A 57,671-nucleotide genomic window follows, 5' to 3' on the forward strand; every position below is an offset into this window, starting at 1 on the left:
GTCTTATTGGATTATTTGGAAAAGAAACGATGCTTCATATCGAAAGTGAATTAAATGAGGGGACAGAGATTACTTTTGTTATTCCAAAAAAAGTAGGGGAGGAAGAGCAGATTGTTAAAAGTATTAGTAGTTGACGATGAAATGTTAGCACGTGATGAACTAAAGTATTTATTAGAGAGAACGAAAGAAGTTGAGATAATTGGTGAGGCTGATTGTGTGGAAGACGCATTAGAAGAACTAATGCAAAGTAGACCAGATATTGTGTTTTTAGATATTCAATTATCCGATGATAACGGATTTGAAATCGCCAATATATTAAAGAAGATGAAAAATCCACCTGCAATTGTATTTGCTACTGCCTATGATCAATATGCACTGCAAGCATTTGAAGTAGATGCGTTAGACTACATTTTAAAACCATTTGATGAAGAGCGTATTGTGCAGACATTAAAGAAGTATAAAAAACAAAAACAATCGCAAATAGAAACGAAGCACGAAATAAAGGGGACAGATGTAACAGTAGAGATGCATAAATTAGCATTACCAATTGAAGAATCAATCGTACTTGTTAATATTGAAGATATTGTATATGTAGGACTTGTGGACGGAAAAGTGACAGTAAAAACAATGAGGGAAACATATGTAACACACGATACACTTGTGATTTTGGAAAAGAAGTTGCCGCAAGTAAGTTTCATGCGCATCCATCGTAGTTTTATTGCGAATATTAATCATATTACTGAAATTCAGCCATGGTTCAATTCTACTTATAATTTAATCATGAAAGAAGGATCAAAAGTACCTGTTAGCCGTACATATGCAAAAGAACTCAAGAAGCTGCTTCGTATTTAAGGAGCAGCTTTTGTATTTCATCCTTTTATATTTGTAACTGATTCTGTATATTTGACGCTCTGTTATGTAAACGCTTACTCGGGCGGTTATATCCTATACAATAAAGGTACCAAATCGAAAGAGGTGGCCAAAATGAGTACGAAAAAAGTATATAGTTTCTTATCACAAGCATTCATATTCTCAGCTATTATGTTAATTTCTAATATTATTGCAACACATTTACCAATTCCAATGCCTTCATCGGTAATCGGGTTAGTTATTTTATTTAGTCTATTATGTTTAAAAGTTATTAAATTGGAGCAAGTTGAATCACTCGGAACAGCTTTAACAGGTATTATTGGATTCTTATTCGTCCCATCAGGTATTTCAGTTATTAATTCTCTTGGTGTAATGGGACAATACTTTGTACAAATTTTAACTGTAATTGTTGTAGCAACAGTTATTTTACTCGCTGTAACAGGATTATTTGCACAATTTATTTTAGGAAAAGATGAAAAAGAAACAGAAGATACAAAAGAATTGAAAGTAGTAAATAAAGGACGCAAGCACGGAAAGGTTGCGTAACCATTGTATTTATATATTGTTGGGAGGTAATGAACATGGCAAGCACAATGACTCCATATTTCGGAATCGTCGTTTCATTAATCGCATACGGAATCGGAACATTATTATTCAAGCATTCAAAAGGGTTCTTCCTATTTACACCATTATTCGTGGCGATGGTATTAGGGATTGTATTTCTAAAGGTAGGTAACTTTACTTTTGAAGAATATAATACTGGCGGAAAAATGATTAGTTTCTTCTTAGAGCCAGCAACAATTGCATTCGCTATCCCACTATATAAACAAGTTGATAAGTTGAAAAAATATTGGTGGCAAATTTTATCAGCTATCGTGGTTGGATCTATTTGCTCAGTAATTGTCGTGTTCATTGTTGCAAAAGCAATCGGTTTAGATACAGCAGTAATGAATTCAATGCTACCACAAGCAGCAACAACAGCAATTGCGTTACCAATTTCAGAAAGTATTGGTGGTATTCCAGCAATTACATCGTTTGCAGTTATTTTCAACGCAGTTATCGTATACGCATTAGGAGCATTATTCTTAAAAACATTTAGAGTGAAACATCCGATTGCAAAAGGTTTAGCACTTGGAACAGCGGGTCATGCATTAGGAGTTGCAGTAGGAATTGAAATGGGTGAGGTAGAGGCAGCGATGGCAAGTATTGCTGTAACGGTAGTTGGGGTTGTAACAGTAGTTGTCATCCCAATGTTCATGCCATTCATTGGATAGTAAAACTTACTTAAAAAATAAGAAAAGCAAGCTATTTGTAGGACAGATTTCTACTGATAGCTTGCTTTTTATGTTACAGTAGTGGTAAGACCTATTAAAAAATGTAAGTTTCCTTAAATCTTCATTAATACTATGTAGAATACGTTTTGAATTAGGTCATTGTATTGTAAAATAAGAAGTAAGCTACTATATACCTGGTAAGGTAGGCATATAATGAGTTTATAAAAATCTTAATATGAATGAATAATTAAAAGTAGAAAAGAGAGAGAAATCTACTTATTAACGTTTTAGTTTATAGGACAGGAGAGAGTATTCGTCGATTATGCAAATAAAAAACCTGTTTCAAAGCAAAGGATTCCAGAGGTTACTCGTATTAGTAATACTTGCTCTCGTGTTATACGGGCTGCAAAGTATGTTGAATTTAATATTAATTACGTTTATTCTCACGTATTTAATGGATCGATTCCAAAAGTTTATTTCACGCAAATTAGATCATTTCATGCCTATTAATCGAAAAATTATTATAGCGTTTCTATATGTAATGTTAATTGGTGGAATTGCTATTACGCTATTTAAATATTTACCAGTATTGACGATACAAATTTCACAACTGATTTACCAATTCAATGTATTTTTAAGAAACCCACCAGATAGTGAACTAATTAAGTATGCAGTTAATGCTGTCAATCATATGGAGCTTTCTAAATATGTAGGACAAGGCGTAGACATTTTGTATAAATCGATTACGAATGTTGGTAAATTTGGCCTTCAAGTTTTACTTTCTTTAATTTTGAGTTTGTTTTTCTTATTAGAAAAATCTCGTATTGTCGGTTTTACTGCAAAGTTTAAAGAAAGCAGGCTTGCAATTTTCTATACTGAAATTGAGTACTTCGGAAAGAAATTTGCACGTTCATTTGGAAAGGTAATCGAAGCGCAATTTTTAATTGCTGTTGTTAACTGTGTTCTTTCAGTTATCGCATTATGGATATTAGGATTCCCACAATTATTAGGTTTAGCGTTAATGATTTTCTTGCTTGGCTTAATTCCAGTAGCAGGGGTTATCATTTCGTTATTCCCACTTTGTATGATTGCTTACAATATTGGCGGTATCATGTACGTTGTTTATATTTTGGTTATCGTAACAGTGATTCATGCGCTTGAAAGTTACGTATTAAACCCGAAGTTTATGTCGCAAAAAACAAATTTACCGATTTTCTATACATTTATGGTATTAATCTTCTCGGAACACTTCTTAGGTGTATGGGGATTAATTATCGGTATTCCAATCTTCATCTTCTTATTAGATGTTTTAGACGTGACAAGTGATGAAATGGAGAAGGATGTTGGAAAAAATAAAGTGAAGTAAAGAAAAAGCATCGATGTTCGGTGCTTTTTCTTTTATAATATGATGTTTCTTATGCCATACTGTAAGCAGAACATAGAATAGGGGTGAAGTAATGGCTGTAAATGAAAAGGTAGAATTGGCTACATTTGCTGGAGGGTGCTTCTGGTGTATGGTTTCGCCATTTGAAGAGATGGAAGGGATTATAAAGGTTGTTTCTGGCTATACAGGTGGTCATAAAGAGAATCCAACGTATAAAGAAGTATGTTCAGAAACGACGGGACATTATGAGGCAGTACAAATTACATTTGATGCAAATAAAATGCCGTATGAGGAATTGTTAAATATATATTGGAGACAAATTGATCCGACCGATATTGGTGGACAATTCCACGACCGCGGACAGTCTTATGAAACGGTGATTTTTTATCATAATGAAGAACAACATAAAAAAGCAGAGACCTCAAAAGAAGAGCTTGAGCAGAGTGGACGCTTTTCAAAACCAATTGCGACAAAAATACTACCAGCAGCTACATTTTATCCAGCTGAAGAATATCACCAAGGATACCATAAGAAAAACACATTCCGCTATGAGTTATATCGTAAAGGCTCAGGACGAGATGCTTTTATTAAGCAACATTGGCCAAAGGATAATGCTCATTTAAAAGAAAAACTCAATGAGATGCAGTATTATGTAACACAGGAAAATGGTACAGAACCACCATTTCGAAATGAGTATTGGAACCATAAAGAGGAAGGTCTTTATGTAGACATCGTTTCAGGTGAGCCGTTGTTTACTTCTCTAGATAAATTTGATAGTGGATGTGGATGGCCTAGTTTTACAAAACCAGTGATGTCAGCAAGTGTGAAAGAAAAGATGGATGTGAGTCATAATATGACACGTACAGAAGTGAGAAGTAAAGAAGGAGATTCACATCTTGGGCACGTATTTCCAGATGGTCCAGGACCAAATGGCCTTCGTTACTGTATTAATTCCGCAGCTCTTCGATTTATTCCAAAAGAGGAATTAGAGAAAGAAGGCTATGGCGATTTCCTAATCTTGTTTGGAAATAAAAAATAACCTCGCAGTTAGCGAGGTTATTTTTTTGTTATTTTGTTTTTTTCTTTTTAAATTTGCTTAATACTTCATAAACGATTGGAACAATAAGAAGTGTTAATAACGTTGAACTTGTTAATCCACCAATTACCGTTACGCCAAGTCCTTTAGAAATTAAGCCACTACCTTCAAATCCTAATGCAAGCGGGATAAGAGCACCGATTGTTGCAATTGCAGTCATTAAAATTGGACGAAGGCGTGTTGCACCAGCTTCTAATAAAGCTTCACGTGTTGATAGTCCTTCATTTTCCTTATGAATAACGCGGTCGATAAGCACGATTGCGTTTGTTACAACGATACCGATTAACATAAGCGCACCAATCATTGCAGATACACTTAATGTTTCACCAGAGATTAATAAGGCAACAAGAGCCCCAATAATTGTAAATGGTAGCGAGAATAAAATTGCGAATGGTGCTAGGGCACCACCAAATGTAACGACAAGAACGAAGTATACAATGGCAATCGCAGCTAACATCGCTAGGCCAAGTTGCTTGAATGATTCTTGAATATCTTTAGTAACACCGCCCATAGAAACATCTACACCAGAAGGAAGATCCATTTTATCTACTTCTTTTTGTACTGCAGCAGATGCTTTTGAAACGTCATCAGATGTTAATTTGGCACTAACCTCTGCATAAACACGTCCATCTCGGTGTGTTACTGTATTCGATGTTTCACCTTCTTTTACAGTCATAACATCTTTCACAGCTACTTCATTACCAAGTGGTGTTGTAATTTTGCGATTTGTTAAGTCATCGATTGTTTCATAATTTTGTTTTTCAGCTTCTACATATACATTGATATCTTTACCGTCTTTTTTAATTGTTGTCAGAACAGGGCGATCATGTTGATTAGAAAGTCCCATTCCAATTTGAGCAGCCGTTAAGCCCATTTTACTCAGCTTTTCTTGATCTGCGACTAAAGTGTACTCTGCATATGTTTTTGCAATACTAGAATCTATATCTTTTAAGTCTTTATTTTTCTTCATGATATTTTGAATATCTTTTACGACAGGCTTAATGTCTTCTGAGCTATCTCCATAAACGTATAGTTTAATTTCGTTACTACCGCCACTTGCTCCGAAGTCTTGGTTTTTCCATTCGCCTTTGCCAGACATCTTCTGTAAATCTTTAACGACTTGTTCTTTCTCTTTTTCAAAGTTTTTCGTGTCGTTATCATATTGCACGAAGAACATTGCTTGGTTTGATTGACCAGGACTCATTGGATTCTCTCCACCTAATGAGAACTGAATTGTTTTGACGTCTTTATTATCTTGGAAGTGCTTCTCAGCTTTTGTTGCAATTTTTTCAACGTCTTCTAACGTTTGACCTGGTTCAGGATTATATGTTGCAATAATCATTTTTTCTTCTTCAGAAGGTAAGAAACTTACACCGATAACTGGTACAAGTGCAAGACTACCAACTAATAGAAGGACAGCGATACTTGATGTAATAATTTTGTGATTTAAAGCCCATGCAAGTATGCGTTTATACCCATTTGCTAATTTACTTGGTTTTTCTTCATGATGTACTTCTTTTTCCCTCATGCTCTCTTTCTTAAATAAGGAATGAGCTAGCATCGGTACGATTGTAACTGCTACTAGTAATGATGCTAATAAAGCGAAGACGATAGTTAAGGCGAATGGTAAGAACATTTCACCAATCATACCTTTTACTAGTCCAAGCGGTAAAAATACAGCAATTGTTACAATGGTGGAAGACATAATCGGGATAAACATTTCTTTCGTAGCTTCACGAATTAAATCTTTTCCACGTAATTTCTCTTCTGATAACGACATACGTCGGTAAATATTTTCAATAACAACAATTGAGTCATCGACAACGCGGCCTATAGCAACGGTCATTGCTCCAAGTGTCATAATGTTAAGTGTAATATCCATTTGCTTTATGACTAAAACAGCAATTAATAAAGAAAGTGGTATTGAAACGACAGAAATTAACGTTGTTCGAATATTTCGTAGGAACAGCATAATAATAACAATCGCAAAGATAGCACCGAAAATTGCTTTGCTCAGCATTGTTTCAACTGATTTTTCAATAGGTGCACCTTGGTCGAATGTTGAAATGATCTCTAAATCTTTATATTTTTTCTCAAGATCTTTTACTTTATCTTTTACTGCATTTACAACATCAACTGTATTTGCATCAGAGGCCTTCACAATTTGAATTCCAATTGCTTCTTTTCCATTTGTTCGAGAAATAGATTCTGCTTTCCCAACTTCTTTAATGTCAGCAATTTCGTCTAATGTAACTGTTGGAATCCCGTTCATAGCAGCTGGATTCATTTGCGGCGTTTGTGCACCAGCGCCAGCATTTTGACTACCTTGACCGTTAGGTGAGGAAGGTATAGCTGGGATTTTAAGTTCTTTTAACGCTTTAATCGTTGTAATATTGCCATCTACAACAACTGATTTTTCCGTGTCTTTAAATGTGTATAAGCCAAGTGGTAAAGATACATCCGATCCCTTAATCACATTTTTTACGGTATCTTCACTTAGTCCTAGTTCTTTCATTTTATCTTTCTTGAAGACAAGCTGTACTTCATCTACTTGTTGGCCAGCAATTTGAACAGATGCAACACCATCAAGTCCTTTTAATCCTGGTACAACATTTTTTTCTACATTTTCAGTTAAGGTAGCTAAAGATTCATTCTTACTTGCCACGCTTAACGAAATAACTGGAAAGGCATTGAAGTTTACTCGTGAAACTTTAGGATCTTTAACACCTTCTGGGAGTTTTACATGTGTGAGAGCTTCTTTAATTTCTGTTTCTGCTTTTTCCATATTTTTATCAAAATCGTATTCTACTTGAATAGAAGATGCGTTTTGAAAAGATGATGAACTCACAACGTTAACACCGCTTAAATTTTGTAGTTGTTCTTCCATCGGCTTTGAAACTTTATCAGCTACTTCTTCTGGTGTAGCACCAGGATAGACCGTAGTTACTGTCACAATCGGTGTTGTAATATCAGGGATTGTTTCCAGCTTCATATTGAGTCCAGAGTAGATCCCCGCAATAGTAACAATAATGGTTAGTAGCCAAACTGCGAACTTATTTTTTAACGAGAAATTGATGATTTTGTTCATGTTTGCGCTCCCTTTTTATTATATTGACCAACTGGTCAGTCTAATACATAATATAACTGACCGTTCGGTCAATCGTCAATAAAAAGAGATGGTATAATACATTTATAATAAGATGCGAGATTAAATTTAGGAGAGAAGATATGAAAGAAAAAGAGCGTTTAATTATAGAATCGGCTATGAAGTTATTTGCTACTAAGGGTGTAAATGCGACATCAGTGCAGGAAATTGTGACAGCTAGTGGTATATCTAAGGGAGCTTTTTACTTATATTTTAAATCGAAAGATGAGCTTTTATTAGCGACACTTCGATATTATTATGACAAAATCCAAAAGAAAATGCTGGATATTGAACAAGAGTCTTTATTACCACGTGAAAAATTTGCAAAACAATTACATTGTCAGTTTAATGATATACAAAAGCATAAAGAATTTATTATTATGCATGCGAGAGAAAATGCGATTCCGTTTAATAAAGAAGTAGAAGAATTTATGATGCGGATGAAGTTAGAGTCTCATGCATTTTATCGGAATAGTTTATTGTCCATTTATGGTGAAAAGGTTATGCCATATTTATTGGATTTAGTAATTATGGTAGAAGGCATATGCCGTGGGTATTTAGAATTAATTATTTTACAAGCACCAGAAATTGATTTATCGTATGTAGCTGCTTTTATTTTAAAAAGAGTAGATAATTTAGTAGATGGCTTAGTAGAATCTTCGGAAGAACCTATTTTACATGAAGAAAAGCTTGGAGAATTCCTTTGTAAATCAGAGCTTATTAAGGAACAAGTTAAAGAACATTTTTTAAAAGAGATTATTGTATTTAAGCGCACTTTAGCTGATCAATTAGAGGATGATGAGCTGTTGGTTACATTAGATGTTTTAGAGGCGGAAATACGATTGCTTAATCCAAGAATTCCGGTAATTAGAGGTATGTTAGCAAATTTAGAGGCGTATCCGGAATTAAAAGAATTTCGATTACGCCTTATAGGATACTACAATATAAAAAATTCTTAATAAAAATAAGTAAAAAACTCCTTGTCTACACAAGGAGTTTTTTCTTAAAGACTACTTACTATTTTGAGACCATTCTTCAACATCCCAAACTTTTGTGATCCAATCTTCATAGAAGTCCGGTTCGTGACATACAAGGAGAATTGTTCCTTTATATGCTTTCATAGCCTTCTTAAGTTCCGCTTTTGCTGTAACATCAAGATGGTTTGTCGGCTCATCAAATAATAGCCAGTTACTTTCCTCACCCATTAGCTTACATAAACGAACTTTTGCTTGTTCTCCACCACTTAATTGGCTTAATGGGCGAGAAATATGTTCATTTTTTAATCCGCATTTTGCTAACATCGCACGAATTTGATGCTGGTCTAGGCCAGGGAATGTATTCCATACATCATCAATTGGTGTTATATTATCAGCTTTAACTTCTTGTTCAAAGTATGCAGGCTCTAAGAAGTCACCAAGACTTGTTTTACCGCTTAAAGGTTTAATTTTACCTAAGATTGTTTTTAGCAACGTTGATTTACCAACACCGTTACATCCAACAATAGCAATTTTTTCACCACGTTCAATCGTCATTGATAGCTTTGGTAGTAGCGGATGTGTATATCCGATTTCTACATTTTCACCTTCAAAGACGAAGCGACTACTTGCACGACTTTCTTTAAATGAGAATTCCGGTTTAATTGCTGTTTCCGGACGATCAATAAGCTCCATGCGATCAAGTTGTTTTTGACGACTCTTTGCACGACCTGTCGTTGAATAACGAGCTTTGTTCTTTGCAATGAAGTCTTCTTGCTTTTTGATAAACTCGCGCTGTTTTTCATAAGCGTTTATATGTTGATTTTTATTGATTTCTGCTAGTTCTAGGAATTTTTCATATGTCGCTGTATAGCGTGTCATTTTTGTGAATTCTAGATGGAAAATAACATCAACACATTTGTTCATAAATTCCGTATCATGAGAAATTAATAAGAATGCATGTGGATATTCTTTCAAATAATTTGTTAACCAATGAATATGTTCAACGTCTAAATAGTTAGTAGGTTCATCAAGCAATAACACTTCTGGCTGTTCAAGTAATAGCTTTGCAAGCAATACCTTTGTACGTTGTCCGCCACTTAGTGCTGAAACATCACGATCTAAACCAATTGCATCAATTCCAAGACCACGTGCAGCCTCTTCAATTTTCATATCTAGTAAGTAGAAACCACCTGCTTCAAGTGCATCTTGTATTTCTGCCATTTGCTCAAGAAGTTCTTCTAGTTCTTCTGGTGTAGCAGTTCCCATTTTTTCTGTAACTTCATTTAAAGCTTTTTCCTTTTCGAATAACGGTAAAAATGCATCCGCTAGTACGTCACGGATTGTACGCCCAGGTGTTAAAACAGTATGCTGATCTAAGTAGCCGTAATGTGTGCCCGGTGTCCATTCTACGCGACCTTGGTCATGAATAAGCTGACCAGTAATGATATTCATGAATGTTGATTTACCAACACCGTTTGCACCAACTAATCCAACGTGCTCACCTGCTAATAATCGCATAGATACATCTTTAAATAATGTACGATCGCCAAATGTATGTCCTAATTTTTCAACTGTTAATAAGCTCATAGTATCCTCCGTCCAACTTGAAATAGTACCTTGAATCATGATACTAAATTCTTTCATATAATGCTATCATTTCAAAATGTATATTTTTTCAAAAGAAGTGTTTGTAAATGTTAGTATATAAAAAAGTTACTTCTCCTACAGAAGTAACTTTTTGGTTATGCCTTTTGTTTAACTTCACTAACTTTCTTTTCAGCTACAATAAAATGCGGTCTACGTTTTGTTTCATAATAAATACGACCGATATATTCACCAATAACACCTAGGAATATGAGTTGAATACCGCCAATAAATAGTATAGCGGAAATGAGAGTAAAGTAACCAGGAACTTCCACACCACCGAGGATGATTTGAACGAACGTAGTGATTACGTATAAAAGTCCTAAAATGGTTGTTAGTAATCCAAGATATATAGATAGACGTAACGGTTTATTATTGAATGAAATTACACCATCAATTCCATAATTTAATAATTTCGAGAAGGTCCATTTACTTTCTCCATCAGAACGTAATACATTTTCATATTCAATGATTAATTCGTTATAACCGATCCAAGAAAATAAGCCCTTTGAAAATCGGTTGTATTCACTTAAAGATAATAAAGAATCTACTGCTCTTCGACTTAAAAGTCTAAAGTCACCAATACCGTCTACTAATTCAATATCTACAAATTTATTCATCACTTTATAGTAAAGACGAGAGACGAAAGAGCGAACGGGTGAATCACCAGTTCTTGTTCTTTTTGCAATGACTTGGTCGTAGCCGTCGTTATATCCTTCTAACAGTTCTTTTATTAACGTAGGAGGGTGTTGTAAGTCAGCATCCATAATAACAATTGCATCGCCTGTAGCATATTTTAAACCAGCTAACATTGCAGCTTCTTTTCCGAAGTTTCGACTAAATGATATGTAGTGTACCGATGAATCTGCACTAGCTAAATCACGTAAAATATTTAAAGTATCATCTTTACTACCATCATTAACAAAAACAAATTCATAATCGGTAGTTAATTTATGAATTTCAAGGGAAGTCTCTGAATAAAAGGCTCGAAGCACCTTTTCTTCATTGTAGCATGGTACAACTATTGAAAGGGTCATGTTTGACACTCCTTGTTTGTAGTGGATTAAAATAATATTTAGATATTATTTTAGGAAGCTATCTAAATAGATAGCTTCATGATTCATTAAGTGCTCATTATTGCTTTTTAAAAGAAAATTTTCGTCGTGCTTTTGGATTTTTGAAAATTAGTAAAGCTATACAGATAATTAGTGAGATGATTGATATAGTCATACCTAATTTGAAGTAAGGTGTAACGTAAGTCATTTCGATTACATGTGAACCTTTTGTAATTGGAACACCGATAAAGGCAGAATTCGCTTTCGTAAATTCTGTTTCTTTCCCATCAATTTTTATAGTCCAGCCTTTACTATATGGGACAGATAGATATAAGAGCCCGTCTTTATTTGATTTGATATCCCCTTTTAAATAATTGTTCTTATAATAAATATTTTTAAGCCTATTTTCAGTTAGTTTTTTTGTTTCTTTTTGTATACTTTCATAGTTTACAATATTTGCTTGCAAGTCACCTAATTCATACTCACCTGCCATATCAATAGAGATAGTTAGGTTTTCTGGACGCTCATTGCCCAAATTGTAAACAAACCTTTCTAACGGATAAGAGTATGCACCAGCATCGTCCCCTTTTCCTATCGTTTTTCCATTAACAGTTGCATTAAATGTGCCTGCATTTTTTAATTTTAATTCTATCAGTAGATCACCAGGTGTATCAGGATAATTGATAGGTACAATCATATTTCCAAAGCCATGAACAATTAGTTTATTTTCTTGTTTTTCCATGTTTTCGAATTTTGCTTTTTCCGTTTTAATAGATACTGCCTTTGATTTGAGGTCTTGTTTATTAAAATGGTTTAATGAAAATTCTTTTGTATTATTAACGACAACAGCATGTAATAATAATTGATCACGCTGAGCGAAGTTTAATTTAGAAAATTCTTCTTCACTTATAGCTGAATCATATACATATCCTAACGGTAAAGCATAGTCATTTTTGTAAATATTATATGGTCCTACTTGCTGTAATAGTTTATATCCATAAGGTACATTCTTTGAATCTGTATCAGCACTTAATACGCGATATTTTATACCTAGCATATTTTCGAGTAGTAGTCGACTATCAGCTTGATAAAACATTGAAGGTGTATCGTACATTTGGAATACACCATATTTATTTTTCATAAAGTCATGGACATAATAATTAACTAAGCTTTGATACGTACTTACGCCATGATATCCTTGTAGCATTGGTGTGTTATATTCGCTATATGGATTAAGAATACGATAAAAGTCTTTATCATTTTCTTGTATGTAGCGAATTGCAGCAATTTCTTCTTTATTATCATATCCTGGTTCGTGTAACTTTTCAGTTGAAATCTGGTTCTGTCCGTAAACGGTGCTAAGTATATTATTCGCATACATATAATTCATAGAAATTGTGCTAACGAGTACATTCAATACAACTAAAAATTGTATGAAAGGTTTGGAAATATAACGCCATAAACATACTGTAATAACAGAAAGAACGACAGTTCCGAGTAAAATGTTATCAACGTCTTGTAAAGGTTTATCAGTTACATTTATATTTGCTTTTCTATAAAATGCATAAATGAATAATCCAATAGACACTAATAAACTTATTAAATAAGGTAATTTGTAGTCTTTCTTATGAATAATCATCCAATCTAGAATGTATGCAATTGTTTGGGCAATTACAAATACAAATAAATAAAACCATCTAGATTGCATTGCTGAAAAACCATTAAACACAGAATATGTATATGGAAGCATAAACAGAATGAACATGAATAACGTAAAGAATACTTTATTTTTAACGAGTTTATCACGTATAAACATTCCAAATACGATTAAGAATAAAATTAAAGCTGGTAAAGCTAATTGATGATTTTCAGCATTATACATGAAGAAAATATTTTCCATTAAATCTTTATAAAATTTATCTTCAAATAATAATGGTATCTCAAACTTTTTTGATAGTCGATCAGCACTAAATACGGCATTAACTGATGGGAGGAAGCAAACGGCGGCTAAACCGAGTGATAATCCGTACAATAAACCGATTCTAATATAATAAGTTAGAAAAGAGACAATCGTTTTATTTTGTTGTGTCGCAAAGTATTGGAATAATGCATAAATAAATATGAAAATACTTGTGATAAAAGCAAAATAAAAGTTTGATGCTAACATTAAAGTAGCAGCGATTAGGAAAAGGCCGTGCTTCTTTTCAATAATATATTTATCAAGTCCCCATATTACTAATGGTAAAAATACAATGGCATCAGCCATGAAATCCCATAGTAAAGAGTGGCGGATGAAAGTAATACAGCCACCATATATAATAGCAGCAACAAAAGATGAGAATGCTGTTTTATTATGGTAACGTAAAGAACCATACATGAATACCATAGCTAAAAAGTTTTTTAAAATACTCATGTATAATTTCACGTCATATACTTGCTCAAGACTTAGTTTAGGTAGTAACAGTGTAATCCAGAAAAACGGTGATGTGCTGTAATAATAACTAAACTCTCCAAATAAATCTCCACCTAATCCATAATCAAAAGACCAAAAAAGGTTGCCATCTTTAAAGGCATGTTGTAGAAGAAACGTAAAAAAGCCAAATTGACGTAACGCATCCCCTGTACCAGAAAAGGCTTGATTAGATGTTAAAAAGAAATAATGAAAAGCAAAAGCGCACAATAATAATATTGGTATAATTATCATTGTTTTCTTGGAAAAGAATTTATTATTCGGCTTTATGCTCATAAAAATTGATAATCCTCCTTTGAAAGTCGTTACATGTAGCAACTAGTTTTTAGGTAGCATATAAAAACACACCAATTTTTAAAGGTGTGTTCTTTAGTTTTAACATGAGAAAATATATATTTTTGTTGAAGCATATATATTTTTACAAGCGTTGAATTTCATAGTTTATATATAATTTAGTATAAGGCATTTTCAGAAAGTAAGTCAATTTGAGCTGGAATATATAGCATTTTTTTACTGAAGAAAAATGATGGTATATAAAAAAAGCAAAAAGCTTTTCCATTTTTAAATAGGAAAAGCTTTTTGCTTTTAAGCATGTTTGCGAATGAGCTTTTGTTTTATAAACCCTAAAACAAATCCACGTATTTGAGGATCAATTCCAATTCCAATTATACCGTATAGTATACCAGTAAGAGTTAAAGCAATTAGTGGCGGTAAGTTGATTAATGCAATTCGGTATATACCGTAACTAATAATAAAGGCTAAGGAATTAAATATAATTCCTTTAACTAATAATTGCATGCCTTTACGAATAAAGAGGGTAAATCCGATTAATAGTGTAATTTCGGTAAGGATAGCTGCGGCAGCTGCTCCCATCATTCCATATTTACTACCTAATACAATATAACCTATGATGGCAACAACCAATCCAATAGTCATTGTTGTTGCACGTTTCCATTGCTGGCCAATCGTTGTTAAATTATCGGCTAGTGGATAGTTAATTGATTGTAAAATAACCATAAACGCTAAAATAGCAAGAGCGTCACCAGCGGGAGCGTATTTTTCTCCTAATAAACTAACAATCCAGAAACTTGGATCAGCAATAAAGGGGATAGAAATTCCCATTCCTAAAAAAGACATAAGTTTTAGTTCAAAGCTTGATAATTTTCTATGTTCTTCAATATTTTGCTCATTACCAAAAGCAAAAAGCCTTGGATAAAAGGCAGCTGCAATTACTCCAGGTATTTGATATAGTACGGCAGGTATTTTATATGCAGCACCAAAGAATCCAACTTGCTTATATGTTGAAACTTTTTCTAATATAATAGGCCCTAATTGTGGTAAGAGCATAATGATGATTCCATTGATTGTGAAAATAAGTAGTTGATCTAAAATACCTTTATCCCAACCCTTATGTACTTTCGTATAGCGTATTGTCATTATAAAGGCAATAACACCTGTTACAAGACTAGATACCCCGTACATGGCAGCAACCATCATAAGTGACCATTGAAAATACATCCCTAATAATAGGGCAGCAGCAGCTGTTACACCTTGTAGTACAGAAATAATAGCTGTAAATTGCATGCGCTCTGTAACTTGGAAGTAAGCCATACCAACACCTTGTAAGGTTGCTCCGAACATCGTTGGTAGAACAACCCAATATACCATCGCACGTAAGTAAGCGTCGGGATAGAAGAACTGGGCAAAAATAGCGAAAAGTACAGAAATTACGATAGCTAATATTAAACGAATACGCAAATAACTACTTATGAGTACGCTAATATTAGCATCGCTTCTTGTTCCTTCACGCATAAATGTATGTGTTAAACCTGCATCTGTAAAGTAACAAATAACAGCTGAAACAGCTAATGCAGTTGTAAACATACCGTAATCCTCTGGAGAAACATATCGTGCAAAGAGAATTGTTGCAATAGCCAGTACAAAACGGACAGTAATGTTTCCTACAAAGAGGTAGGATGCGTTTTTTAGAATTTTATTTGTTTTCATGAGAAAAGACCTTTCTATTCTTTAGGACCTGGTTAGCTTGTCCTATTTGTAAATTTGATTTGTTCACAGAAAGAGAGAGTATCGTTATATTTTCAGTTTAAGAAAACAGAAATTTAATTCGTACAAACCAAAGCATTGCATATAGTTTTTTACTACGCTTTCCATTCTTTGAATAGATTTTACGGCAATATTTCTTTATATCTTTTTTGATTAATTGAACTTGTGATTTATCTAATCGAGAGTTTTCTTTAATATATATACAAGCGTTATTGATGACTGTATAAGGGAATAAATAAGTCTCAAGAATCTCAATCAGTGACTGAGGGTCTTTTGTAATGAAATCTTGAGATTTATTATGTACCCAATCTTTCATACGATTGAATACTTCTAGCTCTTTTGTCGTTTTTAATTCATAATCTTTATACTTAGAAGAAAGATTTCCTTCTGATAAGATTCTATAATAAGTTAAGTATTCATCGACATAACATACATTTGTCACACTCATAAGTTTAAATAAAAACTCTAAATCTTCGCCCCAACTACATCCTGGTGTAAAACGAATGTTATGATTCATTACGATGGATCGTTTGAAAATCCAAGTACTTGTTTGAGCAACAACTTGATGTGTTAGGAATGCTTTTGCCATATCACCTTTAATAAAGTTTGTTGTATGTTCAACCTTCTCGCCTGTTTCTTCGTAGAAATTCATATAACCACAATAGCACGCGTCCATTTCGTTTTTATGCATACTTTCGACTTGCTTCTCAATTTTAGTTGGATGCCATAAGTCATCACTATCAAGAAAAGCGATATATTCTCCGCTAGCATTTTCGATACCTGTATTACGGGCTACCGAAACACCTTGGTTTTTTTGATGAACGTATTTTACTTGCCCTGGGTATTTTTCAGCAAGGTTTTTCACAATAGAAGGTGATTGATCTTTACTTCCATCATCTACAATTACAATTTCAATGTTTTTATATGTTTGATCTAGTATTGACTGCATCGTTTCTTCAATATATTTTTCCGTGTTATACAGGGGTATGACAACAGAAACAAGTTGCTTTTGTTCCATCATAGAATTTTTATCTCCTCAAGTTTTTTATGTCTTGCATCATATATACAAGCCTTTTGGAAGGAAGAAGATTACAAGAACATCTGTATAAGTTTAACGCATATAAACTTTGTAAATCAACTTTCTATTGTTGTACTTTGTATAAAAAGTATTTATTATAGAACGTATTGTGTTGTAAAAATATAGAAATATATTTTGAAAATTATGTATCTGAAGGGAGAAGATGAGATGTTAGGGCGATTTACTCGCAAATCTAATATAATCCTTTTAGGGATTATTATGATAGTCGGTTTTGCACTTCGTTTTGCAACTTTACAAACACATGGTGCAGATCTATCTATAGCTAGCGATGATATAGGTTATCAAAAAACGGCAAATATTTTATTGGAAACAGGGATGTTAACATATCATGAACCAGATAAACCAACGATTCATATTATGCCGGGTTTTCCAGCTTTATTAGCTGTTGTATTTTATTTTTTTGGAAATGGCAGTGAAGGTCTTTTTGTAGCAAAATTAATTATTATCCTATTAGGGGTACTTAGTATTTTGCTAACTTATAAGATTGGTACTTATTTATTGAATTCTGCTGCAGGATTAATAGGTGCTTTCTTATTAGCTGTGTATCCTCCAGAGATTGTTATGGAAAATTTAACTTTAACAGAAGGGCCGTTTCTATTCCTTTCATTAGGATTAGTATATTGGAGTTTAAAATTAGCTGATACTCATAAAACGAAACATCTTCTGATTGTATTAATTTTCTACTTTTTAGCACTGTACCTCCGTGTACAAATTGCCTTATATCCAATCTTACTATTTGGGTATCTTTTAATGAAACGCTACCCATTCCGTATTATGATGAAGCAAGCGATTATAAGCATAGGAATAGGACTTATCGTACTTGGACCATGGTGGGCTCGCAATTACATTCAATTTGATAAATTTATCCCACTAACTGCTGGGGCAGGGAATCCGTTATTACTTGGAACGTATCAAGGGAAAGGTTACCCAGAAGGTAAGGATATGGGGGAACTTGAAATAGAGTTACATGCAAAATACCCTAATCTTGAAGCACATGAATTTATGGAATTAGAAGAAAAAATAGCGATTGATAAAATGAAGGAATGGTGGAAAACTGATAAGGAATCTATGATAGAGAGTTATTTAGTTTTGAAGCCAGAAATTCTTTGGAAAAAACCGTATTATTCTATAGAACATAATATTGAAGTATTCAATGTTTCTGCAAAGGATATGAATGAAATATATAATTTTATTAAGACGACGTTTTTAATATGTACAGTACTTTCATTTATTTTCCTTTTAAAAAGGTGGAGAGAGACTACATTTTTATGGTCAATCCTTTTATTGCAAACAGCTTTAACATGTTTTTATGTTGCATATGAACGATATGCATTACCGTTAATACCATTCTTATTTATTATAATTGGAGTTGGGACCGTGGCAACTGTTATGAAAATTAGTAAATTATTAATTAGAAAAAAATAGTTTACAATAAAAAACATCTTAATTTTTTTAAAAAAATTAAGATGTTTTTTGTATATATTAATATTTAAATAGAAAACTATTCGTTATCGGTTTCAGGCTGCGTTACTTTTAATTTTTGCTTTAATAACGCATAATCTTGCGTTAACGTTACAAGTTGATGATGTAATTTAGAAATTTTTCTTGTTAAGTCAAAAATTAATATGAAACAGAATAATAGTCCAAATAAGAATAAAACAGATGGAGGATATTCTACGTGTAATAGTTGGCCAATCCAATTTATAATTTTTTCAGTAGAACTTAAAATAGCCATTGCAACACAAACAAAAATCCATAAAATAGCATATTTAGTTTCTAAAGCTCCACGACGAATGGAATTAATAATTAATAAAAATAATAATAGAATGAAGATAAATGAAAAGGTAATTATAGGCATTTATTATCAACCTTTCACAATTTTTTGCATCAATATAGCAAGGCTTACTTTAATCATGTAATATGCAGATTTAAGAGGTGTGATAGAAGATTGTCCACCTTGACGCTCTTGCATATTTACGGATATTTCATTAATGCGTAATTTTTTCTTTTTTAAATGAATAAGGACTTCTGGTTCTGGATAATCTTTTGGATAATTATGTGCAAAAATCTTAATTACTTCTCTATTGATAGCACGATACCCAGAAGTTGGATCCATAAAGGTTTGTTTTGTTAGTACTTTCAGTAGAGCAGTAAAATAAAAAATACCAATTCTTCTAGAAATACTACCTTTATAGGCTGTTTTCTCTGTAAAACGTGAACCTAGCACCATATCGCATTGGTCTTCAGCAATAGGTTTTATAATTTTGTACAAATCATCAGGATTATGTTGCCCATCAGCATCGAACTGAATCGCAATATCATATCCATTCTCATAAGCGTATTTATAACCAGTTTGTACAGCTGAGCCAATACCTAGGTTATATGGTAAGTTCACAAGGTGAACAGGAAAATCATTTACGATTTGAGCTGTTTTATCATGTGATCCATCATTAATAACGCAAATGCTTAATTCTGTAAAATGCTGTTTTAGTTTTAATAATCTTGTTAATGTATCTGCAATTGCTTCTTCCTCGTTATACGCAGGAATAATAATTAACGTTTTTGGTATTGAAATTGGTACCTCAATAGACATTATCGCACCATCCCTTATATACTTAATTATATTATAGTTATTTTTAAACGAACCTTATCTAATATACCATTAATAGTATAGCAAAATAAAGGAAAAACTGGTGGGTTATTTTAGGAGACGCACAGTAAAGAAAAGATAAGAGCTAGAATTTTTTACAATAAAAAATACATGCAAGGATGAAATAAACCTGTGCATGTATGAAGTGAGAGTATCGTATTATATATTCCATGGCTTACTTAAAGTTAAAACTTCAGCCATCTCTTTACTTTTTAAACGTCCCTTTTTTCGGTTTTCCGCGCGTTCTAAACCGGTTGTGTGTAACCAATGTTCTTCCTGAGTTTCAGGGAGTACTTGTGGTACGGACGAAGGTTTTCCATCTTTTATAGCCACAAATGTAATGAAGCAAGTAGCAGCAATTCTACGCTCGCCTGCTAATAAATTTTCTGCGATTACTTTTACGAAAACTTCCATTGAAGATTTCCCTGTATAACATACAAATGCTTCATAACAAACAGAATCAGCTTGGTGAATTGGAGTTAAAAAATCAACTGAATCAATAGATGCTGTTACGCAATGTTTACGACTATGTCTTGCAGCCGCAATCGAAGCAATACTATCAATTTCTGCTAATAATTTCCCTCCAAAAAGTGTTTGGTGATTATTTAAATCGTTAGGAAAAACACGTGTTGTCTTAATTGCTTTAGATTCTCGCATGAATTTCTTTTCCATATATTCAGCCCCTATAGTCTGTTTTCAATCAGAATAATATGTGTAAGCGGATTACTCATATTAGATATTTAATGAAGTAAAGTGTATTCCAAAAGAGGATTATTTAAACTTCTGTATTTGTATTCATGTAACTGAAAGAAAATTTATTTTATCTAAAATGTAGTGTAAAAGAGGATTCGCTTACATTGCAAGTAAAAAGTAATGGCTATGTATTTGTCATAGAAATTCTCTATCAGCCGTGTACTCATTCATGATAGAATCGTTTTGTTATGAATGGAAATAGAGGTGCAATGGACATATGAATCATATACAAACAAATTTTTCATCTTTCTTCAATAAAATTACAATCGGTGCGATGCTCGCATTTTTTGTTTATAGTTGTTGGGCAGCATTTGAGACAAGTAAGCAATTTTTTGGAGGAAGTACAACAAGTGTAACAATCATATTAGCAATTTTTATCATACTCATTTTGTTAGTGGCATCAATTCTACAATATCGTTTTACAGATAAACAATTTCTTATTTTTCTTATAAGTATATCTATAGTTGTGAGACTTAGTATGCTGTTATTTGTAGACGCTCCAATAATTGGTGATATGAAAGTGATCTATGAGTCTGCAAAGCAGATTGCAATTGGTAATAATATAGAGACTGTAACTCATTTACCTTTTATTATATATGAGTCAGTAATTATTCGTATATTTGGTGATACATTATTCGCTTTACAACTATTTAATGTGTTATTTTGCGCAGGAACCGCATTTTTTATTTATCGTATTGCAGCAATGGTTTTTGGAGAAGAATGCGGTCGTATTGCTTCTATCTTTTATGCTCTGTATATTCCAAATATATTCATGAGTTCCGTATTAACTCCTGAGTCACTTGCAATATTTTTATTTTATTTTGCTTGTTACATACTTTTATATAAAGGATTAGATCATCCTTATATGTGGGTATTTTCAGCGATTTTATTTGCATTTAGTAATATGATTTTCCCAATGGGATTATTTCTTCCTATTTTTATCACGGTATATGTATTATTAATCGAAGTATTTCAATCAGCAACGAAACAAAAGGTGTTACTAAAGATGATAGGGATACTTATTCTATTTTATAGTGCCCATTTTGGTGTGAATTATGGAATTAAGACAATGGGAATGTCACAATATACGATTGCGAATGAGACGTATGTTCAATCTGTTTTAATTGGAAAAACGCAACATGAAGAAAAAATATCGAAAAATCAAAGTGTAACAGAGCATATTGATCAAAAGTTAAAAGAGATTGAGGGAGAAAGATTTAAACTTTTAGAACCGATGATAAATCAGTTTTCAGATGAGGGGATAAATTCTATTCTTTTCAAATATGAAAAACTGATATATATAGCCGTAACATTGTTTATGACTATAGCTCTATTACACTTCCTTATTAAGAAACAACAAAATGAGGGATATATGTTGTTCTTATTTTTAATTAGTGGATACGTATTGTTAAAGCTCTTCCAAGTAGATATGGCATATTACAATGTAATTATGCCAGCATTGTTTATTTTGCAGAGCTTTGGTGTTTATATGAGTTATGTGTATTGTCAAAAAATATTTTTCAGAAAATAAAAAGAATCCATTCTGGATTCTTTTTTTTGATGGAAGATGAAATTTAGTAGTTAGTACAGATGAAAAGTATGCTTGACTACTAAATTTCATCTTATCGATTTAGTTCTAGTTGCAAATTATCGGCTGTTAGAGCCATTTGTGAGGAATCATCTTGAATTCCTTTCATTACTTGTGAAATAGCTTGTAGTTCGTGTTCAATTTTCTTATTCTGTTCTTTTGAGTTAGACATATCTTTTACGATTTCTTGGAAGTATCGATCTGTTGCCGACATACTATCTGTTCCTTCCGATACGAGAGAGCTAATTTGTTTCACAGAAGACGAGACACGAGTAATTTGTTCATTTGTTTTTTCGACGAGCTTTGTAACGTTAAATATAGATTCTTTCGTTTGCTCTGATAATTTTCGGATTTCGCCAGCAACAACAGAAAACCCTTTCCCAAATTCTCCAGCACGTGCCGACTCAATAGCAGCATTTAGTGCGAGTAAATTTGTTTGCTCCGCAATCGATTTAACAATATCTATGATTTCATTAATTTTGTTAGAAATATTGAGAAGTTCATGAGTATCTGTAATAATCGTTTCCATATTCATTTGAATAGATCCCATTCGTTTGTTTTGCTGGTTTAATTGTTCTTTCCCTTTATTCGCTTTTTCTTCAGATGTTGTAGCTAATGATGTACCTGTTTTAGCAATCTCTACAATAGTTTCAGATTTGGCGGTTAGTTTTTGAATAGAAGAGCTTGTTTTTTCAGATACAGCAGCTAGTTCTGTTGCGATATGCGTAATTGTCATAGCAGTTAATTCTTTTTCTTTCTCATGCTCTTTTTGCATTCTTTCATATTCAGATTCATAAGCTGCAAGAACAAGTTCTTGTTCAAGAGTGAATAATTTATTTATAACATTTATAGAATATGAAAAATCATCGATTGTCGTTATTTTTGTTTGCAAAATCTTCATGATAGAGCGGAATAATTCTTGATAAGCAGCAGTATACCATTTTCGATGTAAACCAATTTGTACATGCCTTTTGGCAATCCTAACACGCTGTTCAATAAAATCTTCATGCATATTGCCGCTGAATAATTCTTTAATATGTGTTTTTAAAGTTTGTTTTAGTTTTGGAATAGAGCTGTAACGCTCAATAATAGTAATTAAATTAGGTTGTTTTGTAATGTTGGCATAGAATTTTTCAGTAATCCAATCAATTTCTGCATAAATAAAAGGCTGTAGCACTTTTACAACTTGTAAATCTTCTTTTGAAATATGTAGCATATCCATTTGAATTTTTAATTCAGAATTAGTAGGTACATTAAAAGTTATTTGTTGGTTCTTACTTAATTCGATTATACTGGCATTTGTTTTATTAATATTTTTTTTGAAAACCCCAAGCATCATTCTTCCCCCTGTATATAAAACGTTTTCAATTTTAAAACTAATATAGAGTAATTATATATGCTTATATATAATTACTCTATATTAGTTCGTTGAATAGTATATAAATTAAGAGAATTCTATCTAGAATTCTCTTAATGGCCTTTATTAATTTTAGCATGTGTTTTAAAGAAGACAGGGAAATGCACATTATATATTACAGTGACGACACGAATAACGAATGTTACTAATAAACAAACATAGAAAGCTAATACGTGCGCCCCCATAGCGTGTGTAATTAGGAAGCTAATTGCTCCTAAGATAGAAGCGATTGCGTAAATCTCTTTTCGGAATACGTAAGGGATATCTTGAGCACAAATGTCACGCAAAATACCGCCTCCAATACCTGTAATGACTCCCATTGAAACAACTAGAAATGAGGCGTCAACATGATGTGACATTGCCGCATTTGCACCAATAGCTGTAAAAACGCCTAAGCCAACAGCATCAGAAAGCATAATAACGACTTGAAGTTTATTGATACGCTCAAAAAACATACAAGTAAATAATGCTGATAATACACTTACGAAAAAGTAAATGGGTTTTACAAATGCGACAGGGGGCAGGTTACCAATCATGATATCACGAATAATACCGCCGCCGAGCGCAGTGGCTACAGCTAAACAAAGGACACCAAATAAATCTAAATCTTTTTTTAAACCAACTAATGTACCAGAAATGGCAGCGGCGATAATGCCAAGAAACGTAAATATATCGATTAATAACATGGCCTTAATCCCTTCCTCTTAAAGATGTTCCAGAGAAAAAATATACACTAAAGTATTGGAAATAACAATTACTTTTCGCTACATGTAGAAAAACGGATAAAATTCATAAAGAAAGCGTTTGAAAATGTTTGGAAAATAACCATAAAGTAATCTGAAAAAGATATGAAAAGATTAATTTTACATTTTTTGATGTTGTTAATTTGATAAAATATTACAATTAGAGGTGAGATATTTATATTTGTATAAAGTGATAAAAAAATATGTATATACTGACAAAAATAAGGGGATGGTTGTTAGATAGATTTTGTAAAAATAGGGGAGTATAGCTAAAGGACGATGATTTTTATTACTTATTAATACTTGTCCTGGCTAGTTTTAGCTGGAAAAATAGTTCTCGATTTGAATATGAGTTATGTTATAATTGCTAGGTGTGTTTGAATGATAAAAAATTATGATTAAAAGATAATGTTAAGATTTTGTATGGAGGTCTTGGAATGTTAGCAAATCAAGCTAGGGTTAGATTTGAGCATTTTTTGCTCTTTTTTATTATTTTACAGCCTGTTTTAGATTTATTAACGTCTCTTAGCATAACTTTATTAAAGTCAAATGCTACCGTTGGAATTTTAGTAAGATTCCTTATTATGGCTGTTGGTGGTATTTACATTTTAATTCAGGCAAAAGAGAAGGAAAATAGAAAGTTTTTAATTTATCTTATATTATTAGCCGGAGTTTTAGGGATAGGGTTTATTAATAACAAACTAGTTAAAAATCCTATTGTACTTGGTGAAGAGGTTAAATTCGTTGCGAAAGCATTATATATATATATCATGCTGGGATCATACATTTTAGCTTTAAAATCATTGAAAAAGACAGTTAATATTAGTGATAAGGTTCGAAATAGTATTGTATATTCTACATTAATCATTAACGCAATTATGGTTATTTCTATTTCAACATCTACTGACTTTGGTAGTTATGAATGGATGAAGGTTGGTTCTCGAGGTTGGTTCTATGCAGGGAATGAACTAGGTTCAATCTTAGCTATTATTTTCCCTATTGTGGTACTATATTCTATTCAAAAAACAAAGAGCTGGAAACACATTTTATATTGGATTCCATCACTTTTAATGATTTATTCGCTAATTCAAGTCGGTACAAAAGTTGGAATGGGCTCAATTGGTGCTACGTTAGGGGCAGCAATCGGAATCATTGTACTACAATTATTATTTGATAGAAAAAATCCGAACAAAAAATCCCTTGCGCTTAATGCAGTAATTGCTATGGTCCTATTAGCTGGTGTAGTTGGGACGTTTAAACAAACACCATTAGCACAAAATATGGGTATTCACAATAATTATTTATCAGAGCAAAATGTGGCACAGCAAGGTCAAAAAGAAAAAGAAATTAAAGAGAAGCTGAAAAAAGAGCAAGAACTTAAAGCAAAAGAAGAAAATCATCATAAAGTTGAAAAGCCAGAAGAAAAGGCGAAGATAGAAGAGGAAGTTAAGAAAGAGCTTGAGAAAGAGCAAAAGAAAGAAAATCAAGAAAATCTTATTTTCAGTGGACGTCAAGTATATGAAGAAAGACATAAGCAGTTCTTTAAAGAAGCGCCAATGTCACAAAAGTTATTAGGAATGGGTTATGCAGGTAACTTTAAATACAATGAACAAAAGCAGCCAGATCCAAAACTAATTGAAATGGACTTCCATGATTGGTTTTATGATTTCGGGATTATTGGCTTTGTATTACTAATGATTCCATTTATTTATTACGGGCTAAGAATTTTACTAGCATTTGCTACGAGATTTAAGGACATATTCAATATAAAATATGGAATGATTTCAGCAAGCTTATTGTTAGCGTTAGGTATTGCTTATATTGCAGGACATATTTTAACAGCACCAGGAGTTGGGATTTACTTTGTAGTGGTGTTAGCTTATCTAATAGTAGACCTAGAAATTGAATGATAAAAATAAAAGCTAACTTTTGTTAGCTTTTATTTTTTAGTACAGTAAAATAAAAATAGATGGAAACGTAGCGAGGATTTAAAGGAGGAAAAAATATGAGAATATTGCATATGAATGCAGGAGCAGAAGATGGGGGAGGGAAAACACATATTATTTCACTTCTCGATCAGTTTCCAACTGGTGAAGTAGAATTAGCAGTATTTGAAGATGGAATTGTTGCGAAGGAAGCAAGGGAGTTAGGGATAAAAGTCCATGTGTTTTCACAAAAATCGCGCTATGATTTATCCATTTTAAAGAATATAAGTGAATTTATTAATAAAGAAAAATTTGATGTAGTTCATACACATGGCCCTAGGGCTAATTTCTATGTTTCTTTAATGAAAAAGAGAATAAAGGCAAAATGGGTAACGACTATTCATAGTGATCCATTTCAAGACTTTACTAAACAGGGCTTAAAAGGTTGGATTTTTACGAAATTAAATTTGAAAGCCTTAAAAAATATAGACTTATTTTTCGTTGTAACAAATAGATTAAAAAAAAGCCTGGCAGCATTAGGTATTTCAAATGAAAAGATGCATGTTATTTATAATGGAATTGAATACGATAAGGAAAAAGCAGAAGGCTATAATAAAAAAGAAATGTTCAATATTGATGAAGATGTATTTACAGCAATCCAAGTAGCACGATTACATCCTGTCAAAGGACATGAAGTTTTATTCGATGCGTTACAACAAACAAAATTAGAGAAAATTAAAGTATTATTAGTTGGCGATGGCCCATTAGAAGAAAATCTAAAGTCATTAGCTACTGAAAAAGGGATTAACGATAAAGTAGAGTTTTTAGGACATCGTCAAGATGTAAAACAATTATTTGCGTCGTCACATGTAAATTTATTAACTTCCCATAGTGAAGGGTTCCCACTAGTTTTATTAGAAGCGGCAAATCAACGCGTACCATCAATTGTGACTAGGGCTGGAGAAATTGAACCATTAATCGTAGATGAAACTTACGGATGGATTGTGCCAACAGGTGATGGAAAGGCATTAGCATTAGCTTTAGAAGAAGCATATGATAAGTGGAAAACTGGAGAGTTAGCAGCAATGGGTAAACATATTTATGAGCATGCTACTATGAACTTCTCACTTCAAAAACTATATGAAGATACAAAGGAAACATATAAGCAATTAATAGCGAAAAACTTGTAATGATAGAGAGGATAGTTAACTATGGCAGTACAAACAGTTGATATTCTAGGCGTTCCTTTTTCTACAATGACAATGGATGAAACGGTCCAATATTTAAAAGAACAACTAGAAGCGGAGCGAACTCATACGTTTCAGGTAGTAACAGCAAACCCTGAAATTGTTATGTGCGCAAAAAAGGATGAAAAGTTCTATCAAACATTATTGAATACAGATTTAATTACACCTGATGGTATTGGGGTTGTAAAGGCAAGCGGGATGCTTGGTACACCTTTAAAAGAACGTGTAGCAGGTTTTGATTTAATGTGTAATTTACTTGCGAAGTTATCTGAAGATAGTAAGCCGGTATCTGTTTTCTTATTAGGTGCAAAGCCGCATGTTGTACAAGCTGCAGCAGATCATTTAACAAAGACATATTCAGCTGTATCCATCGCCGGTATACAAGATGGTTATTTTAAACAAGAAGACGAAGAGAATATTATTTCTCGCATTCAAGAAGCAAAACCAGATTTATTACTTGTTGCACTTGGTTTCCCGAAACAAGAGAACTTTATCCAAAACAATAAGCATCGTTTAGAAACGAAAATGGCTGTTGGAGTGGGTGGAAGTTTAGACGTATGGGCTGGAGAGGTAAAACGTGCACCAAAATGGATTCAAGCGATTCATTTAGAGTGGTTTTATAGATTATGCAGTAATCCAACACGCTGGCGTCGTCAGTTAGTATTAGCGGAATTTTTAAAAGAAGTAATGCGTTCGAAAAAGTAGCGAAATATCGCTGCTTTTTTTATTTGTTCATTTTTAATAAATTGAAACTTTAATTAGTGAGGCATCCCCACTGATTATTAGCTCTCACCAATCGGGATAGACGTTTTACTTTTTGGGAATGATGAAGGAGAATTTTTTACACAAAAGTATTTTACTTATACAATTCACACATGTAAAATGATGTGTAAAGACACCTGTGTGAGGAGGACTTCTAGTGGGCAAGGTAAAAGAAATTTCGAAGCGCAAACTACTTGGTATAGCTGGGCTTGGATGGCTATTTGATGCAATGGATGTTGGAATGCTTTCATTTGTAATGGTAGCCTTGCAAAAGGATTGGGGATTAAGTACGCAAGAAATGGGCTGGATAGGCAGTATTAACTCAATCGGTATGGCAGTAGGAGCGCTTATTTTTGGGATACTATCAGATAAAATAGGGCGGAAATCAGTCTTTATTATTACATTATTGTTATTTTCTATCGGTAGTGGTTTAACTGCATTAACAACAACACTTGCAATGTTTCTCGTTTTACGCTTTTTAATTGGTATGGGGCTTGGCGGAGAGCTTCCAGTTGCCTCTACACTAGTATCAGAGAGTGTTGAAGCGCATGAGCGTGGGAAAATTGTTGTGTTATTAGAAAGTTTTTGGGCAGGTGGATGGCTAATTGCAGCTCTTATCTCGTATTTTGTTATTCCTAAATATGGTTGGGAAGTTGCGATGGTATTGAGTGCAATTCCAGCACTATATGCTTTATATTTAAGATGGAATTTACCGGATTCCCCAAGGTTCCAAAAAGTTGAAAAAAGGCCATCTGTTATTGAAAATATAAAATCAGTTTGGTCTGGGGAATATCGTAAAGCAACAATTATGCTATGGATTCTATGGTTTTGTGTTGTCTTTTCCTATTATGGAATGTTCCTTTGGTTACCGAGTGTAATGGTGCTAAAAGGATTTAGTTTAATAAAAAGTTTCCAATACGTACTTATTATGACATTAGCTCAACTTCCAGGATATTTCACCGCTGCTTGGTTTATTGAACGTCTCGGTCGTAAATTTGTTTTGGTTACGTATTTAATTGGGACAGCTTGCAGTGCTTATTTGTTTGGGGTTGCGGATTCATTAACAGTATTAATTGTGGCAGGTATGCTACTATCCTTCTTTAACTTAGGTGCTTGGGGAGCATTATACGCCTATACACCTGAGCAGTATCCAACGGTTATTCGTGGTACAGGTGCAGGAATGGCAGCAGCATTTGGTCGTATCGGTGGTATCCTTGGGCCACTATTAGTGGGATATTTAGTTGCCTCAGAAGCTTCACTATCATTAATATTTACGATTTTCTGTGGATCAATTTTAATTGGTGTATTCGCTGTAATAATACTTGGACAGGAAACGAAGCAACGAGAATTAGTATAAAGTGAAAATTTAAACGTATCCTGGATCGTTTATCATCCTACACTACTTGTCTCTTTATAGGCAGTTAGTACGGGATAAAGGGGGAGAGGAAACCGAAGTGGTTTCCTTTTTTCTGTTTTTTTAGATAAATAATGGTATAGTAAGAAAAAGGGATTATTTCTTATAAAAGCGAATGTATACAACAGGACATATGGACAAAGAATTAGGTGGTTGAAGAAATGAAAATTTTACTGATTATGGAAGAGGCAGAAGAGAGAAGAGAGTTAGCTGAAAATTTCACTGAAAATATGAGAAATGTAGAATGTTTTGAAGCAAAGACAGGAACAGAATCTTTATTTATGATGAAAAAACATATACCAGACTTTGTTTTTTTAAGTTCCAAATTACTAGATGGTACTGGTTTTGAATATGCAAGTTTATTACGAGAAATAAATTGCTATACAAAATTTATTTTTGTAGGTGAAAACATAGAAGAATCTATTACAGCTTTTCGTTTTCAAGCATTTTATTATTTATTGCGACCATTTCGTGAAGAAGATTTACAATTTCTTTTATATAAAATAGGTAAAGAACAAGGTGAGAAAGCAAAGAGTTATTTGCGAAAACTACCGATAGAAAGTCAAGAGGGCATACGATATATTCTTCCAGAAGATATCGTATATGTAAGTAAAAATAAAGAAAATAAAACTGTTTCAATTTACACAACGAATAATCAGTATATTTCAACATATACACTTCAGGAATTAGAAAATAAGCTAAATGCATATGATTTTTTACGTGTACATAAAAGCTATTTAATTAATATGTCATATGTAAAAGAACTGAAACCTTATTATAATGGCACGTATAATTTGTATTTAGATAGGTATGATGAGCAACCGATTCCAGTCAGTCGTAATTATGTAAAACGCCTTCGAAATAACATTGAATTATAGTAGATAATGAGAGTATTTTAACATGATAAACTGAAAATCCTTCATGATAGGGAGGATTCAAGTTAAATATTCAGAAAATTTAGTACAATCTCCACTAAGAAATAGTATTGGGGGAATTGTATGTGAAGACATTGAAATCGATTTTACTTTGGGGCGTTATTACAGCAGTAGGAGCAGGTGCTTTTGGGGTAATAGCTTTATCACAAGGTGAAACCATTAATGCTGTATGGCTCTTAGTAGCTGCCGTATGTGTATATGCAGTTGCTTATCGCTTTTATAGTAGATTTATAGCGAGAAAGGTTTTTAATTTAGATGATAATCGGCAAACACCAGCCCATACATTAAATGATGGGAAAGACTATGTTCCAACAAATAAGTGGGTATTGTTTGGACATCACTTTGCAGCGATTGCTGGAGCGGGACCTTTAGTAGGACCGATTTTAGCGGCACAAATGGGGTATTTACCAGGGACCATTTGGATTATTGTTGGGGTAGTTGTTGCGGGGGCTGTCCAAGATTTTGTTATTTTATTTGCTTCAATGAGACGTAATGGTAAATCGTTAGGAGAAATGATTAAAGATGAGATTGGACCTGTTACAGGACTAATTGCAATGATAGGTATTTTAGGAATTATGATTATTTTATTAGCAGTATTAGCGTTGGTCGTAGTAAAGGCACTAATCGGAAGTCCTTGGGGAATGTTTACGATAGCAGCAACGATTCCTATCGCTATTTTAATGGGAGTTTATATGCGCTATATTAGGCCTGGTCGTGTTGGAGAAGGATCAGTAATTGGTATTATCCTACTTATTTTATCTCTTGTTGGAGGACAGTATGTAGCAGAAAATCCAACACTTGCAAGTATGTTCACATTTAGTGGTGAAACAATTGCTATTATGCTTATTGTATATGGATTTATTGCATCTGCATTACCAGTTTGGATGCTTTTAGCACCACGTGATTATTTAAGTACATTTTTAAAAGTCGGAACAATTGTAGGGTTAGCAATCGGTATCTTAATTGTAGCACCAGATTTACAAATGCCAGCAGTTTCGAAATTTATTGATGGAACTGGTCCTGTGTTCTCTGGAAACCTATTCCCTTTCTTATTTATTACTATTGCTTGTGGTGCAGTGTCTGGATTCCATGCTCTTGTTTCATCAGGTACGACGCCGAAGATGATTGAGCAAGAGGGACACGCACAGCCAATCGGTTATGGAGCAATGTTAATGGAGTCGTTTGTAGCAGCGATGGCGATGATTGCAGCTTGTGTATTAACACCGGGAACGTATTTTGCAATTAATAGTCCCGCAGCACTTATCGGTACAGATGTCTCGCAGGCAGCTCAAGTTATTTCCTCATGGGGATTTGCTATTACACCAAATGAACTAAAAGATCTCGCTGTAAATGTTGGAGAGCAAACGATTTTATCACGTACAGGTGGTGCGCCAACATTAGCGATAGGTATGGCATATATTTTCTCACAAGTAATAGGTGGAACGGCCATGATGGCATTTTGGTATCATTTTGCGATTCTCTTTGAAGCCCTATTTATTTTAACAACGATTGATGCCGGAACGCGTGTCGGCCGATTTATGATTCAAGATATTTTAGGGCATGTATATAAGCCATTTGGGAAAACGGATTCTACATTAGCAAATGTAATCGCTACAACATTATGTGTATTAGGGTGGGGATATTTCTTATACCAAGGGGTAATAGATCCGCTCGGTGGAATTAATACATTATGGCCACTTTTCGGTATTGCAAATCAAATGCTAGCAGGTATTGCATTATTACTTGGAACGACAATTTTGTTCAAAATGGGAAAAAAGGCGTACGTTTGGGTAACACTTATTCCAACTGTCGGGTTGCTGATTGTAACAATGACGGCGGGGTATCAAAAGCTATTTCATGAAAATCCTAAAATTGGATTTCTATCGCATGCAAAGATATTTCAGAGAGCATTAGATGAGGGAAAAGTGTTAGCGCCAGCTAAAAATGTCGCTCAAATGAAGCAAATTATTTTCAATGATTATATTGATGCAGCGCTTTGTGGGATTTTTATGATAGTTGTAATCGCTGTGTTAGTTTCAGCACTTCGAATTTGGATACAAGTATTAAGAAATAAGCCAATGCCGTTAAAAGAGGCACCATATATTCCTAGAGATGAAAGTGAGTCGAGGAACTATGCTTAAAAAGCTGTGGCAAGTATGGGGGGAAAGGAAGCGCTTTATTAGTTTGCTCGTTGGGGTACCAAGTTATGAAGTATATGTGGAGCATATGAAAAAGCATCATCCTGAAGAAGAGGTTTTATGTCAAAAGCAATTTTTTGCTGAGGCACAAGAAGCAAGATTTAACGCAAAGGGTGGAAAAATATCACGCTGTTGTTAATGAAAAAGGGCGAGTTTTCGCCCTTTTTATTTTTTGCTGTTTCACGTGGAACAGCAAAAAATAAATAAAAACTTTGGGAATTATAGGGATTTCGTATACAATAAAGTAAGGAAAGGGATAGATAGAAAAGTAAGGAGATCATTTTATGTTAAGGGACTTATTTGTAAATACAACAATTATTCTTTCCTTTATTTTTGTTGGAGGTCAGCTTTTAAGAGATAAGCCGTTAAAAGAAGGATTCTCTTTTGGGCAGAAATGTGTAGTAGGCATTTTTACTGGGATACTAGGTATATTACTAATGTATTTCGGTGTTCGTGTTGGTACCATCCTATTGGATTTACGCTACTTAGCTGTTATTCTAGCTGTTATTATTGGAGGGCCGATAGCGAGTACCATAACAATTATTATGATTTTAGTAACTAGACTGTTGTTTATGGATTATTCATTAGCTTCTCAAGTGGCCTTTTATACAATCATTGCGATAGGAATAGGGAGTATCTTTATTTCGCGTATGAAGCTTTCTTTAGGGGAAAAGTGGGTATGGTTACACGCATATATTTTATCTATTCTAATCCCAGCGTTATATATATGGTTAATTAAAGAGATCCACATAGTGGGATTATATTTAATTTCTAGTATTATTACAGGTTACATAACATTCATAAGTGCAAATTATGTTTTACAATCCAATGAGCTATTTCAAACGATGAAGCAATACGCAACGATAGATGCATTGACAGGTCTAGGAAACGTAAGACAGTTTGATTTAGAGATGAATCGTCATATTAGTAATAAACACTTGAAAAACGATTCACTTTGTTTACTACTTATAGATATTGACCATTTTAAGCATGTAAATGATACGTATGGGCACCCAGCGGGAGACGAAGTGTTAAAACAAGTAGGGCATATTTTGCGAGAAATGTCAGCATTTCCGGATTTGGTTTTTCGAAAGGGTGGAGAGGAGTTTGCGCTTTTGATACCAAGGAAAGGAATAGCTTATGGAATTCATGTTGGGGAACAAACTCGTATAGCTGTTGAAAAACATTCATTTGAATTGTTAGATGGAACAAAAATAAAAATTACAGTTTCGGTAGGGGTTTCAGAGTATGAAGGGGCATCAGAGCAATTTATTCAAGCGGCGGATGATGCGTTATACTACTCGAAACGAAATGGTAGAAATAAGGTCAGCTCTGCATCTTAAAGATAAGATGACCGGAAGACATAAAGCTTATAAAAAACACTCACAGAGGCAATGTATGAACCTTGTGAGTGTTTTTATTTATATATTAGACAAGTTCTTTTGATACAACGAATTTACGATATGCACCATGGTGAGTTGGACCTACGTATTCGTTAATTTTGAATGAGTAACGAATAGCAGCTGTGATGAATTCTTTAGCAGTTTTTACTGCTTCTTTCACAGGTTTTCCTTTTGCAAGTTCTGCTGTAATTGCAGCAGAATATGTACAACCTGCACCGTGTGTATTGGTTGTATCGATTTTTTCTGATTCTAGAAGTTCGAATGTTTCTCCATCATATAGGACGTCGATTGCAGTTTCCGTACCAAGTTTGCTTCCGCCTTTAATTAGTACGTATTTGGGACCTAAAGCGTGAATTTTCTTCGCTGCTTCTTTCATGTCCTCAAGAGAATTAATTTTCACACCACTTAATTGGTAAGCTTCAAATAAGTTTGGCGTTACAACTAATGCCTTTGGCACAAGAACGTCACGTAAGCAATCGTTCGTTTCAGGGTGTAATGCTTCATCTGCACCTTTACATACCATAACAGGGTCAACTACTACATTTTTGAAATTGTGCTTTTCGATTGTTTCTGCAACCATTTCAATAATTTCTACTGATCCAAGCATACCTGTTTTTAAAGCGTCTACGCCAACACCTTCAATTGTTGTTTCTAATTGTGGTTTTAATGTAGAAGCTGGGATTGGAAATACGTTATGTGCCCAACCGTTATGTGGATCCATCGTTACGATTGTTGTAAGAGATGTCATTCCGTATACGCCCAGTTCTTGGAATGTTTTTAAATCTGCCTGTATACCAGCACCGCCACTTGTGTCAGAACCAGCGATAGTAAGTGCTTTATTTAATGTCATTATGAAAGCCCCCTCGAGTGATATAATGAAAACTATGTTTTCACCATTATATCAATGTTACGAATAAGTACAAAGTGAAAAGTAGATGATTTATTTTAAGAGCTATTTAAAATCTTGTATGCAGGAGAATGAGTATGTTTCGAGATAATCGTACGAATGAATTAGTTATATTAAAGGAAATTGCAGAAACATTAAATACATCAAATGATACATATCATGTATTGCAAGCTGTCCTCGAGAAATTGCTAAGTGTAACAGGTTTAACGACAGGATGGATTTTTCTTGCGGATGAAAATGGGAAGTATACGAAGTTAATTGATTATCAATTACCAGAGGCACTTACATATAAAAATAAACGCCCGATGTGCGAAGGTGAATGTTGGTGTTTACGAGGTTTTGTAGATGGAAAATTAGAGAGAGCCGTTAATATTATTGAATGTAAAAGAATTAATAATGCAATTGAATATAATTGGGGGGATACGGAGGGCATTCTTCATCATGCTACGGTTCCTTTAAAAGCTGGGGGAGAAAAATTTGGGGTGTTAAATGTTGCAAGTCCGGGTAAAACACATTTTTCAGAAGAAGAATTAGTATTACTCCAATCGGTTGCCTTCCAAATTGGTACGGCTTTAAAGCGAACAAAATTATATGAAAATGAAAAGAGAAGAGCACATTATTATGTGAAATTAGAGCGTTTCATTCAAGATTTAAAAATGATTCATAAGTTTAATGTACTACCTGAAAAGGTGGTAAATCACGTAGGTGAAGTATTTCAATGGAATCAAGTAGCGCTTTTTATTAGGGAGGAAAAAGAATTATCTCTGCGAGCGTCTTACGTTCAGGAAGAGTTACAAGAGGATGTAAAAGAGGCGGCCAAGAAGGCGTTAGAACAAGATGAACCAGTTCTAATAAAACATCAAATAGGACATAATGTACATCTAAATCGAGCTGTTATTGCTACACCAATACATATTCAAAGCCATATATTTGGTGTTTTATGTGTTAGTTTGAATAATGGAGAGTTTGATGCTAATACAATAGATGTAATTCAAGCATTATCGAACCATGTTTCGTTAATAATAGAGAATTTGAGGTTAAACGAGCAGCGCCGTGAACTTGTACGAATGGAAGAAAGAAATCGGTTAGCAAGAGATTTACATGATTCTGTTTCGCAAAAATTATTTTCATTAACCTTCATGACAAAAGGCGCCGAGGCAGTTTTAAAAGGTAAAAATGAAAAGGTAGATCAATCTTTGCATGAGATGCGTGAACTTGCGCAAGGAGCTTTGAAAGAAATGAGGACATTAATTTGGCAGCTTCGTCCGGCAGGATTAGAAAAAGGATTATTGCCAGCTCTAAAGCAGTACGGTGAAAATTTGGGACTGAAAATTAGGGAGCAAGTTACGGGTGTTCGTGATTTACCTCGTGTAGTAGAAGAAGCTTTGTGGCGCATAGGCCAAGAAGCACTGAACAATGTAAGTAAGCATGCAGGTGTAAAAGAAGCGACGATTTATTTTACAGTGAATGAGAAAAATGTATCATTAGAAATAGTTGATCAAGGAAAGGGCTTTGTGGAAAAGAATATAAAAGAAAAGAAATCACTAGGTATGACTACGATGCGTGAAAGAGTAGAATTAGTTGGTGGAACAATTAAAATTGTAAGTAGTAATAAACGAACGAGCGTAAAAGTAAATGTACCATTATGATGTGAAAATGAGGGAAGTTTGTGAAAATAAAAGTATTGTTAGTTGATGATCATACAGTCGTTTTAAAAGGATTAGCATTTTTCTTAAGTACACAGGAAGATTTAGAGTTAGTTGGAGAAGCGAATAATGGGAAAGAAGCGTTAGTGAAAGTAGGAGAAACAAATCCCGATGTTATATTAATGGATTTATATATGCCTGAAATGGATGGTGTTGAGGCGACGGCATATATAAAAAAAGAGTATCCAAATGTGAAAGTAATTGTATTAACTAGCTTTTCTGATCAGGCGCATGTGTTACCTGCATTAAGGGCTGGAGCAAGTGGGTATATTTTAAAAGATGTAGAACCAGATCAGCTTGTTGAGGCTATTCGAAGCGCATATAAAGGTAATATTCAATTACATCCGGATATAGCAAATGCTCTTCTCTCTCAAACATTACCTGTAGAAGAAAAGGAAGAAGAACCTTCTATTCAAGTGGATGTGCTAACAGCGAGAGAAAATGAAGTATTGCAGCTATTAGCGAAAGGGATGAGCAATAAGGAAATTGCATCTGTTTTAGTTATTACAGAAAAGACGGTTAAGGCGCATGTAAGTAGCATTTTGAGTAAGTTGAATTTATCTGATCGTACGCAAGCGGCATTATATGCAGTTAAAAATGGAATTGTATAAGACGAAAGTCGTAAGACCAAGTTCGCCTTTAGAAGGTGGACTTTTTTTATGGAAAAATACGTCTATGTGAGGACGAAATTGTCTTTATATAAAGATAAAATATGTTTGTAAGCAACAAAACAACAATTACAAGGGATACCTTTTTTGAAAGCATATAACAACATAAGAGTGAGTACTAGGAGGAATAAATAATGGCAACAGTTTTATTCGTTAAAGCAAATAACCGTCCAGCGGAACAAGCAGTTAGTGTAAAATTATATGAGGCATTTTTAGTGAACTATAAAGAAGCACACCCAAATGATACAGTAGTAGAACTTGATTTATATAAAGAAGAATTACCATACGTAGGCGTAGACATGATCAATGGTACATTCAAGGTAGGTAAAGGATTTGATTTAACAGAAGAAGAAGCAAAAGCAGTAGCAGTTGCTGATAAGTATTTAAATCAATTCCTAGAAGCTGATAAAGTTGTTTTCGGCTTCCCATTATGGAACTTAACGATTCCAGCAGTATTGCACACATATATTGATTATTTAAACCGTGCTGGTAAAACGTTCAAATATACGCCAGAGGGTCCAGTTGGCCTAATCGGAGATAAGAAGATTGCATTATTAAATGCACGAGGCGGCGTATATTCAGAAGGGCCAGCAGCTGAGGTAGAAATGGCTGTTAAATATGTAGCAAGTATGATGGGCTTCTTCGGCGCAACAAACATGGAAACAGTAGTTATTGAAGGACATAACCAATTCCCAGATAAAGCAGAAGAAATTATTGCTGCAGGTCTTGAAGAAGCAGCTAAAGTAGCAAGTAAATTTTAATTAAAATTATACTCGTCACTCGAAAAAACAGCATTAACGTTTATATGTTAATGCTGTTTTTTTATATTTTTAGTTCATCAGCAAGTTTTTCTAATGTATTTCGATCTTTTATATAATATGTTCGGCCTTCTTTTCTTAAATAATTTTGTTGGCAAAACTGATTTAATACATATAAAAGATGACGGTAGCTGACATTTAAATATTCCGAAGCCTCGGTATGCTTTTCTATATAACAATTATTTTGCTCTGTTAATAAAATAAAAGCAGCTAATCGATTTTCAAAAGGATAACTATAGTTTTTTGCGTAATTTTCAGTGCGAGTAATTGTCTTTTCTCCAATAAATTTACATAAGTGCTGTAAAAACGTTGCATCTTGTAATAAAAGTTGCTGACAATCTTTAAGAGGAAGTGCCAAACACACACAATCTTCTAGTACTTCAACGGACTTAGTAATATTTTCTACTCCTATTAATCCTAATTCCCCGATAAAAGATGGTGCTTGAATAAAATTAATTAATGAAACCTTCCCGTTTTTATGACTCATATATATTTTGGCTCTCCCAGAAATTAAGTAATAGAGATAAGGGAGAGCATTTCCTTCACTACATATCATCTCTTTCGTTTGAAAAGAATGCAGCTCTACATATGGCAAGACATGAAATGAAAATAGGGTATGGAATTGATGGATTCGCATGTATTGATAAATTTCTTCCTCATTTTTGCTGATTTTCATATTTTCACCCCTATGTATAGTATGAGATATCTCCTATTATCTTTACAAGAAGGAATGATACGATTTATGTAAATTTGTTTTTGTAGAAAAGAGAGTGTGATGAATTTATGAAAAAATATAAAACATTGTTATTTGATGTAGATGATACATTACTAGACTTCCAAAAGGCTGAAAAAGTGGCTTTACGGGTACTTTTTGAAGAGAAGGGAATCCCTTTAACAGATGAGATAGAGGCTCGTTATAAAAAAATAAATAAAGGTCTTTGGGATGCTTTTGAAAAAGGTGAACTATCACGCAATGAAGTTGTAAATACACGATTCTCTCTGTTGTTTAAAGAGTATGGAGAAGAAGTAAATGGAATATTATTCGAAAATAATTATCGTAACTACTTAGAAGAAGGAAATCAACTCATGCAAGGTGCATTTGAATTTATAAATCAAATTCAAGGGGAGTATGAGTTGTATATAGTGACAAATGGTGTTTCTAAGACGCAAGATAAACGTTTGCGTAATGCAGGGTTACATTCATTGTTTAAAGATGTTTTTGTTTCGGAAGATACAGGTTTTCAAAAGCCGATGAAAGAGTATTTTGATTATGTTTTTGAACGGATTCCTAACTTTGCACCTGAAGAAGGGCTGATTATTGGGGATTCATTAAGCGCTGATATTAAAGGTGGATATGTAGCGGGAATTGATACTTGTTGGTTTAATCCAGAAAGGAAATTAAATGATAGTGGGATTATACCGACATATGAAGTGCATAATTTTGAGGAGTTAGAAGCGTTATTGAAGCAGCATGTGTAATAAAAAAATAGACAGTGGAGCTTTCGTCTACACTGTCTATTTTTGTTAATTTGTATTTTCGTTATGTTTTGGGAGTGGAAAGGCATTCCCAATAGCAGCTGCACCAAGCATTGGCAATAGTAAATTAAGCGGGAAAAACATAAGTAATAGCAATGTAATAGCTATTGGCTTTCGTAACGCATAGCTCGAAATTGCTGTCGTTACGATAGCAACGGATGCTACTGGATCTATAGGAAGAATAGATGCTATAGCGTATCCAATACTTGATCCGGAAAATATAATTGGGAATATATGTCCACCCCGCCACCCTGTGTTCAAACAAACGGCAGTAATACACAACTTTAAAATCCCTGAAAGAAGTAGTATCCAAAAAGATAAATGGCTCCATTCAACAACTAACTCTTTTAATTGATGTTCCCCTGAAAATAATGTGTACGGAAGAAAAGTTCCTGCAATTCCTAATAAAATGCCACCGATAATTCCGAGTGTCAGCTTGTATTCTCTAAAAGGGTGAATGAACTTTTCTAATGTGAATTCTAACTTGAAATAAAAGAAACCAACTATAGCGCCGATACTAGCAAGTGGAAGAAATGCAATCCATTCATTGAAAGAAAGTGCACCTTCCCCGAAATCAACAATAAAGGATCCACGATTATCAAGTTTACTCAGTAGTAAATAAACAGAAAAACCTGCGAAAGTAGTAGCTAAGTATACAATTGCCTTTTTTCCTTTAGAAAAAGCAGCAATTTGTTCCCCCTCATTTTCATTCGGTGCTAAATAACCGAATAATGGTGCGTTAAAAATGACACTTAAAGTAGCGCCAATTCCGATCTCGGTTAGCTCATTCATACCCTTTAAGGCAAATTTAAAGCGATCCCCTACCCATGTGCACAGTCCGCCTATAATTCCAACTAGTGCGGCTTCTGGACCAAGACTAGCTCCGAAAATTAAAACAATAATCGCTGTTAAAGTAGCCTGATGGACAAAGCGATATTCGATTCGACCAGTTTTTTTATATTCAGCCATTACTTCAGGCATAAGGCGTGGATATATACCGAAATATTTTTGTGATAGACCAACGAGGACCCCGCCAATTATTGTTACGCAAAGGGTGTAATAAGAGGGATAAGAGAGAACTTCAGGCAAGTATCCCCAAATAAAGTGGATTCCAATATTTATTGTGACTAAAAATAACCAGACTGTAGCTCCTACTATAGATCCTAGAAGAATGCCATATAGAGCAAGTATGTACTGCATATCTTTTTTATTTGTCATGTTATACCTCCGTTATGTAAATCTTAGTAGGGAAAAAAGTGAAATATACTAGTGAAAAATGGATTGAATATATATAGTATCTTTTTGAGAAGATGGCCTATTCAACATATAGGCTAACTTTTGGGGAATTTGAATTTATAGGTTAAATTACTTATTTAATTTTATAGACTGATTTGAGGTTTTTAAAGGTCTTTTTTGAAATAGACTAGAATATATTTCTTTTGTTGCTTTATATGAAACTGTTAACATTTATTTTAGAACATTCAGAAAAACTGTTTGACATTAGGAAATTATTGCTATAAAATCAACGGTAATTGCATAGTCTTATCAAGAAAAGGTGGAGGGACAGGCCCGATGAAACCTTGGCAACAGCCGTATAACGGAATTGTGCCAAATCCTGCAGGTGGTAATCCTGAGAGATAAGAAAGAGCCTTTAGAGCGTGTTTTCAAACTGCTCCTTTCTTGTTTTCAGGAAAGGGGCAGTTTTTTATTTTGTATAAAAGAAAGGAGAATGAGAGATGGGAGAATCATGGGGAAAAGGAACAATTTGTGTGCAAGGTGGCTATACGCCAAGGAATGGTGAACCACGTGTTTTACCACTTTATCAAAGCACAACGTATAAATACGATACTTCGGATGATTTAGCAGCTCTATTTAACTTAGAGGCAGAAGGATATATTTATACACGTATTGGAAACCCTACTCTAGCAGCATTTGAGCAGAAGTTATCAGATTTAGAAGGCGGTGTAGGAGCTGTTGCAACGGCTTCTGGGCAAGCAGCTATTATGCTCGCAGTTTTAAATATTTGTAGTAGTGGAGACCATTTACTTTGCTCTTCAACTGTTTACGGGGGAACGTTTAATTTATTTGGGGTGAGTTTACGTAAGCTTGGCATTGATGTTACGTTCTTTAATCCAAATTTAACGGCAGATGAAATCACGGCGCTTGCTAATGACAACACGAAACTTATCTATGCAGAATCGTTAGGAAATCCAGCGATGAATGTTTTAAATTTTAAAGAATTTTCAGCTGCCGCTAAAGAATTAGAGGTACCTTTTATCGTTGATAATACATTAGCAACTCCTTATTTATGCCAGGCGTTTGAACATGGGGCAAATATTATTGTTCATTCTACGACGAAGTATATCGATGGGCATGCGAGCTCCTTAGGCGGTATTGTAATTGACGGTGGAAACTTTGATTGGACAAATGGAAAGTATCCTGAACTTGTTGAACCAGATCCAAGTTATCACGGTGTAAGTTACGTTCAAAACTTTGGTGCAGCAGCGTATATTGTGAAAGCACGTGTTCAGATATTAAGAGATTATGGAAATTGTATGAGTCCATTCAATGCATATATTAGCAATATTGGCTTAGAAACATTGCATTTACGAATGGAACGTCATAGTGAAAATGCTCTTGCAGTTGCTAAGTGGCTTGCTAATCATGAACGTATTGAATGGGTGAATTATCCAGGCTTAGATAGTAATGAAAATTACTCATTAGCACAACAGTACTTGAAAAAAGGTGCTAGTGGTGTTTTAACTTTCGGTATTAAAGGCGGATTAGAAGCAGCAAAAGAATTTATCGCAAATGTAAAACTAGCAACTCTTGTAACGCACGTAGCTGATGCACGAACTTGCGTTATACATCCTGCTAGTACGACGCATAGACAATTAAATGCTGAAGATCAGCGTTTAGCGGGTGTTACATCTGATTTAATTCGTTTATCGGTTGGTATAGAAGATGTTTCTGATATTATTGCAGATTTGGAAGCAGCTCTAGTTGGAGGCAAAACACATGCCGATCATAATTGATAAAGATTTACCGGCTCGCAAAGTGTTGCAAAAAGAAAATATTTTTGTAATGACGAAGGAGCGGGCAGAAACACAAGATATACGTGCTTTAAAAATTGCTATATTAAATTTAATGCCAACGAAACAAGATACAGAGGCGCAATTACTTCGCTTAATTGGAAACACACCGTTACAATTAGATGTTCATTTGCTTCATATGGAATCACATCTATCGCGTAATGTAACGCAAGAACATTTAACAAGCTTTTATAAAACGTTTCGTGATATTGAAAATGAAAAGTTTGATGGGCTCATTATTACAGGAGCGCCAGTGGAGACCCTTGCTTTTGAAGAGGTAGATTATTGGGAAGAGCTTAAACATATTATGGAGTATTCAAAAACGAATGTAACATCTACGCTCCATATTTGCTGGGGGGCACAGGCTGGCTTGTACTATCATTATGGTGTTCCAAAGTATCCCCTTAAGGAAAAAGTGTTCGGTGTATTTGAACATGAAGTTTGCGAGCAACATGTGAAATTATTACAAGGATTTGATGAATTGTTTTTTGCTCCGCATTCTCGTCATACAGAAGTACGAGAGAATGATATTAGAGGAGTGAAAGAATTAACATTGTTAGCAAACTCTGAAGAAGCAGGTGTTCACCTTGTTATTGGGTCAGAAGGAAGGCAAGTGTTTGCCCTTGGACATAGCGAATATAGTTGTGAGACGTTAAAACAAGAATACGAACGAGATCGTGACAAGGGATTAAATATTGATGTGCCAAAAAACTATTTTAAACATAATAATCCAGATGAAAAGCCGCTTGTTAGGTGGAGGAGTCATGGTAATTTATTGTTTTCTAATTGGTTGAATTATTACGTGTATCAAGAAACCCCTTATATATTGTAAAGAAAGATTGTGTAACACGTGGCAACGTTTTCCTTGTAAAGATTAACCTTTATTTTTCCGAATGTTCAAAATACATTGTTTTTCAGATTTTTTACTCATATAATTTCATCTAAACACAATTTTTGAGGGGTGGACAGTACTATGAAAGAAATTCAAGTTGGGTTATTAGGTCTTGGGACAGTTGGCAGTGGTGTGGTTCGTATTATTACGGATCATCAAGAACGACTCATACACCAAGTAGGTTGTCCAGTGAAGGTAACGAAAGTATTAGTGCAAAACATTGAGAAAGAGAGAGAGGTAGAGGTACCTTCTACTCTATTAACACAAGATGCAAATGAAATTTTAGATAATCCAAATATTGATGTTGTTATTGAAGTGATGGGTGGCATTGATGATGCAAAATCATATATTTTACAAGCTTTAAAAAGCGGAAAGCATGTTGTAACTGCAAATAAAGACTTAATGGCATTACATGGAGCTGAATTATTAGCGACAGCAAAAGATAATAAGGCTGATTTATTCTATGAGGCGAGTGTGGCAGGGGGAATTCCAATTTTACGCAGTATCGTAGAAGGACTTTCTTCAGATCTTATTACGAAAGTAATGGGAATTGTAAATGGAACAACAAATTTTATTTTGACGAAAATGTCAGACGAAGGGAGAGCATATAACGACGTGTTAAAAGAAGCCCAACAACTTGGATTTGCAGAAGCAGATCCAACATCAGATGTAGAAGGTTTAGATGCAGCAAGAAAAATGACGATTTTAGCTACCCTCGGTTTCTCTACAAATGTAGAGCTTGGAGATGTGAAAGTAAAAGGTATTACCTCTATTACAGAGGAAGATATTGAATACAGTAAGAGCTTAGGTTATACAATTAAATTAATCGGTCTTGCAAAACGAGATGGTGAAAAATTGGAGGTTACAGTTGAACCAACTTTACTTCCAAATACACATCCTCTTGCAGCAGTACAAAATGAATATAACGCTGTGTATGTGTACGGTGAAGCAGTTGGGGAAACGATGTTTTATGGACCAGGCGCAGGAAGTTTACCGACAGCTACAGCTGTTGTTTCGGATTTAGTTGCTGTAATGCAAAATATTAGATTAGGGGTAACAGGAAATAGTGCTGTAGTCCCACAATATCAAAAAGTATTAAAAGAGCCAGACGAAATTGTCGTGAAAAAGTTTTTAAGACTGCATGTAAAAGACGAAATTGGTGTATTTGCAAAAATTACTTCATTGTTCTCTGAGCGCGGAGTTAGCTTTGAGAAAATTATTCAAATGCCGCTTGAAGAGAAAGGAAAGGCTGAAATTGTAATTGTAACGCATCGTGCGTCTCTTGCTGATTATGATTATATTCTACATACGTTGCAAGGGTATGAAGAAATAGATTGTTTGAAAGCGAACTATCGAATTGAAGGGGATGCTAAGTAGTATCTCTTACCATAAAACAGAAAGAGCCTATTAAGCAGCTTGCTTAATAGGCTCTTTTCTATTTAAAATCTGCGTACCAACTTGAATAAATGCTTGGATAATCCAGCCTGTTGTAAAAGATAAGATGATTGTTCCAAAATAGATAGGTCCATCTAATAAAAAGCTTAACGTTAAAAATAAAAAGGCTAATGAAATCTCTGTTCTTCTAAACGTCCATTTTTTCTTCTCGGCAACCGTTAAAACGAAAGCTTCTTGAGGCGCTGCACAAAGGTTTGTAGAGACGTAAAGACCAATTCCAGCTCCAACGAATAGATTTCCGCAAATAAGTGTTATATATTTTGGAAGAGAGCGGATAGCGTCCATAATAGTTGTAATGGAACCAATCCAATCAACAAAAAGAGAAATAAGAACCATCGTTACAATTGTACCGATTGTAATTTGTTTTTTATTCCAAAAGAGTACGATAAGTGTAAAGGCAAAGTTAATCATGAAAATCCAAAAACCAATACTTATCCCAAAATTTTGATATAGTGCAATAAAGAAGGAATCATAAGGGCTAAGTCCAAAGGAAGTAATTGTCGTCATCATATTAATACCGATGGCAAGAATGAGTAAACCGCCAATGAAAAATATATATTCTAATTTGAATCGAAGCATAGTTGTATATCCTTTCTAAATGTATTTGCTAGGAAAGGATATATTGTGGAAAGCTTACCAGGTCAAGGGAGAATTTTTGTGAAAAGGGGAAAATGAGATGACAAATATAAGAAAGATTGCTGAACTTGCTGGAGTATCTGTTTCAACTGTTTCACGTGTACTAAATAATCATCCGTACGTAAATGAACAGAAACGAAAAGAAATTTTAGCGATTATAGAAGAATTAAATTACACGCAAAACGTGAATGCAATTCATTTAGTGAAAGGAAAAACGAATGTAATTGGCGTTTTATTGCCACACGTAAATGATCAATATTATAGCGCTATTATCGAGGGGATATCAAAAGAGACAACAAAGAATAATTATAATATGATGCTTTGCCAGACGAATTATAGTGAAGAAAGAGAACTAGAAATTTTGAATATGTTAAAAATGAAAAAGCTTGATGGGGTTATTATTTGTTCTCGGACAAATAGTAAGGAGAAGCTTGAAGAATATACGAAATTCGGCCCGATTGTTATGTGTGAAGAAATAGATTCAAAATGCATTTCAAGTGTACATATCGATTACTACAAAGTATTTTCACGTGGGATGAAAAGCTTAATAGATGCCGGTCATACACGTATTGGATATTGTATTGGAAGAAGTAATAGTGTTAATAGCCAAAGACGAAAGAAGGCGTATGAAGATTCGCTTCAACAGAGTATCGTAACACCGTTAGAGACCTGGAAATTTGAAGGTTGTTTTACAGTGGAAGATGGACGCAATGTAATTAGAGAATGGGCTCATATGTCAGTAAAACCGACAGCGTTCCTTGTATCTTGTAACCATATTGCAGCGGGGATGGTTACAGAAGCAAAAAAACAAGGAATTCGTATTCCAGAGGATATTACGATTATCGGGTGTGATGATCAAGAGGTGGCAGATATATTGGGTATAACGACGATTTCGCATTCTAGTAAAAACGTTGGAGTAAAAGCGTTTGAATTATTATATGAAAAGATTAATGAAGAGAAATTAGATGTGAAGCATATAGAGTTATTACCAGAGTTAATAGATAGAGAAACGACATAATTGAGAAGGTGTGAAAATCGCTTTTCAAAATTTCGTTTGGTATAATTATGGACAATCTATGAGGGCTAAAAGGGGTTTTGATATGAGATCAAAAGTAGTAAAAGTAATTCTACTCATTACAATTGCATCTTTCTGTTTATTTGCATATGGCTTTGTTTCAGGTGTAAATGATGTATTAAATCCGAAAGCTTCAAATTTAATTAAAAAGACCGATGTAGTGGCAAAAGAGAAAAAGAAAACGGGAACGTTACAAATCGTTAGTTTAGGTGATTCATTAACGCGTGGCGTTGGTGATAAAGAAGGAATTGGCTATGTTGGGCGAATGAAAGAGGATTTACAAAAAGATTATAAGCAAAAAATTGCATTAACAAATTTAGCAGTTAGTGGTGCAAAAATGCCCGATTTATTAAAACAAATTGAAAGTAATGGCGCTCAATATTCAATTAAGCAAGCAGATGTAATTGTGTTAACGATTGGTGGAAATGATTTGTTCCCAGGCTGGGAATCACTTGGGAAAATAGATTTAGAGACGTATCGTCCTGACACAGAGACGTTTCAAAATGAAGCAAAGAAAATTATAGAAGAAATTCGTAAATTAAATACAGATAGTCCGATTTTTTGGCTTGGTTTATACAATCCTTTTGAAGATGTAGAAGATTTAAAAGGGTCTTCAAACATTGTTGTGGACTGGAATGCATCTTTAGAGAAATTAGCGCTAAACGATAAAAATGTGTATATTACACCGACATTTGATTTATTCCAAAACCGCGGGAAAGATTTATTATACTCTGATCATTTTCATCCGAACGAAGTAGGTTATACGTATATGGCAGAACGTTTAGTTCAAAATGTTGTAAGTAAATTAAAACTAGAACAAGGAGGGGTAAAATGACGACGATACTTTCCGTACGAGACTTGAAGAAGGTAATTGGAAAGAAGACTCTTGTAGAGAATATTTCCTTTGATGTAAAGCAAGGAGAAGTGTTCGGGTTCCTAGGACCAAATGGTGCTGGGAAGACGACTACCATTCGAATGTTAGTCGGATTGATTAAGGCGACAGAAGGTAAGATTTCTATCGGTGGTTATTCGATTAAGGAAAACTTCAGAGAAGCGATGCGTCAAATTGGGAGTATCGTTGAAAACCCAGAGTTGTATACATATTTAACAGGATGGGAAAATTTAAAGCAATTTGCTCGTATGTTAGGTGATATATCAGATGAACGTATTATTGAAATTGCTGAAATGGTTCATTTAGATGAAAGAATTCATGACAAGGTAAAAACGTACTCACTTGGTATGAAACAACGCCTTGGAATTGCACAGGCGCTCCTTGGGAATCCGAAATTGCTCATATTAGATGAGCCAACGAATGGTTTAGATCCAGCAGGGATTAGAGAACTTAGGGAATTTATACATAAGCTTGTGAAAGAAGAAAATATGAGCGTGTTTATTTCAAGTCACTTGCTAAGTGAAGTGCAAATGATATGCGATCGCGTTGCTATTATTCATAAAGGAAAGATGATAACAGTTGCCAAGGTTGAAGAATTAATTAAAACAGCAAGTGATCGTGTAGAATGGATTGTTACACCGATTTCTAAGGCGAAAGATATGCTAGAAGCGGCCGAGGAAATAAGAGAAGTGAGTGTAAAAGGCGAGCGATTACTATGCCGCATGGATATTGCATCTATAAGTAGTTGGAATAAAAAATTTGTAGAAAATGAAATAGATGTACATAGCGTTAAGGAGCTTGTATTTACGCTAGAAGATTTATTTATTGAACTCACAAGGGGTGAGCAGCATGCGTGAATTTGCGAATCTAGTTTTAAATGAATCAGAAAAGATTTACCGCAAGAAACGTATTTTTGTTGTCATGCTTATTTTAGCAATCTTGATCCCGCTTTTTGTGTACGCGCAGTATCGTGAAATAGAAACGACACAAAAAAGACTCGGTACAACTGATTGGAAGGTTTCATTGCAACAGCAAATTGTTGATTCTCAGAACCGGTTGAACAATTCTAGGTTGCCAGAAGAATGGCGTGATTGGTTAAAGGTAAGAGTTGAGCAACAACAATATTATTTAGATCATGATATTAATCCGATGGCACCGGGTGCACCGACTTTTGTCAGAGCATTTATTGAACAAGGAATTACATTATTTATTCCGCTTCTCGTAATGATTGTCGCCATTGATATCGTTTCAGGAGAACGAAGTGATGGGACGATGAAGATGTTACTTACGCGGCCGATTCGGCGCTGGAAAATACTCCTTAGTAAATACGTGACGATGTTATTTTTCATTTCGCTCATACTGTTTCTTGTAGGTTTGTTTGCTTACATATTATCAGGGCTTGTATTTGGGTACTCGGGATGGAATTTACCTGTTTTAACAGGATTCGTCATTGATAAGGAAACGTTAAATACGAACTTTGTACATCTTATTCCGCAGTGGCAATACATCTTAATGGCGTATGGACTAGCCTGGTTTGTTGCTATCGTTGTCGGAACTATATCATTTATGGTCTCTGTTTTAATTCGTAATACACCAGCTGGTATGGGCGTTATGCTAGCTGCATTAATTGCAGGCGGTATTTTAAGCTCGTTCGCAACATCTTGGGAAGGCGCCAAATATATTTTTAGTGTGAATTTATCATTAACGGATTATTTATCAGGAAAATTACCTGCATTACAAGGTTTATCGATGGGATTTTCTTTGATGAATTTAACTGTTTGGGCAGTTGTTTCTCTTGTTATTTCGTTCGTAGTATTTACAAGACAGGATATGGTGAATTAATTAGACAGGAAGTGACAGTATGGAAAATGTTTTAAAGAATGATTGGGAGCCACTATTGGCACCAGAATTCGAGAAAGAGTATTATCTTACTCTATCCAGTTTTTTGACAGAAGAATACAGCACGCATGTTGTTTATCCGAAGGTAGAAGATATTTTTAACGCTCTTCAGTATACAAGTTATGAAAATACAAAGGTTGTCATTTTAGGGCAAGATCCATATCATGGACCGAATCAAGCGCATGGTTTAAGCTTTTCTGTGCAACCTGGTGTTAAAACACCACCGTCATTGTTAAATATGTATAAAGAACTTCGAGATGAATATGGTTATGAAATCCCGAATAACGGTTATTTAGTAAAATGGGCGGAACAAGGAGTATTATTACTAAATACCGTATTAACAGTTCGTCAAGGCGAAGCAAATTCTCATAAGGGAAAAGGATGGGAGCACTTCACAGATCGTGTAATTGAACTGTTGAACGAACGTGAAAAGCCAGTTATTTTCATATTGTGGGGGCGCCATGCGCAGGCGAAGAAGAAATTAATTACGAATCCGAATCATCATATTATCGAATCTGTACATCCAAGCCCATTATCGGCAAGACGTGGTTTCTTTGGTAGTAAGCCATATTCTAAAATAAATACTATTTTAGCTAATATGGGCGAAAGAGAAATTGATTGGGAAATTCCAAATTTATAAATAGAAAAGGTAGTTAACAGTTGTTAACTACCTTTTTATTATCATTATTGCTCGTTCTTTAATTTTGCATCTAGTACAAAAGTACCAAATGGGATAACTGATGAAACGAATGCTCCAAGTGCCCATAAAATTGATTTACGGTGTACGATTGTTACTTGAATTACTGCAAAGATGAATAGAATAAACAGAACACCATGAGCCATGCCTGTAATTTTAACAGCTGTTGCAAATCCTGCGAAATATTTCAATGGCATTGCTACAAATAATAGTAATAGGAAAGAAATACCCTCAACTAGTCCAATTGCTCTTAATCGTCCGATTGGTGTAGATAACATAAAGTAGCCTCCTTTAACGTATGCTTGTATATAGTAAATTTGTATTCTTTTTCAAAATAAAATAGTCTATTTTGTTTCATTATATACAAAAAGAAAGTTTACACTACGAGAATAGTGCAAAGTTCAAAATATAGTCACAAAAGCATGAGAATTTAAATAAAAACCTATTTGAAGTATTTGACTTCAAATAGGTTTTGTGAATGAAAATATTAAACAAGTACATCCGTTTTTAAAACGAATTTCTCTACAACTTTTGCAACACCATCGTTCATATTTGTATCTGTTACGTAGTTCGCAATTTCTTTAATATCATCAGGCGCATTGCCCATTGCAACGCCAAGACCAGCAAATTCAATCATTGCTTGGTCGTTATAGCTATCGCCCATTGCGATAACTTCTTCACGCTTAATGCCAAGCTTTTGAATCAGTTTGTTTAAGCTCGTTCCTTTTGTAACACCGGCTTCAGTAAATTCTAAGAAGAATGGTTTCGAACGCATCACGCTTAATTGGCCTTCTAGTTGTTGTTGAAGTTTCTTTTCAACTTCAACAAGGCGTTCAGCTTCTTTATTCATTAATACTTTTACTACAGGCTCTTTAACTGCGGCTTTAAAGTCATCTACTACAACAATTGGCATACCAGTAATATCGCCCTCAATTTCAGTATAAGGATTATTTTCTTCCGTTACGATATCATCGCCCATATAAGTATGAATCCATACATCTTCAGTTTTACTAATTTCAAATAGGTTGTGAACGATTTCAGGAGATAGTGTACTACTAAAGATTTCTTCGTTTGTTTTACAGTTAATAATTTTTGCGCCATTAAAAGATAGAATGAAACTGCCGTATTCTTCTAAGCGAAGTTCTTTGGCTACATTGCGCATACCAAACGTTGGACGTCCAGAAGCAAGTACAACCTTTACCCCTTGCTCTTGTGCAGTCATTAACGCTTCTTTCGTACGAGGTGAAATAGTATGGTCATCACGTAATAAAGTATCATCTAAATCTAAAACAATCATTTTATAAGTCATATAGAAAATTCCTTTCTTTAATTGAAATCAAAATACATGTTCATGAAGATGTTGAGGAATAATAGTAAGACATCAAACCTCTTTGAAAAGAAGTAGATAAATTATTATGAGTTGTTGCTCATAATATTGGTTAATAATCATTGGGGAAGAATAAAACCCCAATGATTAAAGTTTGATTTTATCGTAACAACTCTAAAGGTAGAGTGCAATAATGGAAGTTTTCCAATTTACGATATTTGTTTTGCAGCGGAACGAGAAAATAGTATTTCTAGCAAGATTGCCATTACAGATCCAAGAACGAGACCATTACTTAAAAACGATGCTAGAAATGGTGGAAGTGTGGAATATGCTCCTGCTGGAACAAACATAACTCCGACTCCTGTAAAGATTGAAAGACCGGCTACTTTAAATAATCGTTCTTTATCCTGGACAGTTTCGTATTCTCGAAAGGCGAGACCAATCATGCTTGCGAATACAGGATAAATAGCGGCATAACCAACTGCAACAGGGATTGCTGCAAAGAATGAAGTAATCTTTGGAAATATACTAACAACAATAATAAAGCTTGACCCTAATATAAACGGGAGACGTTTATAAATATTAGTCGTTGCAATAAAACCTGCTGATCCAGAAATAGCGACAGGCCCAATAGCTGAAAATAGGCCGCCTAGCAATTGGTTGATTCCTGTTATAATGCCAGCTTGTTTAAAACGATCTGATGCAGCGTTTTCTTCATATTTAGAGACAACCTTTTGTACAACGCGAATACTTGCTAACATATTTGTTAGAAGTAAGAGTGTAACGAAAATGACCGTAATTACCATGTTCCATTCAACACGAGGCATTCCGAAAACAAATAAGGATGGAAAACGGATTATGTCTGTCACTGGTGTTATTGGATTAGATAATCCGAAACATGCGAATAATATCCAACCGCATACGATACTGAAAAGAACGGAATATTGTCCAATAATAGGTAGCTTCATGATGAAAAAGGATAGTAAAATAACAATGAGTGAAAGAATAAATACGTTAGGTTGTACTTCTGTATGTTTTCCATCAAGGCCAAACATTCCCTTTAAGAAGGAGCCACTAAGCTGCGCGACAAGAAGAAATAAATACGTTCCAATGACTGTCGGTGTAAAATAGCGAACGAGTTTATCAATAAGTCCAAAAACGCTAAGAATAATACAAATAATACCGCTTAATAAGAAAGCATATTGAAGAACTTTAAGTGTCTCATTGCTTGATCCAAATAATACGACGCCTAAACTTGCGTAAAGGGAGAAAATTCCCCACCAAAGGCCAGCAGGACCTTCTTGAATAGGAAGTTTATGCCCAAATATAGCTTGCAAGAGACCAGCAAAGCCTAGAACAAATAATGTTCTTTGTACGAATGCAATGGCTTCAGCGCCATCAAGACCATAACTAGTTGCGACACTAATTGGTACAATAAGGCTTCCAGCTAAAATAAATAGTGCCCATTGTAAGGCGGAAAGAAATGTCTTCATTATATCAACCTCTTTCATAGATTCCGTATCTAGTATATACGTATTTTATTTCCACTGGCAAAGATTGTAGATAGAGAAAAGAGTTGAAACACGGTATGAATGCACGTAAGCAATTATGGATAGCAGTTATATGTATGACTTTTGTTGTAATTCTAGGAACGATAGGATTTATGACGATTGAAGAGATTAGTTTGTTTCAAGCATTTTGGATGACAATGATTACTGTATTGACTGTTGGATACGGAGATGCTGTTCCTGTAACGCAAGCGGGGAAAGTATTTGCGCTTCTTATTATTCCTGTTGGCGTAGGTATTGTTACGTATGCAATTGGGGTAGTGGCCGCTATGATTATTGAAGGGAATTTATTTCATGCAGTACGGAGGAAGAAGATGGATAAACAAATAGCGCAGTTGAAAAATCATATTATAGTATGTGGTTGCGGTAGAGTGGGGCTTCAAGTTGTACATGAATTGCAAGAAAAGAATATTCCATTTGTCGTTGTTGATAAAGATGAAAGTATATTGGAGCAGGAAAAGCTTTTATTTGTACATGGAGATGCAACGGAAGATCAAGTATTACATAATGCCGGAATTTTAAAAGCAGCTGGTTTAGTTGCTATTGTTGCAAATGATGCCGAAAATGTATTTATTACATTAACAGCAAGAGGGTTAAACGATACGATTAAAATTGTGGCGAGATCTGAAAAGCCAGAAACTGAAGAGAAATTAAGGCGTGCCGGTGCAAATAAGGTTATTAATCCATCTAGTATGGCGGGTATTCATATCGCAAAAGGTATTGCAAATCCATTAACCGTTCATTATATTGATACAGTGTTGTATGGAATAGAACAGTCATTTGTCATTGAAGAAATTCTAGTTGGAAAAGATTCAATATTAGTTGGTAAATCGTTACTAGAGAGTAATGTAAGGAATCAGTTTGATGTAACAATATTAGCGATTTCAAGAAATGGGGATATTATACATAATCCAGCAGGGCAGGAAAAATTGAAAGAACGTGATATGATAATAGTATTTGGTTCAGTAGAGAAATTGGGGCAATTCGAGAAAGAATTACAAAGTACGAGGTGAGAAAGAATGCAAATATCTAGCGACAAGATTTTAAATAAAATGGCGAATGAAATTGCGAAGGCAAAAAGTAGTGAAGGACAAAAGTCAAAAGAACATTTATTAGTTGTGCGTGCTTTATGTGACTTATTATTAGATGAACAAGTTGAAACATCTATATATAGAGAACCGCAAATTCCATCGCAAGTAATTGGATCACAACCAGTAACAACTATGCAACCAATTGCACCTGTTTCTGGGGAGTCAGTATATATAAAAGAAAGTGATGCAAACGGTAATTCTTTATTTGATTTTTAGAAGATAAATCGTTTGGCTTATATGCAAAAATTGCTTATGATAAAGGTAAAAAAGGGGAATTAAGATGAAAATTTTCTTTTTACTAGGTTGTATTGCAGCGGGGCTATCTGTTGCATTAGGGGCCTTTGGAGCACACGGTTTAGAAAATAAAATTTCTGCAAAAATGTTAGAAGTGTGGAAAACAGGCGTTACATATCAAATGTTTCATGCAGGTGGACTATTCGTAGTTGCTTTATTGATGGATAAGGTTCAATCATCACTTTTAACTACTGCTGGTTGGCTAATGGTAGCTGGAATTATTATGTTCTCAGGTAGTTTGTATGCATTAAGTACGACAGGTATTAAGTTCTTTGGTCCAATTACACCTCTTGGTGGTGTAGCGTTTATTGTGGCGTGGATCCTAGTAGGGACTGCAGTTGTAAAAGGATTATAAAAAAACAAAAGCTGGCATTTGCCAGCTTTTTTTATGGTCTTGGAGTATAAGTTGCTTGTTGACTAGGTAAATACGTAATTTCTTCTGGAAATTCTACGTAATCTAAGTAGATCATTAGTAGTAAATAGCGTTTTCCTGATTGCGGTTCACTAATAACGATATGGTCACGGCCAGCTGCTTCAATAATACCTGTATAAGATTGTGTGCCAAGGGAACTGCCACGTTCATAGGTCATTACAACCGTAGCTTGCTTACCTTTGTTTAAACGAAGGATATTTTCAATATAGGATTGCTCTAGAGGTAACATGCCTTGAGAAATTGCATATTGAGCTTGCGCAGCTTGAGCTGTTTGTTGTTGCATCGCTTGCTGCTGTTGTTGAGTCATTTGTTGCGGTTGTACATAAGTTCCAGATGGTTGATAAAAACCTGTTCCATAGTATGGATTTTGTTGCTGTGCCATTCAAAAATCCCTCCTCATTTTTATTCCTTAATATACGCTAGGGCAGTCTCCAGCAGATGGCTGGAAGAAGCAGTGCTTTTTAAAGCGACCAGAGTTTTGTTGGTTATACCAAGTTGGTGGACAAGGACCTTCAGGTCTAAAGAACCATAAGGCAAAGTTGGCAGGCCAAAAACGTTGCCCTTGAATGGTCCGTCTCGCTAGGGCAATATCTTGTTCGCGTGCCCGTTGATAAAAATATCCTTTTTGCGTTGCTTCAAAACCGCCGGGGTTTTGATAAACCATTTGACGTAAATTACGAATGCTTTTAAAGTCTAAACAATTTCCGCGGACACGATTTACTCCAACGTTTCCGACCATTAACATTCCTTGTTGCCCTTCTCCTTCGGCTTCAGCACGCATCAGTCTAGCCAACAACTTTACATCTTCTTCGTTATAAGCAATAACGCCCATTATGTGTCACCTCTCTTTTTGTAATACCTTTTGGAAAGAGGTTTATCCCGCATTAACGGGCAGTAAGACTCCTGCCCTAAAATTTGGTTGAAGTAAAGAAATTAGATGGGAGATCAAACTGCCCGTAAACGCCCGATTGGTTCAACTAATAATCAGCGGGGGATTCCCCCACTGATTAAAGTTTCACTTTATCTCTAGATGAAGTGTGTAACAATTACTAGTTCATACGTATGAGAAAAAGGACTCAGATATGACAACCAAACGAAGTTTTACATTGAGAGTGGAAAATAAAAAAAGCTAGCGTGAGCCAGCTTTTTTATTAAAAAACTTTAGACCATAAGTTTGAGAAGAAATCACCAATAGAGCGCATTGTTAACACAAACCAATTTGCTTTTTCAACTTCCTCTGTCGTTTTTGCAGTAACTTTCATACTTTTACTACCGTCTAAGAAACCATATTTATCAGTTGATTCTAAAGTAATTGAGCCTACTTTGGTATCTTTCTTAATAGGGGCAACTAAATGTCCATCTTCAGAAAGAGATTTATCTAATTCAGTTCCAATTTTATAAGGCTCTTTGCTACCTTTTTTCGCAATTACTGTTATTTCTTTTTCGGGTGCAACAGTTACTTGGTCTTCTTTCCCTTTTACTACAGAGATTGTATTGTTTTTATTAACTTTTAGTTTTTGTTTTTCAAAGTTATTAAATCCATATTCTATTAATTCACGAGATTCCGTGAAACGTTCATCCATTGATTTTGTTTTGATAATAACCGAGATAAGACGTACATCACCACGTTTAGCAGTAATGGTAAATCCGTATCCAGCTGTATCAGAACTTCCGGTTTTTAAACCATCAGTACCTTCATAAGCGAAAGCAGCTCCTGGTAACATCCAATTCCAGTTTTCCATACGAATTGGTTTTGGGTGATTGTCTGGGAAGTTTCTAAATCTTTGTTTTGTATCCTCTAGCATTTCTGGATACTTTGTAATCATTGCTTTTGAAAGCATACCCATATCACGAGCTGACATAGAGTTTTCTGCATTTGGATCAGTACCCTCAGGATGTTTTCCTTTTAAGTCAGCGTTATTTAAGCCAGTAGCGTTTACAAATTTATATTTCTTTAATCCTAGCTTTTTAGCATGTTCATTTGCAAGATTTAAGAAGTTTTTCTCACTTCCTGCAAGAAGTTCTGCTAAAGCAATACTAGATCCATTTGCAGAGAATATAACAATAGAATGATATAATTCTTTTACAGTATATTGACGTCCTTTTTCGAACGGTACATTAGAGAATTCATTATTACGAGAGACTTCATAAGCGTAATCAGAAATATTTACTTTCGTATCCCATGTGATTTTTCCTTCTTTAATTGCTTCTAAAACAGCGTAAACAACAATTAATTTTGACATACTAGCAATAGCTAGCAATTCATCTGGATTTTGCTCGTGAAGTATTTTTCCTGTATCTGCATCAAATAAAAGTGCAGCCGCCGCCTCAATATGTATTTTTTCTTCCGCATGGGATGTTGTTACTCCTAAGGAAGAAATTGACAATATAAGCAATAGTAAAATAGACAAGATTTTTTTCATATAGATTATCACCTTCGCATCGTTATTTAGCATATAGCTCGTATCATTTTAGCATATCTTTACATATAAAAAGGTTACAATTTTACAAGAAATTTGAAAAAATGTTGGTTTTTCTTCAAAAGTACAGAAAAAAGGAGATTTTTGAGGAT

Annotated in this window: 53 protein-coding genes, 2 pseudogenes and 1 riboswitch (1 of these 56 only partly in view); of the genes and pseudogenes, 33 read left to right on the top strand and 22 right to left on the bottom strand. The window is 34.3% G+C overall.

Translation table 11 applies throughout. The features are described 5' to 3' along the window. From lytS to msrB, 7 genes and pseudogenes are all read left to right on the top strand, one after another. On the top strand, positions 1-134 hold the end of the coding sequence (gene lytS / locus ACTFRM_RS21665) for a two-component system sensor histidine kinase LytS (RefSeq protein WP_000933561.1). It extends 1,636 nt beyond the left edge of the window; the window shows 134 of its 1,770 coding nt (coding positions 1,637-1,770); the start codon falls outside the window, past its left edge; the stop codon is at positions 132-134. Then, entirely contained in the window at positions 112-852 is a 741-nt protein-coding gene (locus ACTFRM_RS21670; RefSeq protein WP_000921842.1) for a LytR/AlgR family response regulator transcription factor, read from the top strand. Before lytS ends, ACTFRM_RS21670 begins: the two co-directional genes overlap by 23 nt. A 132-nt stretch (positions 853-984) precedes the next feature. Further along, a complete protein-coding gene (lrgA, locus tag ACTFRM_RS21675) occupies positions 985-1,416 on the top strand; it encodes an antiholin-like murein hydrolase modulator LrgA (protein WP_000104901.1) in 432 nt (143 codons plus the stop codon). Positions 1,417-1,451: 35 nt separating this feature from the next. Continuing rightward, positions 1,452-2,144 carry an antiholin-like protein LrgB gene (lrgB, locus tag ACTFRM_RS21680; protein WP_000168869.1) on the top strand — a complete coding sequence of 231 codons (693 nt, stop codon included), beginning with the start codon at positions 1,452-1,454 and terminating at the stop codon, positions 2,142-2,144. A 322-nt stretch (positions 2,145-2,466) separates the two neighbouring features. Continuing rightward, the gene (locus tag ACTFRM_RS21685; protein WP_001166010.1) at positions 2,467-3,510 is read left to right on the top strand and encodes an AI-2E family transporter; all 1,044 of its coding nucleotides are present in this window, start codon (positions 2,467-2,469) and stop codon (positions 3,508-3,510) included. Between the two features lie 91 nt (positions 3,511-3,601). Further along, a pseudogene (msrA, locus tag ACTFRM_RS21690) lies at positions 3,602-4,069 on the top strand (peptide-methionine (S)-S-oxide reductase MsrA); the annotation flags it as partial. Between the two features lie 45 nt (positions 4,070-4,114). Further along, positions 4,115-4,567 (top strand): peptide-methionine (R)-S-oxide reductase MsrB, encoded by a 453-nt coding sequence (gene msrB / locus ACTFRM_RS21695; RefSeq protein WP_224201069.1) that lies wholly within the window; start codon positions 4,115-4,117, stop codon positions 4,565-4,567. Positions 4,568-4,595: 28 nt separating this feature from the next. Here the strand turns inward: msrB and ACTFRM_RS21700 are convergent, their stop codons facing one another. Next, positions 4,596-7,712, bottom strand: coding sequence for an efflux RND transporter permease subunit (locus ACTFRM_RS21700; protein ID WP_086388871.1), 3,117 nt, complete (start codon positions 7,710-7,712; stop codon positions 4,596-4,598). A 140-nt stretch (positions 7,713-7,852) separates the two neighbouring features. On the opposite strand from ACTFRM_RS21700, the gene ACTFRM_RS21705 reads away from it, so the two are divergent. Then, the gene (locus tag ACTFRM_RS21705; RefSeq protein WP_000659648.1) at positions 7,853-8,728 is read left to right on the top strand and encodes a TetR/AcrR family transcriptional regulator; all 876 of its coding nucleotides are present in this window, start codon (positions 7,853-7,855) and stop codon (positions 8,726-8,728) included. Positions 8,729-8,779: 51 nt separating this feature from the next. On the opposite strand, the gene ACTFRM_RS21710 is transcribed toward ACTFRM_RS21705, so the two are convergent. The 5 genes from ACTFRM_RS21710 to ACTFRM_RS21730 all read right to left on the bottom strand — a co-directional run bounded on the left by ACTFRM_RS21710 (position 8,780) and on the right by ACTFRM_RS21730 (position 17,000). Next, positions 8,780-10,333 carry an ABC-F family ATP-binding cassette domain-containing protein gene (locus tag ACTFRM_RS21710; RefSeq protein ID WP_000055410.1) on the bottom strand — a complete coding sequence of 518 codons (1,554 nt, stop codon included), beginning with the start codon at positions 10,331-10,333 and terminating at the stop codon, positions 8,780-8,782. 155 nt (positions 10,334-10,488) lie between these two features. After that, on the bottom strand, positions 10,489-11,427 hold the full coding sequence (locus tag ACTFRM_RS21715; RefSeq protein WP_000175825.1) for a glycosyltransferase family 2 protein: 939 nt from the start codon (positions 11,425-11,427) through the stop codon (positions 10,489-10,491). A 97-nt stretch (positions 11,428-11,524) separates the two neighbouring features. Beyond that, a complete protein-coding gene (locus tag ACTFRM_RS21720) occupies positions 11,525-14,191 on the bottom strand; it encodes a YfhO family protein (protein WP_440043596.1) in 2,667 nt (888 codons plus the stop codon). A gap of 309 nt (positions 14,192-14,500) precedes the next feature. Continuing rightward, on the bottom strand, positions 14,501-15,922 hold the full coding sequence (locus tag ACTFRM_RS21725) for an oligosaccharide flippase family protein (RefSeq protein WP_006919811.1): 1,422 nt from the start codon (positions 15,920-15,922) through the stop codon (positions 14,501-14,503). Between the two features lie 97 nt (positions 15,923-16,019). Next, complete coding sequence (locus ACTFRM_RS21730; RefSeq protein ID WP_139848945.1) at positions 16,020-17,000, bottom strand: glycosyltransferase family 2 protein; 981 nt, start codon at positions 16,998-17,000, stop codon at positions 16,020-16,022. A 225-nt stretch (positions 17,001-17,225) separates the two neighbouring features. Here ACTFRM_RS21730 and ACTFRM_RS21735 point away from each other — a divergent pair, with 225 nt between their 5' ends. After that, on the top strand, positions 17,226-18,503 hold the full coding sequence (locus ACTFRM_RS21735; RefSeq protein WP_000901470.1) for a glycosyltransferase family 39 protein: 1,278 nt from the start codon (positions 17,226-17,228) through the stop codon (positions 18,501-18,503). 76 nt (positions 18,504-18,579) lie between these two features. On the opposite strand, the gene ACTFRM_RS21740 is transcribed toward ACTFRM_RS21735, so the two are convergent. The 3 genes from ACTFRM_RS21740 to ACTFRM_RS21750 form a co-directional block, all read right to left on the bottom strand. Next, a complete protein-coding gene (locus ACTFRM_RS21740) occupies positions 18,580-18,936 on the bottom strand; it encodes a DUF2304 domain-containing protein (RefSeq protein WP_001121768.1) in 357 nt (118 codons plus the stop codon). A 6-nt stretch (positions 18,937-18,942) separates the two neighbouring features. Further along, positions 18,943-19,671: a glycosyltransferase family 2 protein gene (locus ACTFRM_RS21745; RefSeq protein ID WP_000021476.1), complete on the bottom strand. Its 729-nt coding sequence runs from the start codon at positions 19,669-19,671 to the stop codon at positions 18,943-18,945. A gap of 216 nt (positions 19,672-19,887) precedes the next feature. Further along, positions 19,888-20,400, bottom strand: coding sequence for an acyl-CoA thioesterase (locus ACTFRM_RS21750; protein WP_000412126.1), 513 nt, complete (start codon positions 20,398-20,400; stop codon positions 19,888-19,890). Between the two features lie 298 nt (positions 20,401-20,698). On the opposite strand from ACTFRM_RS21750, the gene ACTFRM_RS21755 reads away from it, so the two are divergent. Beyond that, positions 20,699-22,012 carry an ArnT family glycosyltransferase gene (locus ACTFRM_RS21755; protein WP_017672920.1) on the top strand — a complete coding sequence of 438 codons (1,314 nt, stop codon included), beginning with the start codon at positions 20,699-20,701 and terminating at the stop codon, positions 22,010-22,012. Positions 22,013-22,103: 91 nt separating this feature from the next. Here ACTFRM_RS21755 and ACTFRM_RS21760 read toward each other — a convergent pair whose 3' ends face one another. The 3 genes and pseudogenes from ACTFRM_RS21760 to ACTFRM_RS21770 form a co-directional block, all read right to left on the bottom strand. Next, positions 22,104-22,844 (bottom strand): methyl-accepting chemotaxis protein, encoded by a 741-nt coding sequence (locus ACTFRM_RS21760; RefSeq protein ID WP_370512974.1) that lies wholly within the window; start codon positions 22,842-22,844, stop codon positions 22,104-22,106. Positions 22,845-22,859: 15 nt separating this feature from the next. Next, positions 22,860-23,408, bottom strand: a pseudogene (locus ACTFRM_RS21765) (protoglobin family protein); the annotation flags it as partial. Between the two features lie 131 nt (positions 23,409-23,539). Next, on the bottom strand, positions 23,540-24,172 hold the full coding sequence (locus tag ACTFRM_RS21770; RefSeq protein WP_000924371.1) for a trimeric intracellular cation channel family protein: 633 nt from the start codon (positions 24,170-24,172) through the stop codon (positions 23,540-23,542). 494 nt (positions 24,173-24,666) lie between these two features. Here ACTFRM_RS21770 and ACTFRM_RS21775 point away from each other — a divergent pair, with 494 nt between their 5' ends. From ACTFRM_RS21775 to ACTFRM_RS21810, 8 genes are all read left to right on the top strand, one after another. After that, a complete protein-coding gene (locus ACTFRM_RS21775; RefSeq protein WP_000880755.1) occupies positions 24,667-26,139 on the top strand; it encodes an O-antigen ligase family protein in 1,473 nt (490 codons plus the stop codon). A 95-nt stretch (positions 26,140-26,234) separates the two neighbouring features. Continuing rightward, positions 26,235-27,344 carry a glycosyltransferase family 4 protein gene (locus tag ACTFRM_RS21780; RefSeq protein ID WP_001221227.1) on the top strand — a complete coding sequence of 370 codons (1,110 nt, stop codon included), beginning with the start codon at positions 26,235-26,237 and terminating at the stop codon, positions 27,342-27,344. Positions 27,345-27,365: 21 nt separating this feature from the next. Then, the gene (locus tag ACTFRM_RS21785) at positions 27,366-28,106 is read left to right on the top strand and encodes a WecB/TagA/CpsF family glycosyltransferase (RefSeq protein ID WP_000290747.1); all 741 of its coding nucleotides are present in this window, start codon (positions 27,366-27,368) and stop codon (positions 28,104-28,106) included. Between the two features lie 214 nt (positions 28,107-28,320). Then, a complete protein-coding gene (locus tag ACTFRM_RS21790; RefSeq protein ID WP_000521075.1) occupies positions 28,321-29,520 on the top strand; it encodes an MFS transporter in 1,200 nt (399 codons plus the stop codon). 218 nt (positions 29,521-29,738) lie between these two features. Then, a complete protein-coding gene (locus ACTFRM_RS21795; protein WP_000698256.1) occupies positions 29,739-30,455 on the top strand; it encodes a LytR/AlgR family response regulator transcription factor in 717 nt (238 codons plus the stop codon). Positions 30,456-30,577: 122 nt separating this feature from the next. Next, a complete protein-coding gene (gene cstA, locus ACTFRM_RS21800) occupies positions 30,578-32,653 on the top strand; it encodes a carbon starvation protein CstA (protein WP_173600726.1) in 2,076 nt (691 codons plus the stop codon). After that, positions 32,646-32,849: a YbdD/YjiX family protein gene (locus ACTFRM_RS21805; protein WP_000914503.1), complete on the top strand. Its 204-nt coding sequence runs from the start codon at positions 32,646-32,648 to the stop codon at positions 32,847-32,849. Before cstA ends, ACTFRM_RS21805 begins: the two co-directional genes overlap by 8 nt. Positions 32,850-32,994: 145 nt before the next feature. Further along, positions 32,995-34,053: a GGDEF domain-containing protein gene (locus tag ACTFRM_RS21810; RefSeq protein WP_000942917.1), complete on the top strand. Its 1,059-nt coding sequence runs from the start codon at positions 32,995-32,997 to the stop codon at positions 34,051-34,053. Between the two features lie 85 nt (positions 34,054-34,138). Here the strand turns inward: ACTFRM_RS21810 and pdxK are convergent, their stop codons facing one another. After that, complete coding sequence (pdxK, locus tag ACTFRM_RS21815) at positions 34,139-34,963, bottom strand: pyridoxine/pyridoxal/pyridoxamine kinase (protein WP_000174260.1); 825 nt, start codon at positions 34,961-34,963, stop codon at positions 34,139-34,141. Positions 34,964-35,097: 134 nt separating this feature from the next. Here pdxK and ACTFRM_RS21820 point away from each other — a divergent pair, with 134 nt between their 5' ends. The 3 genes from ACTFRM_RS21820 to ACTFRM_RS21830 all read left to right on the top strand — a co-directional run bounded on the left by ACTFRM_RS21820 (position 35,098) and on the right by ACTFRM_RS21830 (position 38,155). Continuing rightward, positions 35,098-36,669, top strand: coding sequence for a GAF domain-containing sensor histidine kinase (locus tag ACTFRM_RS21820; RefSeq protein WP_000488148.1), 1,572 nt, complete (start codon positions 35,098-35,100; stop codon positions 36,667-36,669). A 20-nt stretch (positions 36,670-36,689) separates the two neighbouring features. Next, the gene (locus ACTFRM_RS21825) at positions 36,690-37,337 is read left to right on the top strand and encodes a response regulator (RefSeq protein ID WP_000695799.1); all 648 of its coding nucleotides are present in this window, start codon (positions 36,690-36,692) and stop codon (positions 37,335-37,337) included. A 191-nt stretch (positions 37,338-37,528) separates the two neighbouring features. Then, on the top strand, positions 37,529-38,155 hold the full coding sequence (locus ACTFRM_RS21830; RefSeq protein ID WP_000246744.1) for an FMN-dependent NADH-azoreductase: 627 nt from the start codon (positions 37,529-37,531) through the stop codon (positions 38,153-38,155). Positions 38,156-38,216: 61 nt separating this feature from the next. Here ACTFRM_RS21830 and ACTFRM_RS21835 read toward each other — a convergent pair whose 3' ends face one another. Beyond that, positions 38,217-38,888 (bottom strand): transcriptional regulator YeiL, encoded by a 672-nt coding sequence (locus ACTFRM_RS21835; protein ID WP_006921968.1) that lies wholly within the window; start codon positions 38,886-38,888, stop codon positions 38,217-38,219. A gap of 107 nt (positions 38,889-38,995) precedes the next feature. Here ACTFRM_RS21835 and ACTFRM_RS21840 point away from each other — a divergent pair, with 107 nt between their 5' ends. Further along, positions 38,996-39,691, top strand: a complete 696-nt coding sequence (locus ACTFRM_RS21840; protein ID WP_000760196.1) for a YjjG family noncanonical pyrimidine nucleotidase — start codon at positions 38,996-38,998, stop codon at positions 39,689-39,691. 45 nt (positions 39,692-39,736) lie between these two features. Here ACTFRM_RS21840 and ACTFRM_RS21845 read toward each other — a convergent pair whose 3' ends face one another. After that, the gene (locus ACTFRM_RS21845; RefSeq protein ID WP_000182471.1) at positions 39,737-40,966 is read right to left on the bottom strand and encodes a chloride channel protein; all 1,230 of its coding nucleotides are present in this window, start codon (positions 40,964-40,966) and stop codon (positions 39,737-39,739) included. 321 nt (positions 40,967-41,287) lie between these two features. After that, positions 41,288-41,392: riboswitch (SAM riboswitch) on the top strand. A 92-nt stretch (positions 41,393-41,484) separates the two neighbouring features. Here ACTFRM_RS21845 and ACTFRM_RS21850 point away from each other — a divergent pair. From ACTFRM_RS21850 to ACTFRM_RS21860, 3 genes are all read left to right on the top strand, one after another. Further along, complete coding sequence (locus tag ACTFRM_RS21850) at positions 41,485-42,783, top strand: bifunctional O-acetylhomoserine aminocarboxypropyltransferase/cysteine synthase (RefSeq protein WP_049106883.1); 1,299 nt, start codon at positions 41,485-41,487, stop codon at positions 42,781-42,783. After that, entirely contained in the window at positions 42,767-43,672 is a 906-nt protein-coding gene (gene metA, locus ACTFRM_RS21855; RefSeq protein ID WP_006921973.1) for a homoserine O-acetyltransferase MetA, read from the top strand. The genes ACTFRM_RS21850 and metA overlap by 17 nt, the downstream gene beginning before the upstream one ends. A gap of 141 nt (positions 43,673-43,813) precedes the next feature. After that, positions 43,814-45,109, top strand: coding sequence for a homoserine dehydrogenase (locus ACTFRM_RS21860; RefSeq protein ID WP_000659109.1), 1,296 nt, complete (start codon positions 43,814-43,816; stop codon positions 45,107-45,109). A 30-nt stretch (positions 45,110-45,139) separates the two neighbouring features. Here the strand turns inward: ACTFRM_RS21860 and ACTFRM_RS21865 are convergent, their stop codons facing one another. Further along, positions 45,140-45,766, bottom strand: coding sequence for a YczE/YyaS/YitT family protein (locus tag ACTFRM_RS21865; protein ID WP_000943411.1), 627 nt, complete (start codon positions 45,764-45,766; stop codon positions 45,140-45,142). A gap of 97 nt (positions 45,767-45,863) precedes the next feature. On the opposite strand from ACTFRM_RS21865, the gene ACTFRM_RS21870 reads away from it, so the two are divergent. Genes ACTFRM_RS21870 through ACTFRM_RS21890 form a run of 5 tightly spaced genes read left to right on the top strand, consistent with a single transcriptional unit; the run spans position 45,864 to position 50,329 of the window. Beyond that, complete coding sequence (locus ACTFRM_RS21870; protein WP_440043597.1) at positions 45,864-46,841, top strand: LacI family DNA-binding transcriptional regulator; 978 nt, start codon at positions 45,864-45,866, stop codon at positions 46,839-46,841. Between the two features lie 10 nt (positions 46,842-46,851). Further along, on the top strand, positions 46,852-47,733 hold the full coding sequence (locus tag ACTFRM_RS21875; protein WP_002022849.1) for an SGNH/GDSL hydrolase family protein: 882 nt from the start codon (positions 46,852-46,854) through the stop codon (positions 47,731-47,733). Then, complete coding sequence (locus ACTFRM_RS21880) at positions 47,730-48,647, top strand: ABC transporter ATP-binding protein (RefSeq protein ID WP_000207708.1); 918 nt, start codon at positions 47,730-47,732, stop codon at positions 48,645-48,647. Before ACTFRM_RS21875 ends, ACTFRM_RS21880 begins: the two co-directional genes overlap by 4 nt. Next, the gene (locus tag ACTFRM_RS21885) at positions 48,640-49,632 is read left to right on the top strand and encodes an ABC transporter permease subunit (protein WP_001206477.1); all 993 of its coding nucleotides are present in this window, start codon (positions 48,640-48,642) and stop codon (positions 49,630-49,632) included. Before ACTFRM_RS21880 ends, ACTFRM_RS21885 begins: the two co-directional genes overlap by 8 nt. A 19-nt stretch (positions 49,633-49,651) precedes the next feature. Then, a complete protein-coding gene (locus tag ACTFRM_RS21890) occupies positions 49,652-50,329 on the top strand; it encodes a uracil-DNA glycosylase (protein WP_000432519.1) in 678 nt (225 codons plus the stop codon). 44 nt (positions 50,330-50,373) lie between these two features. Here ACTFRM_RS21890 and ACTFRM_RS21895 read toward each other — a convergent pair whose 3' ends face one another. From ACTFRM_RS21895 to ACTFRM_RS21905, 3 genes are all read right to left on the bottom strand, one after another. Then, complete coding sequence (locus ACTFRM_RS21895) at positions 50,374-50,664, bottom strand: DUF3817 domain-containing protein (protein WP_000953395.1); 291 nt, start codon at positions 50,662-50,664, stop codon at positions 50,374-50,376. Between the two features lie 209 nt (positions 50,665-50,873). Then, complete coding sequence (locus ACTFRM_RS21900; RefSeq protein ID WP_000221387.1) at positions 50,874-51,695, bottom strand: Cof-type HAD-IIB family hydrolase; 822 nt, start codon at positions 51,693-51,695, stop codon at positions 50,874-50,876. Between the two features lie 227 nt (positions 51,696-51,922). Then, positions 51,923-53,206, bottom strand: coding sequence for a purine/pyrimidine permease (locus ACTFRM_RS21905; RefSeq protein WP_000847034.1), 1,284 nt, complete (start codon positions 53,204-53,206; stop codon positions 51,923-51,925). 95 nt (positions 53,207-53,301) lie between these two features. On the opposite strand from ACTFRM_RS21905, the gene ACTFRM_RS21910 reads away from it, so the two are divergent. The 3 genes from ACTFRM_RS21910 (at position 53,302) to ACTFRM_RS21920 (ending at position 55,021) form a co-directional block, all read left to right on the top strand. Next, entirely contained in the window at positions 53,302-54,294 is a 993-nt protein-coding gene (locus ACTFRM_RS21910; protein WP_000993980.1) for a potassium channel family protein, read from the top strand. 6 nt (positions 54,295-54,300) lie between these two features. Continuing rightward, entirely contained in the window at positions 54,301-54,588 is a 288-nt protein-coding gene (locus ACTFRM_RS21915) for a YwdI family protein (protein WP_173600724.1), read from the top strand. A 64-nt stretch (positions 54,589-54,652) separates the two neighbouring features. Further along, positions 54,653-55,021, top strand: a complete 369-nt coding sequence (locus tag ACTFRM_RS21920) for a DUF423 domain-containing protein (RefSeq protein ID WP_000688315.1) — start codon at positions 54,653-54,655, stop codon at positions 55,019-55,021. 31 nt (positions 55,022-55,052) lie between these two features. Here ACTFRM_RS21920 and gerQ read toward each other — a convergent pair whose 3' ends face one another. From gerQ to ACTFRM_RS21935, 3 genes are all read right to left on the bottom strand, one after another. After that, complete coding sequence (gerQ, locus tag ACTFRM_RS21925; protein WP_000068652.1) at positions 55,053-55,481, bottom strand: spore coat protein GerQ; 429 nt, start codon at positions 55,479-55,481, stop codon at positions 55,053-55,055. Positions 55,482-55,508: 27 nt separating this feature from the next. Further along, positions 55,509-55,931 (bottom strand): cell wall hydrolase CwlJ, encoded by a 423-nt coding sequence (gene cwlJ, locus ACTFRM_RS21930; protein WP_000538168.1) that lies wholly within the window; start codon positions 55,929-55,931, stop codon positions 55,509-55,511. A 319-nt stretch (positions 55,932-56,250) separates the two neighbouring features. After that, positions 56,251-57,522 (bottom strand): serine hydrolase, encoded by a 1,272-nt coding sequence (locus ACTFRM_RS21935; protein WP_000722857.1) that lies wholly within the window; start codon positions 57,520-57,522, stop codon positions 56,251-56,253. Between the last annotated feature and the right edge of the window lie 149 nt (positions 57,523-57,671).

This window comes from Bacillus cereus group sp. MYBK227-1, assembly GCF_051916325.1.
In the GTDB taxonomy this organism is placed as follows: Bacteria; Bacillota; Bacilli; order Bacillales; family Bacillaceae_G; genus Bacillus_A; species Bacillus_A cereus.

What these genes read in the sequence shown, in the direction of transcription:
- cwlJ (WP_000538168.1), bottom strand. Translation starts at nt 55,931, where the DNA reads ATGGGCGTTATTGCTTATAACGAAGAAGATGTAAAGTTGTTGGCTAGA.
- ACTFRM_RS21860 (WP_000659109.1), top strand. Translation starts at nt 43,814, where the DNA reads ATGAAAGAAATTCAAGTTGGGTTATTAGGTCTTGGGACAGTTGGCAGT.
- ACTFRM_RS21805 (WP_000914503.1), top strand. Translation starts at nt 32,646, where the DNA reads ATGCTTAAAAAGCTGTGGCAAGTATGGGGGGAAAGGAAGCGCTTTATT.
- ACTFRM_RS21705 (WP_000659648.1), top strand. Translation starts at nt 7,853, where the DNA reads ATGAAAGAAAAAGAGCGTTTAATTATAGAATCGGCTATGAAGTTATTT.
- ACTFRM_RS21775 (WP_000880755.1), top strand. Translation starts at nt 24,667, where the DNA reads ATGTTAGCAAATCAAGCTAGGGTTAGATTTGAGCATTTTTTGCTCTTT.
- ACTFRM_RS21785 (WP_000290747.1), top strand. Translation starts at nt 27,366, where the DNA reads ATGGCAGTACAAACAGTTGATATTCTAGGCGTTCCTTTTTCTACAATG.
- ACTFRM_RS21725 (WP_006919811.1), bottom strand. Translation starts at nt 15,922, where the DNA reads ATGAAAACAAATAAAATTCTAAAAAACGCATCCTACCTCTTTGTAGGA.
- ACTFRM_RS21710 (WP_000055410.1), bottom strand. Translation starts at nt 10,333, where the DNA reads ATGAGCTTATTAACAGTTGAAAAATTAGGACATACATTTGGCGATCGT.
- ACTFRM_RS21935 (WP_000722857.1), bottom strand. Translation starts at nt 57,522, where the DNA reads ATGAAAAAAATCTTGTCTATTTTACTATTGCTTATATTGTCAATTTCT.
- ACTFRM_RS21880 (WP_000207708.1), top strand. Translation starts at nt 47,730, where the DNA reads ATGACGACGATACTTTCCGTACGAGACTTGAAGAAGGTAATTGGAAAG.
- pdxK (WP_000174260.1), bottom strand. Translation starts at nt 34,963, where the DNA reads ATGACATTAAATAAAGCACTTACTATCGCTGGTTCTGACACAAGTGGC.
- ACTFRM_RS21745 (WP_000021476.1), bottom strand. Translation starts at nt 19,671, where the DNA reads ATGTCTATTGAGGTACCAATTTCAATACCAAAAACGTTAATTATTATT.
- ACTFRM_RS21905 (WP_000847034.1), bottom strand. Translation starts at nt 53,206, where the DNA reads ATGAAGACATTTCTTTCCGCCTTACAATGGGCACTATTTATTTTAGCT.
- ACTFRM_RS21795 (WP_000698256.1), top strand. Translation starts at nt 29,739, where the DNA reads ATGAAAATTTTACTGATTATGGAAGAGGCAGAAGAGAGAAGAGAGTTA.
- ACTFRM_RS21900 (WP_000221387.1), bottom strand. Translation starts at nt 51,695, where the DNA reads ATGACTTATAAAATGATTGTTTTAGATTTAGATGATACTTTATTACGT.
- ACTFRM_RS21730 (WP_139848945.1), bottom strand. Translation starts at nt 17,000, where the DNA reads ATGATGGAACAAAAGCAACTTGTTTCTGTTGTCATACCCCTGTATAAC.
- ACTFRM_RS21870 (WP_440043597.1), top strand. Translation starts at nt 45,864, where the DNA reads ATGACAAATATAAGAAAGATTGCTGAACTTGCTGGAGTATCTGTTTCA.
- ACTFRM_RS21700 (WP_086388871.1), bottom strand. Translation starts at nt 7,712, where the DNA reads ATGAACAAAATCATCAATTTCTCGTTAAAAAATAAGTTCGCAGTTTGG.
- ACTFRM_RS21920 (WP_000688315.1), top strand. Translation starts at nt 54,653, where the DNA reads ATGAAAATTTTCTTTTTACTAGGTTGTATTGCAGCGGGGCTATCTGTT.
- ACTFRM_RS21845 (WP_000182471.1), bottom strand. Translation starts at nt 40,966, where the DNA reads ATGACAAATAAAAAAGATATGCAGTACATACTTGCTCTATATGGCATT.
- ACTFRM_RS21835 (WP_006921968.1), bottom strand. Translation starts at nt 38,888, where the DNA reads ATGAAAATCAGCAAAAATGAGGAAGAAATTTATCAATACATGCGAATC.
- ACTFRM_RS21840 (WP_000760196.1), top strand. Translation starts at nt 38,996, where the DNA reads ATGAAAAAATATAAAACATTGTTATTTGATGTAGATGATACATTACTA.
- lrgA (WP_000104901.1), top strand. Translation starts at nt 985, where the DNA reads ATGAGTACGAAAAAAGTATATAGTTTCTTATCACAAGCATTCATATTC.
- ACTFRM_RS21770 (WP_000924371.1), bottom strand. Translation starts at nt 24,172, where the DNA reads ATGTTATTAATCGATATATTTACGTTTCTTGGCATTATCGCCGCTGCC.
- ACTFRM_RS21915 (WP_173600724.1), top strand. Translation starts at nt 54,301, where the DNA reads ATGCAAATATCTAGCGACAAGATTTTAAATAAAATGGCGAATGAAATT.
- ACTFRM_RS21685 (WP_001166010.1), top strand. Translation starts at nt 2,467, where the DNA reads ATGCAAATAAAAAACCTGTTTCAAAGCAAAGGATTCCAGAGGTTACTC.
- ACTFRM_RS21735 (WP_000901470.1), top strand. Translation starts at nt 17,226, where the DNA reads ATGTTAGGGCGATTTACTCGCAAATCTAATATAATCCTTTTAGGGATT.
- ACTFRM_RS21755 (WP_017672920.1), top strand. Translation starts at nt 20,699, where the DNA reads ATGAATCATATACAAACAAATTTTTCATCTTTCTTCAATAAAATTACA.
- ACTFRM_RS21760 (WP_370512974.1), bottom strand. Translation starts at nt 22,844, where the DNA reads ATGCAAAAAGAGCATGAGAAAGAAAAAGAATTAACTGCTATGACAATT.
- ACTFRM_RS21810 (WP_000942917.1), top strand. Translation starts at nt 32,995, where the DNA reads ATGTTAAGGGACTTATTTGTAAATACAACAATTATTCTTTCCTTTATT.
- lrgB (WP_000168869.1), top strand. Translation starts at nt 1,452, where the DNA reads ATGGCAAGCACAATGACTCCATATTTCGGAATCGTCGTTTCATTAATC.
- ACTFRM_RS21715 (WP_000175825.1), bottom strand. Translation starts at nt 11,427, where the DNA reads ATGACCCTTTCAATAGTTGTACCATGCTACAATGAAGAAAAGGTGCTT.
- ACTFRM_RS21740 (WP_001121768.1), bottom strand. Translation starts at nt 18,936, where the DNA reads ATGCCTATAATTACCTTTTCATTTATCTTCATTCTATTATTATTTTTA.
- ACTFRM_RS21820 (WP_000488148.1), top strand. Translation starts at nt 35,098, where the DNA reads ATGTTTCGAGATAATCGTACGAATGAATTAGTTATATTAAAGGAAATT.
- gerQ (WP_000068652.1), bottom strand. Translation starts at nt 55,481, where the DNA reads ATGGCACAGCAACAAAATCCATACTATGGAACAGGTTTTTATCAACCA.
- ACTFRM_RS21750 (WP_000412126.1), bottom strand. Translation starts at nt 20,400, where the DNA reads ATGGAAAAGAAATTCATGCGAGAATCTAAAGCAATTAAGACAACACGT.
- ACTFRM_RS21865 (WP_000943411.1), bottom strand. Translation starts at nt 45,766, where the DNA reads ATGCTTCGATTCAAATTAGAATATATATTTTTCATTGGCGGTTTACTC.
- ACTFRM_RS21780 (WP_001221227.1), top strand. Translation starts at nt 26,235, where the DNA reads ATGAGAATATTGCATATGAATGCAGGAGCAGAAGATGGGGGAGGGAAA.
- ACTFRM_RS21895 (WP_000953395.1), bottom strand. Translation starts at nt 50,664, where the DNA reads ATGTTATCTACACCAATCGGACGATTAAGAGCAATTGGACTAGTTGAG.
- ACTFRM_RS21830 (WP_000246744.1), top strand. Translation starts at nt 37,529, where the DNA reads ATGGCAACAGTTTTATTCGTTAAAGCAAATAACCGTCCAGCGGAACAA.
- ACTFRM_RS21720 (WP_440043596.1), bottom strand. Translation starts at nt 14,191, where the DNA reads ATGAGCATAAAGCCGAATAATAAATTCTTTTCCAAGAAAACAATGATA.
- ACTFRM_RS21910 (WP_000993980.1), top strand. Translation starts at nt 53,302, where the DNA reads ATGAATGCACGTAAGCAATTATGGATAGCAGTTATATGTATGACTTTT.
- ACTFRM_RS21850 (WP_049106883.1), top strand. Translation starts at nt 41,485, where the DNA reads ATGGGAGAATCATGGGGAAAAGGAACAATTTGTGTGCAAGGTGGCTAT.
- ACTFRM_RS21890 (WP_000432519.1), top strand. Translation starts at nt 49,652, where the DNA reads ATGGAAAATGTTTTAAAGAATGATTGGGAGCCACTATTGGCACCAGAA.
- metA (WP_006921973.1), top strand. Translation starts at nt 42,767, where the DNA reads ATGCCGATCATAATTGATAAAGATTTACCGGCTCGCAAAGTGTTGCAA.
- ACTFRM_RS21885 (WP_001206477.1), top strand. Translation starts at nt 48,640, where the DNA reads ATGCGTGAATTTGCGAATCTAGTTTTAAATGAATCAGAAAAGATTTAC.